At 40.2% G+C, this 57,671-nt stretch carries 49 protein-coding genes (1 of these 49 running past the window's edge); 39 read left to right on the top strand and 10 right to left on the bottom strand.

Going from position 1 to position 57,671, the window contains the following annotated elements; all coding sequences use genetic code 11:
* The 6 genes from GMD4S_RS00730 to GMD4S_RS00705 all read right to left on the bottom strand — a co-directional run.
* On the bottom strand, nt 1-3 hold the start of the coding sequence (locus tag GMD4S_RS00730; protein WP_000653408.1) for a redox-sensing transcriptional repressor Rex. Its footprint begins 639 nt before the window's first position; only the first 3 of its 642 coding nucleotides appear in the window; its start codon is at nt 1-3; its stop codon lies beyond the left edge, outside the window.
* 82 nt (nt 4-85) lie between these two features.
* The gene (locus tag GMD4S_RS00725) at nt 86-301 is read right to left on the bottom strand and encodes a DUF4649 family protein (protein WP_000286094.1); all 216 of its coding nucleotides are present in this window, start codon (nt 299-301) and stop codon (nt 86-88) included.
* 6 nt (nt 302-307) lie between these two features.
* On the bottom strand, nt 308-655 hold the full coding sequence (locus GMD4S_RS00720; RefSeq protein ID WP_000863523.1) for a DUF1831 domain-containing protein: 348 nt from the start codon (nt 653-655) through the stop codon (nt 308-310).
* Between the two features lie 4 nt (nt 656-659).
* Nucleotides 660-1,775 (bottom strand): cysteine desulfurase family protein, encoded by a 1,116-nt coding sequence (locus GMD4S_RS00715; protein ID WP_000639677.1) that lies wholly within the window; start codon nt 1,773-1,775, stop codon nt 660-662.
* Between the two features lie 9 nt (nt 1,776-1,784).
* Nucleotides 1,785-2,744, bottom strand: a complete 960-nt coding sequence (locus GMD4S_RS00710; protein WP_001283843.1) for a ribose-phosphate diphosphokinase — start codon at nt 2,742-2,744, stop codon at nt 1,785-1,787.
* 111 nt (nt 2,745-2,855) lie between these two features.
* Nucleotides 2,856-3,425 carry a CYTH domain-containing protein gene (locus GMD4S_RS00705; protein ID WP_000681304.1) on the bottom strand — a complete coding sequence of 190 codons (570 nt, stop codon included), beginning with the start codon at nt 3,423-3,425 and terminating at the stop codon, nt 2,856-2,858.
* Nucleotides 3,426-3,553: 128 nt separating this feature from the next.
* On the opposite strand from GMD4S_RS00705, the gene GMD4S_RS00700 reads away from it, so the two are divergent.
* The 8 genes from GMD4S_RS00700 to GMD4S_RS00665 all read left to right on the top strand — a co-directional run bounded on the left by GMD4S_RS00700 (nt 3,554) and on the right by GMD4S_RS00665 (nt 11,116).
* A complete protein-coding gene (locus tag GMD4S_RS00700; protein WP_000151547.1) occupies nt 3,554-4,225 on the top strand; it encodes a GTP pyrophosphokinase in 672 nt (223 codons plus the stop codon).
* The gene (locus GMD4S_RS00695; protein ID WP_000799063.1) at nt 4,209-5,027 is read left to right on the top strand and encodes an NAD kinase; all 819 of its coding nucleotides are present in this window, start codon (nt 4,209-4,211) and stop codon (nt 5,025-5,027) included. The genes GMD4S_RS00700 and GMD4S_RS00695 overlap by 17 nt, the downstream gene beginning before the upstream one ends.
* Nucleotides 5,024-5,920 (top strand): RluA family pseudouridine synthase, encoded by an 897-nt coding sequence (locus GMD4S_RS00690; protein ID WP_001210022.1) that lies wholly within the window; start codon nt 5,024-5,026, stop codon nt 5,918-5,920. Before GMD4S_RS00695 ends, GMD4S_RS00690 begins: the two co-directional genes overlap by 4 nt.
* Nucleotides 5,921-5,963: 43 nt before the next feature.
* Nucleotides 5,964-6,938, top strand: a complete 975-nt coding sequence (gene pta / locus GMD4S_RS00685) for a phosphate acetyltransferase (protein WP_000451560.1) — start codon at nt 5,964-5,966, stop codon at nt 6,936-6,938.
* An 82-nt stretch (nt 6,939-7,020) separates the two neighbouring features.
* A complete protein-coding gene (gene mutY, locus GMD4S_RS00680) occupies nt 7,021-8,199 on the top strand; it encodes an A/G-specific adenine glycosylase (RefSeq protein WP_000886131.1) in 1,179 nt (392 codons plus the stop codon).
* Between the two features lie 56 nt (nt 8,200-8,255).
* Nucleotides 8,256-8,963, top strand: coding sequence for a response regulator YycF (gene yycF / locus GMD4S_RS00675; RefSeq protein ID WP_000722056.1), 708 nt, complete (start codon nt 8,256-8,258; stop codon nt 8,961-8,963).
* Nucleotides 8,956-10,305, top strand: coding sequence for a cell wall metabolism sensor histidine kinase VicK (gene vicK / locus GMD4S_RS00670; RefSeq protein WP_000568717.1), 1,350 nt, complete (start codon nt 8,956-8,958; stop codon nt 10,303-10,305). Before yycF ends, vicK begins: the two co-directional genes overlap by 8 nt.
* Before the next feature lies 1 nt (nt 10,306).
* Nucleotides 10,307-11,116, top strand: a complete 810-nt coding sequence (locus GMD4S_RS00665; RefSeq protein WP_001290607.1) for an MBL fold metallo-hydrolase — start codon at nt 10,307-10,309, stop codon at nt 11,114-11,116.
* A gap of 33 nt (nt 11,117-11,149) precedes the next feature.
* Here the strand turns inward: GMD4S_RS00665 and GMD4S_RS00660 are convergent, their stop codons facing one another.
* Together GMD4S_RS00660 and GMD4S_RS00655 are read right to left on the bottom strand one after the other, a co-directional pair.
* The gene (locus GMD4S_RS00660) at nt 11,150-11,497 is read right to left on the bottom strand and encodes a thioredoxin (RefSeq protein ID WP_000434656.1); all 348 of its coding nucleotides are present in this window, start codon (nt 11,495-11,497) and stop codon (nt 11,150-11,152) included.
* A gap of 110 nt (nt 11,498-11,607) precedes the next feature.
* Nucleotides 11,608-13,326 (bottom strand): phospho-sugar mutase, encoded by a 1,719-nt coding sequence (locus tag GMD4S_RS00655; RefSeq protein ID WP_000222135.1) that lies wholly within the window; start codon nt 13,324-13,326, stop codon nt 11,608-11,610.
* Nucleotides 13,327-13,736: 410 nt separating this feature from the next.
* On the opposite strand from GMD4S_RS00655, the gene GMD4S_RS00650 reads away from it, so the two are divergent.
* The 13 genes from GMD4S_RS00650 (at nt 13,737) to GMD4S_RS00590 (ending at nt 32,958) form a co-directional block, all read left to right on the top strand.
* The gene (locus GMD4S_RS00650; protein WP_000722100.1) at nt 13,737-14,891 is read left to right on the top strand and encodes a DUF5105 domain-containing protein; all 1,155 of its coding nucleotides are present in this window, start codon (nt 13,737-13,739) and stop codon (nt 14,889-14,891) included.
* Between the two features lie 78 nt (nt 14,892-14,969).
* Nucleotides 14,970-16,871, top strand: a complete 1,902-nt coding sequence (locus tag GMD4S_RS00645; RefSeq protein ID WP_000584870.1) for an ABC transporter ATP-binding protein — start codon at nt 14,970-14,972, stop codon at nt 16,869-16,871.
* Between the two features lie 3 nt (nt 16,872-16,874).
* Nucleotides 16,875-17,738, top strand: a complete 864-nt coding sequence (locus GMD4S_RS00640; RefSeq protein ID WP_000681330.1) for an Rgg family transcriptional regulator — start codon at nt 16,875-16,877, stop codon at nt 17,736-17,738.
* Between the two features lie 80 nt (nt 17,739-17,818).
* The gene (locus tag GMD4S_RS00635; RefSeq protein WP_001079356.1) at nt 17,819-18,997 is read left to right on the top strand and encodes an MFS transporter; all 1,179 of its coding nucleotides are present in this window, start codon (nt 17,819-17,821) and stop codon (nt 18,995-18,997) included.
* Nucleotides 18,998-19,086: 89 nt separating this feature from the next.
* The gene (gene ligA / locus GMD4S_RS00630; RefSeq protein ID WP_001005753.1) at nt 19,087-21,045 is read left to right on the top strand and encodes an NAD-dependent DNA ligase LigA; all 1,959 of its coding nucleotides are present in this window, start codon (nt 19,087-19,089) and stop codon (nt 21,043-21,045) included.
* A 151-nt stretch (nt 21,046-21,196) separates the two neighbouring features.
* Nucleotides 21,197-23,482 (top strand): type I pullulanase, encoded by a 2,286-nt coding sequence (gene pulA / locus GMD4S_RS00625; protein ID WP_000286538.1) that lies wholly within the window; start codon nt 21,197-21,199, stop codon nt 23,480-23,482.
* A gap of 197 nt (nt 23,483-23,679) precedes the next feature.
* Nucleotides 23,680-25,104, top strand: coding sequence for an NADP-dependent glyceraldehyde-3-phosphate dehydrogenase (locus GMD4S_RS00620; RefSeq protein WP_000150231.1), 1,425 nt, complete (start codon nt 23,680-23,682; stop codon nt 25,102-25,104).
* 271 nt (nt 25,105-25,375) lie between these two features.
* Complete coding sequence (glgB, locus tag GMD4S_RS00615; protein WP_001064535.1) at nt 25,376-27,271, top strand: 1,4-alpha-glucan branching protein GlgB; 1,896 nt, start codon at nt 25,376-25,378, stop codon at nt 27,269-27,271.
* A 158-nt stretch (nt 27,272-27,429) separates the two neighbouring features.
* Nucleotides 27,430-28,572, top strand: coding sequence for a glucose-1-phosphate adenylyltransferase (locus GMD4S_RS00610; RefSeq protein ID WP_000787263.1), 1,143 nt, complete (start codon nt 27,430-27,432; stop codon nt 28,570-28,572).
* On the top strand, nt 28,562-29,701 hold the full coding sequence (glgD, locus tag GMD4S_RS00605) for a glucose-1-phosphate adenylyltransferase subunit GlgD (protein ID WP_000687048.1): 1,140 nt from the start codon (nt 28,562-28,564) through the stop codon (nt 29,699-29,701). The genes GMD4S_RS00610 and glgD overlap by 11 nt, the downstream gene beginning before the upstream one ends.
* Nucleotides 29,698-31,131 (top strand): glycogen synthase GlgA, encoded by a 1,434-nt coding sequence (gene glgA / locus GMD4S_RS00600; protein WP_000697273.1) that lies wholly within the window; start codon nt 29,698-29,700, stop codon nt 31,129-31,131. The genes glgD and glgA overlap by 4 nt, the downstream gene beginning before the upstream one ends.
* 58 nt (nt 31,132-31,189) lie before the next feature.
* Nucleotides 31,190-31,834: a phosphoserine phosphatase SerB gene (gene serB / locus GMD4S_RS00595; RefSeq protein ID WP_000084494.1), complete on the top strand. Its 645-nt coding sequence runs from the start codon at nt 31,190-31,192 to the stop codon at nt 31,832-31,834.
* An 8-nt stretch (nt 31,835-31,842) separates the two neighbouring features.
* Complete coding sequence (locus GMD4S_RS00590) at nt 31,843-32,958, top strand: glycerate kinase (RefSeq protein ID WP_000706320.1); 1,116 nt, start codon at nt 31,843-31,845, stop codon at nt 32,956-32,958.
* On the opposite strand, the gene GMD4S_RS00585 is transcribed toward GMD4S_RS00590, so the two are convergent.
* Complete coding sequence (locus GMD4S_RS00585) at nt 32,955-33,401, bottom strand: DUF1694 domain-containing protein (protein ID WP_000131100.1); 447 nt, start codon at nt 33,399-33,401, stop codon at nt 32,955-32,957. The two genes, GMD4S_RS00590 and GMD4S_RS00585, sit on opposite strands and share 4 nt — an antisense overlap.
* Nucleotides 33,402-33,563: 162 nt before the next feature.
* Here GMD4S_RS00585 and eno point away from each other — a divergent pair, with 162 nt between their 5' ends.
* The 18 genes from eno to GMD4S_RS00495 all read left to right on the top strand — a co-directional run bounded on the left by eno (nt 33,564) and on the right by GMD4S_RS00495 (nt 56,358).
* A complete protein-coding gene (gene eno, locus GMD4S_RS00580) occupies nt 33,564-34,868 on the top strand; it encodes a surface-displayed alpha-enolase (RefSeq protein ID WP_000022821.1) in 1,305 nt (434 codons plus the stop codon).
* Between the two features lie 128 nt (nt 34,869-34,996).
* On the top strand, nt 34,997-35,491 hold the full coding sequence (locus GMD4S_RS00575; protein ID WP_000031464.1) for a YkgJ family cysteine cluster protein: 495 nt from the start codon (nt 34,997-34,999) through the stop codon (nt 35,489-35,491).
* A gap of 202 nt (nt 35,492-35,693) precedes the next feature.
* Entirely contained in the window at nt 35,694-36,530 is an 837-nt protein-coding gene (locus tag GMD4S_RS00570; RefSeq protein WP_002880726.1) for an AraC family transcriptional regulator, read from the top strand.
* 183 nt (nt 36,531-36,713) lie between these two features.
* Nucleotides 36,714-37,628: a hypothetical protein gene (locus tag GMD4S_RS00565; RefSeq protein WP_001178524.1), complete on the top strand. Its 915-nt coding sequence runs from the start codon at nt 36,714-36,716 to the stop codon at nt 37,626-37,628.
* 130 nt (nt 37,629-37,758) lie between these two features.
* Nucleotides 37,759-40,518: a type I restriction-modification system subunit M gene (locus tag GMD4S_RS00560; RefSeq protein ID WP_001041616.1), complete on the top strand. Its 2,760-nt coding sequence runs from the start codon at nt 37,759-37,761 to the stop codon at nt 40,516-40,518.
* A gap of 1 nt (nt 40,519) precedes the next feature.
* Nucleotides 40,520-41,656, top strand: coding sequence for a restriction endonuclease subunit S (locus tag GMD4S_RS00555; RefSeq protein WP_000134180.1), 1,137 nt, complete (start codon nt 40,520-40,522; stop codon nt 41,654-41,656).
* A gap of 11 nt (nt 41,657-41,667) precedes the next feature.
* Nucleotides 41,668-44,793: a type I restriction endonuclease subunit R, EcoR124 family gene (locus GMD4S_RS00550; protein ID WP_000215696.1), complete on the top strand. Its 3,126-nt coding sequence runs from the start codon at nt 41,668-41,670 to the stop codon at nt 44,791-44,793.
* A gap of 85 nt (nt 44,794-44,878) precedes the next feature.
* A complete protein-coding gene (locus tag GMD4S_RS00545) occupies nt 44,879-45,571 on the top strand; it encodes a YjjG family noncanonical pyrimidine nucleotidase (protein ID WP_001146398.1) in 693 nt (230 codons plus the stop codon).
* 23 nt (nt 45,572-45,594) lie between these two features.
* Nucleotides 45,595-45,888: a hypothetical protein gene (locus GMD4S_RS00540; protein ID WP_000404133.1), complete on the top strand. Its 294-nt coding sequence runs from the start codon at nt 45,595-45,597 to the stop codon at nt 45,886-45,888.
* A 119-nt stretch (nt 45,889-46,007) separates the two neighbouring features.
* Nucleotides 46,008-46,661 (top strand): uracil-DNA glycosylase, encoded by a 654-nt coding sequence (locus GMD4S_RS00535; RefSeq protein WP_001164851.1) that lies wholly within the window; start codon nt 46,008-46,010, stop codon nt 46,659-46,661.
* Nucleotides 46,662-46,670: 9 nt separating this feature from the next.
* On the top strand, nt 46,671-47,135 hold the full coding sequence (locus tag GMD4S_RS00530; RefSeq protein ID WP_001135777.1) for an NUDIX hydrolase: 465 nt from the start codon (nt 46,671-46,673) through the stop codon (nt 47,133-47,135).
* A gap of 12 nt (nt 47,136-47,147) precedes the next feature.
* The gene (locus tag GMD4S_RS00525) at nt 47,148-48,416 is read left to right on the top strand and encodes a dihydroorotase (RefSeq protein ID WP_000924517.1); all 1,269 of its coding nucleotides are present in this window, start codon (nt 47,148-47,150) and stop codon (nt 48,414-48,416) included.
* 41 nt (nt 48,417-48,457) lie between these two features.
* On the top strand, nt 48,458-49,798 hold the full coding sequence (locus GMD4S_RS00520) for an MATE family efflux transporter (RefSeq protein WP_000283627.1): 1,341 nt from the start codon (nt 48,458-48,460) through the stop codon (nt 49,796-49,798).
* A gap of 178 nt (nt 49,799-49,976) precedes the next feature.
* On the top strand, nt 49,977-50,945 hold the full coding sequence (locus tag GMD4S_RS00515; RefSeq protein WP_000105373.1) for a thiamine pyrophosphate-dependent dehydrogenase E1 component subunit alpha: 969 nt from the start codon (nt 49,977-49,979) through the stop codon (nt 50,943-50,945).
* 16 nt (nt 50,946-50,961) lie between these two features.
* Complete coding sequence (locus GMD4S_RS00510) at nt 50,962-51,954, top strand: alpha-ketoacid dehydrogenase subunit beta (protein ID WP_000448708.1); 993 nt, start codon at nt 50,962-50,964, stop codon at nt 51,952-51,954.
* Between the two features lie 567 nt (nt 51,955-52,521).
* Nucleotides 52,522-53,565, top strand: a complete 1,044-nt coding sequence (locus GMD4S_RS00505) for a dihydrolipoamide acetyltransferase (protein ID WP_000752713.1) — start codon at nt 52,522-52,524, stop codon at nt 53,563-53,565.
* 41 nt (nt 53,566-53,606) lie between these two features.
* Nucleotides 53,607-55,310, top strand: coding sequence for a dihydrolipoyl dehydrogenase (lpdA, locus tag GMD4S_RS00500; protein ID WP_001162892.1), 1,704 nt, complete (start codon nt 53,607-53,609; stop codon nt 55,308-55,310).
* A 58-nt stretch (nt 55,311-55,368) separates the two neighbouring features.
* Complete coding sequence (locus GMD4S_RS00495) at nt 55,369-56,358, top strand: lipoate--protein ligase (protein ID WP_000874003.1); 990 nt, start codon at nt 55,369-55,371, stop codon at nt 56,356-56,358.
* Between the two features lie 75 nt (nt 56,359-56,433).
* Here the strand turns inward: GMD4S_RS00495 and xerS are convergent, their stop codons facing one another.
* On the bottom strand, nt 56,434-57,504 hold the full coding sequence (gene xerS / locus GMD4S_RS00490) for a tyrosine recombinase XerS (protein ID WP_000817851.1): 1,071 nt from the start codon (nt 57,502-57,504) through the stop codon (nt 56,434-56,436).
* Nucleotides 57,505-57,671 lie beyond the last annotated feature (167 nt).

Below are 57,671 nucleotides of genomic sequence, written 5' to 3'. Positions count from 1 at the left end.
CACAAAATCACAACCTTTCTATTCTTCTATTTTATAGAAACATTGTGAAAAAATCAACAAAAACAAGAAAAAACTAAGAAATTTCTTAGTTTTTATCTGAAAAATGAACTTGTGATAGAAAACGGTAGAGATCGCCAACCAATCCTTGATAAATCACCTTATCATTCAGCGTTAAGGAGCTGATTAGGAGAGTATCAGGTAGGGTCACACAGCCTGATAGAGATAACATAAGCTCTTCGTAATCCTTATATTCAAGTGTACGTTCTACGTGATAGTTATCTTGATAGGTAAGTCGATACATAGTCAATTATCTTTCTTCTTTAGTGAAGATACCGCGTTCTACTAAACTGTCCATGAGGAAGTAGAATTTTTCCTGATGAATGTGGTTGTCTTCTGATTTAAAGATATTAACCAAACGAAGGCCTGACTTGTCAGTGATGTTGAGTTTAGCACCTGTAAGGTCTTTGTTGATGATGATTTTTAGCTTGAAACCTTCACCGCTGTTGGGTACTTTCTCAAGCAAACGAGTCAGTTCGAAGTTTCCAACTTTTGTTTCAAAGAAAGTATTATCTTTCAGTGTGAACTTTTTGACAGTTGGGCTAAGTGTGTAGTCGTAGCGGCAGTTTTGTAGTTTAATGGTTTTTTCGAATGCCATTAGATTAATCTCCAATAATATTTTTTAAGGTTTGTGCGAGTTGTATCAGTTCATCCTCGGTGTTAAGAGGAGAGAGACTGATACGGACAGATTCTTTCAATCGATGTGAATCTGGTCCATAAAATGCTTCAAGTACATGACTGGTTTGCACAATACCAGCAGTACAAGCCGAACCGGTAGAAATTGAAATTCCTTCAAGATCTAACCGAAGTAAAAGTAAATCATTTTTCTGACCAGGAAAACCGATATTAAAAACATAAGGCAGTTGGTCTTGACTTTCATTGAGATAGTAGTCTAAATCGGAAATCTCTTTTAGAAAAATAGATTTAAGTGCGCTTAGTTTTTGGTAATGCTCAACTTGGTCATTCAAATCCTCTTTGAGAGCAGAGACCATACCTACAATGGCAGCGAGGTTTTCTGTTCCAGCCCGTTTCTTTTGTTCTTGGTCTCCACCGTGAAGGTAGGAATCAAAGTCCGCGGAAGAAGCATAAAGAAATCCGACTCCTTTTGGTCCATGGAATTTGTGGGCAGAAGCGCTGAGGAAATCAATTCCTAACTCCTCTGGATGGATAGGAATTTTCCCAATAGCTTGAACAGCATCTACATGATATGCAGCAGGATGATCTTTTAAAATACGTCCAATCTCAGCGATAGGTAAGAGACTTCCTGTTTCATTATTAGCATACATGGTGGAAACGAGGATGGTATCGTCACGTAAGGCTTCTTGAATTTGCTGGGCAGTTATTTCTTGATTTACTGGTTGGATGATAGTTGCTTCAAAACCAAAATGTTGAACCAGATAATCGATAGTCTCAAGCACAGAATGGTGTTCAATAGCTGTAGTAATGATATGTTTTCCACGTTCTTGATGACGGAGACAATAGCCGATAATGGCTGTATTGTTACTTTCTGTACCGCCAGATGTAAAAAAGATATGTTGAGGTTTGGTTCCTAGTAAGTGGGCTAAGTCTTGACGAGCTTCTCGCAAGAGTTTGCCAGCCTGCCGACCATGACTATGAATACTAGAAGGATTACCATGAGTTTCTTGCATGACCTTGGTCATTTCAGAAATAGCTACTGCTGACATAGGAGTTGTAGCAGCATTGTCCAAATAAATCAAAGAATCACCTTATTTCTTTTTGTTGTAAGCAAAGAGTGGGCTGACTGGTTTTCTTTCATGGATGCGGACGATAGCATCTCCGATTAATTCGCTAGCAGTAATGTAACATACATTTTCTGGAGTCCTTTCTTTGGTCGCTACTGAGTCTGTCACAAGGATTTCTTTGATGTTTGTAGCGTCAAGAAGGTCTGCTGCCCCTTCAACAAATAAACCGTGACTAGATACTGCATAAATCTCAGTTGCGCCTTCACGTTCAACGATTTTGGCTGCTTCAGAGAAAGTACGACCAGTATTTAGGATATCGTCAATCAAGATAGCCTTTTTGCCTTCAACATCCCCAATGATATAGCCTTCGTTACGATCAGAATCGTCTTGGGCGTAGTCAATGATAGCGATAGGAGCATCAAGGTATTCAGCCAAACTACGTGCACGTTTAACACCAGAGTTCTTTGGACTAACCACAACAACATCAGAACCAAGAAGCCCTTTATCACAGTAGTGCTTAGCAAATAGAGGAACAGTATAAAGATTGTCTACAGGAATGTCAAAGAAACCTTGGACCTGAACAGCGTGGAGGTCAAGCGTTAGAACACGGCTTACACCAGCTTTGACAAGCATATTGGCAACTAGTTTTGCAGTGAGGGGTTCGCGAGAAGAAGCGATACGATCCTGACGCGCATAACCAAAGTAAGGGAGGACAACGTTGATACTATGAGCACTTGCACGTACACAAGCGTCAACCATGATTAACAACTCCATCAAGTGGTTGCTAACAGGGTAGCTGGTTGACTGGATGATGTAGACGTCGTAACCACGGACACTTTCTTCAATGTTGACCTGGATTTCGCCGTCAGAAAATTGACGAGAGGATAATTTCCCGAGAGGTACACCAACTGTATCCGCAATCTTTTGAGCGATTTCATGGTTAGAGTTTAGGGTGAAAAGTTTCATGTTGTTTCTATCTGACATTATAGACCGTCCTCTGTAAACTTTGTGAATCTTCTTTGAGAAAGTTTTGTTTTTCAAAGCCAGATTCTTTTATTTTTATCTTTTCTATTTTACCAAAAAAAGGAGATTATTTCAGCTTTTTTTCATGCTTTTAATAAAACGAATTAATTTTGAAGGAGCTTTCTGATAGGTTATCTGATTTTCATCTAAAAATCTCTGAAAATCTTCTTTCCCTTTTTCATGGTCGGTGACTTCAAGTTCGAGTTCATAGTCCGTCTGGTCAAAGTATTGACTTTCATCTAAGGCCATTAAGCCAATCTCAGTTTTCATTTCATAACGAAGGGTGGAAAGGCAACCTAGAACAAGCCAGTCATGGCTTTCGATGCCAATCTTAGAGAGCTTCTCTAGAACGAGACCTGGAGGTAGTTTTGGTTTTTCTAGGTACGATTCAGCTTCTGGAAGAGTTAGTTTCTGGTTGTATTCCATATTTCCTACAGTTTGAGGCACTTTTAAGGTCAATTCCGCCCAATCTGCAAAAGTGCGAATGCGCATGGCAACCTTCTTTTCACGCAATTGGAAATCTGGTGTGTCAATGTAGTAGTTCTTCTGAAGAACGGGTTGGATATGGGAAAACTGTTTTTTTAGATGATCATATTCCTCTTTTTTCAGAAGTGTTTTCAATTCTATTTCTAAATGTTTCATTTTTTCAACCTTTTCTATATCTTTGAAAGCGATTTATGGTATAATGGACAATGTATTTATTGTATACGAATGTACTGAAAAAATCAAAGATTTTCGACAGAGCAATCAAACATTACAAGGGAGAAAGTATGACCATAGAATGGGAAGATTTTTTAGATCCTTACATTCAGGCTGTTGGTGAATTGAAGATTAAACTTCGGGGGATTCGCAAACAGTATCGTAAGCAAAACAAGCATTCTCCGATTGAGTTTGTAACGGGTCGTGTCAAACCGATTGAAAGTATCAAAGAAAAAATGGCTCGTCGAGGAATAACTTATGCAAGTCTAGAACACGATCTGCAAGACATTGCTGGTTTACGTGTCATGGTTCAGTTTGTTGATGACGTTAAAGAGGTAGTTGAGATTCTACGTAAACGCCAAGATATGAGAATCGTTCAGGAACGAGATTATATCACTCATCGTAAGGCTTCGGGCTATCGTTCTTATCACGTGGTTGTCGAATACACGGTTGATACGATCAACGGGGCGAAGACGATTTTGGCGGAGATACAAATACGGACTTTGGCCATGAATTTCTGGGCTACGATTGAACACTCACTCAATTATAAGTATCAGGGTGATTTTCCAGAAGAAATCAGAAAAAGACTGGAAATCACAGCGAAAATAGCCTATCAACTGGATGAAGAAATGGGTAAGATTCGTGATGATATCCAGGAAGCGCAGGCTCTCTTTGATCCATTGAGCAGAAAACTAAACGATGGTGTAGGAAATAGTGACGATACAGATGAAGAATACAGGTAAACGAGTTGACCTCATAGCAAATAGAAAACCACAGAGTCAGAAGGTTTTGCATGAGCTAAGGGAAAAACTAAAGAAACAACATTTTATACTGAACGATACCAATCCCGATATCGTCATTTCCATTGGTGGTGACGGGATGCTTTTGTCTGCCTTTCACAAGTATGAGAATCAGTTAGACAAGGTTCGATTTGTAGGTGTTCATACAGGGCATTTGGGTTTTTACACAGATTATCGTGATTTTGAGCTGGATCAATTGGTGACCAATCTTTTACTAGATACTGGAGCCAAAGTTTCTTATCCAGTCTTGAATGTTAAGGTAACGCTTGAAAATGGAGAGGTGAAAATCTTCCGTGCTTTAAATGAAGCGAGTATCCGTCGATCAGACCGCACCATGGTTGCGGATATCATCATTAACCATGTTCCGTTTGAGAGATTTCGTGGAGATGGAGTGACTGTTTCAACGCCGACGGGAAGTACCGCCTACAACAAATCCTTGGGTGGAGCTGTCTTACATCCTACCATTGAAGCCTTGCAGTTGACGGAAATAGCAAGCCTTAATAATAGAGTCTATCGCACTTTGGGATCATCGATCATTATTCCCAAAAAAGATAAGATTGAACTTTTGCCGACACGCAATGATTACCATACGATATCAGTCGATAACAGCGTCTATTCCTTCCGTAATATCGAACGGATAGAGTATCAAATCGACCATCACAAGATTCACTTCGTAGCGACTCCAAGCCACACTAGTTTCTGGAATCGTGTCAAAGATGCCTTCATCGGCGAGGTGGATGAATGAGGTTCGAATTTCTCGCAGATGAGCACGTCAAAGTCAAAACATTCCTCAAGAAACATGAGGTTTCTAAGGGACTTTTGGCTAAGATTAAGTTTCGAGGTGGGGCTATTCTGGTCAATGGCCAACCTCAAAATGCGACTTATCTCTTAGATATTGGAGACAGGGTAACTATTGACATTCCAGCGGAGGAAGGGTTTGAGAGTCTTGAAACAATTGAGCGTCCACTGGATATTCTCTATGAGGATGATCATTTTCTGGTTTTGAATAAACCTTATGGAGTAGCTTCCATCCCCAGTGTCAATCATTCCAATACCATTGCGAATTTTATCAAGGGCTATTATGTCAAGCAAAACTATGAAAACCAGCAAGTTCACATCGTGACTAGGCTTGATAGAGATACATCTGGTTTGATGCTTTTTGCCAAGCACGGCTACGCTCATGCACGTTTAGACAAGCAACTGCAACGAAAGTTTATCGAAAAAAGGTATTTTGCACTTGTTAAAGGAGATGGTGTCTTGGAGCCAGAGGGGGAGATTATTGCCCCGATTGCGCGTGATGAAGATTCCATTATCACAAGGCGGGTTGCCAAAGGTGGGAAATACGCTCATACGTCTTACAAAGTTGTAGCGTCTTATGGAAATATTCACCTAGTCGATATTCGCCTGCATACTGGACGAACTCATCAGATACGAGTGCATTTTTCCCATATTGGCTTTCCTTTGTTGGGAGACGATTTGTATGGTGGTAGTCTGGATGACGGTATCCAACGTCAGGCTCTGCATTGTCATTATTTATCTTTTTATCATCCTTTTCTAGAGCACGATTTGCAACTAGAAAGCCCCTTACCGGATGATTTCAGCAATCTTATTACTCAGTTATCAACTAATACTCTTTAAAAACTATTTGGAGTATAATTTATTTTCTTAAAGGAGAAAACTCATGGAAGTTTTTGAAAATCTCAAAGCCAACCTGGTTGGCAAAAATGCTCGTATCGTTCTCCCTGAAGGGGAAGAGCCACGTATTCTTCAAGCAACAAAACGCTTGGTAAAAGAAACAGAAGTAATCCCTGTTTTGCTTGGAAACCCTGAAAAAATTAAAATTTATCTCGAAATCGAAGGGATCATGGATGGTTATGAAGTCATTGACCCTCAACACTATCCTCGATTTGAAGAAATGGTTGCTGCTTTAGTAGAGCGTCGTAAGGGCAAAATGACTGAAGAAGAAGCGCGCAAAGTTTTGGTTGAAGATGTCAACTACTTTGGTGTGATGCTAGTCTACTTGGGCTTGGTTGACGGTATGGTATCTGGTGCGATTCACTCAACTGCCTCAACAGTTCGCCCAGCCCTACAAATCATCAAAACTCGTCCAAACGTAACTCGTACTTCAGGTGCCTTCCTTATGGTACGTGGTACAGAACGTTACCTATTTGGAGACTGTGCCATTAACATCAATCCAGATGCAGAAGCCTTGGCTGAAATCGCGATCAATTCAGCAATCACAGCTAAGATGTTTGGTATTGAACCTAAAATTGCTATGCTAAGCTATTCTACTAAAGGTTCAGGATTTGGTGAAAGTGTTGATAAGGTCGTAGAAGCAACTAAAATTGCTCACGACTTGCGTCCCGACCTTGAGATTGATGGGGAGTTGCAATTTGACGCTGCCTTTGTTCCTGAAACTGCAGCTCTAAAAGCTCCAGGAAGTAACGTAGCTGGTCAAGCAAATGTTTTTGTCTTCCCAGGTATCGAAGCCGGAAATATTGGGTACAAGATGGCAGAACGTCTCGGTGGTTTTGCGGCTGTAGGACCTGTTTTGCAAGGTTTGAACAAACCTGTTAACGACCTTTCTCGTGGATGTAATGCAGATGATGTGTACAAGTTGACCCTTATCACAGCAGCTCAAGCAGTTCATCAATAAGATTTAGTCCTCTTTCCCATGGGAAGAGGCTTTTTAGTACTGAGAGAAGGACAGTTAGAGTCTTCTGTGTTATACTAGAGATATGTTAGATTTGAAAGAATATGGTATCGTCATGTGGCCGGAGGAGAAGATTATTTCTTTTCGTGAAAAACTCCTCAATTGGTATGATGAAAACAAGCGAGATTTACCTTGGAGGAGAAGTAAAAATCCTTATCACATCTGGGTATCTGAAATCATGCTCCAGCAGACTAGAGTGGATACAGTTATTCCATACTACGAACGATTCTTGGACTTGTTTCCAACAGTTGAAAGTCTGGCCAATGCCCCTGAAGATCGTTTGTTGAAGGCTTGGGAGGGATTGGGCTATTATTCTCGAGTGCGCAATATGCAGGCTGCAGCCCAGCAGATTATGACTGACTTTGGGGGGCAATTTCCAAATACCTATGAAGGAATTTCTAGTTTAAAAGGGATTGGCCCTTACACTGCGGGAGCTATTTCCAGTATCGCTTTTAATTTGCCTGAGCCAGCGGTTGATGGCAATGTCATGCGGGTTTTGGCACGCTTGTTTGAGGTTGATCATGATATCGGAGTTCCCAGCAATCGCAAAATTTTTCAGGCAATGATGGAAATCTTGATTGACCCGAAACGACCAGGTGACTTTAACCAAGCTCTGATGGATTTAGGGTCTGACATAGAGGCTCCAGTTAACCCTCGACCAGAAGAAAGCCCTGTTAAGGACTTTAGCGCAGCCTATCAGAATGGGACTATGGATGTATATCCAATCAAAGAGCCCAAGAAAAAGCCCCTCCCAATCTATCTCAAGGCTTTGGTTGTACGCAATGACCGTGGGCAATATTTACTAGAGAAAAATGAAAGCGAGAAACTGCTAGCCGGTTTTTGGCATTTCCCCTTGATCGAAGTTGATGATTTCTCAAGTGATGACGATCAGCTAGATCTCTTTTCACAAGTCAAAGAGGAAAGCAGAGCATTTGGACCAAGCCCTCAAGAAAACTTTGAGCAAGATTATGATTTAGAAGTGAATTGGTCCCAGCAAGTATTTGACCAGGTCAAGCATGTATTTAGTCATCGGAAATGGCATATTCAAATCATCGCTGGTCAAGTGACGGAAACAAAACAGTTTTCTGACAGAGAAATTCGCTGGGTTTCTCCTCAGGAGTTTTCTGATTATCCACTTGCGAAACCTCAACAAAAAATTTGGCAGGCTTATAAAACAAATCTTGAAGATGAAGGCCTACAGTAGCCATTTGTGCCTTCTTTACATTTTTTTGTTATAATAGATAAAGAAAAGGTGATAAAATGAAAAAAATATTAATTGTAGATGATGAGAAACCAATCTCAGATATTATTAAGTTTAATATGGCCAAGGAAGGTTATGAAGTTGTAACAGCCTTCAATGGTCGTGAGGCAATCGAGCTATTTGAAGCTGAGCAACCGGATATTATTATCCTCGACTTGATGCTACCTGAAATTGATGGTTTAGAAGTTGCTAAAGCTATTCGTAAGACTAGTAGCGTGCCGATTATCATGCTATCAGCTAAGGATAGCGAATTTGACAAGGTTATTGGTTTAGAGTTAGGTGCAGATGATTATGTTACAAAACCTTTCTCAAACCGTGAGTTGCAGGCTCGTGTTAAGGCCCTTCTTCGTCGTACCGATCTAGTTTCAGTAGATAACCAAGAGTCTGATGAGAAGAAGACGCAACCTTTACAAATTGGTGATTTGGAAATCGTTCCAGATGCTTACGTGGCAAAGAAATATGGTGAGGAATTAGATTTAACCCACCGTGAGTTTGAACTCTTGTATCACTTGGCGTCTCATATTGGACAAGTGATTACGCGTGAACACTTGCTTGAGACTGTATGGGGTTATGACTATTTTGGTGATGTTCGTACTGTGGACGTGACCATTAGACGCTTGCGTGAGAAAATAGAAGATACTCCAAGTCGTCCAGAGTACATTCTCACACGTCGTGGTGTTGGATACTATATGAGAAATAATGATTGAAGATATTAGACAAACTATTCTGACCAGCGATTTTATCTTTATCTTGATTTTACTGGGCTTTATCCTGGTGGTGACCTTGCTGTTACTGGAAAATCGTCGGGATAATATCCGTCTGAAGGAGATAAATCAAAAGGTTAAGGACTTGATTGCAGGTGATTATTCTCAAGTTTTGGACTTGCAAGGAAGTACAGAAATCACCAATATCACCAATAATCTGAACGATTTGTCAGAAGTTATTCGTTTGACCCAAGAAAATCTGGAACAAGAGAGTAAACGATTGAACAATATTCTTTCTTACATGACAGATGGCGTTCTTGCGACCAATCGTCGTGGCCAGATTACTATGATCAACGATATGGCCAAGAAACAGCTCGGTGTGCAGAAAGAAGATGTTCTGAATAAAAGTATCCTTGAATTGCTTAAGATAGAAGATGAGTATGAGCTGCGTGATCTAATTACACAGATTCCTGAGTTGACGATTGACTCCCAGGATGTGAATGGGGAATACCTGAGCCTTCGTGTACGTTTTGCTCTGGTTCGTCGTGAGTCAGGTTTCATCTCTGGTTTGGTTGCCGTTTTACATGATACGACCGAGCAGGAGAAGGAAGAGCGTGAGCGAAGACTCTTTGTTTCGAACGTGAGTCACGAGTTGCGAACTCCTTTGACCAGTGTTAAATCTTATCTTGAAGCCTTGGACGAGGGAGCTCTGTATGATCCTGTTGCTCCTGATTTTATCAAGGTTTCACTCGATGAAACCAACCGTATGATGCGGATGGTGACAGATCTCTTGCATCTCTCTCGTATTGATAATGCGACCACTCAGTTAGATGTGGAATTGATTAATTTTACAGCATTCATCACCTTTATTCTCAACCGCTTTGATAAGATGAGAAGCCAGGATGACGAGAAAAAATATGAGCTTGTCAGAGATTACCCTATTAATTCAGTTTGGATCGAGATTGATACCGATAAGATGACTCAGGTGATTGATAATATTCTTAACAATGCCATTAAGTACTCACCAGATGGTGGGAAAATCACTGTCAGCATGAAAACTACTGATGACCAGATGATTTTATCCATCAAAGACCAAGGTCTAGGTATTCCAAAGCAAGATTTGCCGAAGATTTTTGACCGCTTCTACCGTGTGGATCGTGCAAGAAGCCGGGCTCAAGGTGGAACTGGTCTAGGTCTGGCGATCGCAAAAGAAATCATCAAACAACACAATGGCTTTATATGGGCCAAAAGTGAATACGGTAAGGGCTCAACCTTTACCATAGTGCTCCCTTATGATAAGGATGCCGTAAAAGAAGAAATATGGGAGGACGAAATAGAAGACTAGAATGAGTGAAAAAGGCTTTAAATACAGTATTTTAGCATCAGGTTCCAGTGGAAATTCCTTTTATCTGGAAACCCCAAAAAAGAAAATCCTAGTAGATGCAGGCCTGTCTGGTAAGAAAATTACAAGTCTGCTAGCTGAAATCAATCGCAAACCAGAAGATCTGGATGCGATTTTGATTACGCATGAGCACTCAGACCATATCCATGGAGTCGGTGTCTTGGCTCGTAAATATGGCATGGATCTTTACGCCAATGAAAAGACTTGGCAGGCTATGGAAAATAGTAAGTATCTTGGCAAGGTTGATTCTTCGCAAAAGCATATCTTTGAAATGGGCAAAACCAAAACCTTTGGTGATATCGATATTGAGAGTTTTGGTGTTAGCCATGATGCGGCAGCACCACAGTTTTACCGATTTATGAAAGACGACAAGAGCTTCGTTATGCTGACCGATACAGGTTATGTAAGTGACCGTATGGCAGGAATTGTCGAGAATGCGGACGGCTACCTCATCGAGTCCAACCACGATGTGGAGATTTTGCGAGCAGGATCTTACGCTTGGCGTCTCAAACAGCGAATCCTGTCGGATCTCGGTCACCTCTCTAACGAAGACGGTGCTGAAGCCATGATTCGTGCAATGGGAAATCGAACCAAGAAAATTTATCTTGGTCACTTGTCCAAAGAGAACAATATCAAGGAGCTGGCTCACATGACCATGGTCAACCAGCTAGCCCAAGCGGATTTGGGAGTCGGAGTAGACTTTAAAGTTTACGATACCTCACCAGATACTGCAACACCATTGACAGATATATAAAAAAGAAGGCGAGTGCCTTCTTTTGTTGTTTTTTTACAATCCAGCAAAGTCCTTGATTTCTTGTGCTGACATGGAAGAGTCGCAACGGACATTGATTTGTCCATCAGCAATGTGAACAAATCCTGGTACGGTTGGAATTCCGTAGCGTGAGCGGAATTCTTGTAACTCATTTAGTTGGCTTGGTTCTTCACTGTTGATGAAGTAGATGTGAGCTTTAGTTTCAGCTACGACACCTGCCAAGGTACCAGCAAATTTACGGCAGTAAGGGCAAGTTTTGCGACCGATAAAGAAGGTTGCAGTTTCTTTCTTATCAAGAGCTTCTTGCGCACGCGCAACTGTAGTGACTTCAAGGTCTTTAATGTTTTCTAAAAATTGTTCCATGAGATTACCTCGCTTTCATTGATAAGTCTAGTATGCCATAAAGTTTCTAAAAATGCTCAGATTTGATACGAAAAAAGATGAGATTGGTTGGTCTCATCTTTTATAATTTCTTATTTTACAAACGCATTGATTTCTGCTTCGATGTTGGCAATCTTAGCTTGTGAATCTTCATTGCTTTCACCCACAACGGCAATGTAGAACTTGATTTTTGGTTCTGTACCTGAAGGGCGAACTGCAATCCATGAACCGTCAGCAAGTGTATATTTCAACACATCACTTGGAGGAGTTGTCAAGTTTGTAACAGTACCATCAGCAACAGTAGCAGTTTGAGCCTTGAAGTCTTCTACGACAGTGATAGCTGTTGCATTCCATTCTTTTGGAGCATTGTTACGGAACTTAGCCATGATTTCCTTGATTTGTTCTGCACCATCAACACCAGAAAGGGTAACAGAGATAGTCTTTTCAGCGTAGTAGCCGTATTCTTTGTAGATTTCTTCGATACCGTCAGCAAGTGTCAAACCACGTGAACGGTAGTAGGCAGCAAGTTCAGCAACGACAAGAACGGCTTGGATAGCATCTTTATCACGTACGAATGGTTTAATCAAGTAACCGAAGCTTTCTTCAAATCCCATCATGTAAGTGTGATTGTGTTTTTCTTCAAATTCTTGGATTTTCTCTGCGATGAATTTGAAACCTGTCAAAACGTTGAACATGGTTGCGCCGTAGCTTTCAGCAATCTTCGTTACCAAGTCAGTTGATACGATGGATTTGCAGAGAGCTGCATTTTCAGGAAGAGTTCCAGCATTTTTGTGGGCTTCCAAGATGTATTTAGCCATGATAGCACCGATTTGGTTACCTGAAAGGTTAAGGTAGCTACCATCTTTTTGAAGAACTTCAACACCAACACGGTCAGCGTCAGGGTCAGTTGCAACAAGCACATCTGCACCAACTTGACGACCAAGTTCTTCAGCAAGGGCGAAGGCTGCTTGGCTTTCTGGGTTTGGAGATTTTACAGTTGAGAAGTCAGGATCAGCAGTTGCTTGTGCTTCAACAACTTGAACAGAGTCAAATCCTGCTTGAGCAAGAGCACGACGAGCCAACATTTCACCCGTACCATGAAGTGGTGTGTAGACAATCTTCATGTCTTTACCGAATTCTTCGATCAAGGCTGGGTTGATGTTTACGTCTTTAACTTCTTTAAGGTATTCTGCATCAACAGCTTCGCCGATAACTTCAATCAAGCCAGAAGCTTTTTCCGCTTCTACATCGGCAACTTCCACAGCGAATGGATTTTCGATAGCACGAATGTAAGTAGTCAAAGCGTCCGCGTCATGTGGAGGCATTTGTCCACCGTCTTCACCGTAAACCTTGTAACCGTTAAATGGAGCAGGGTTATGGCTGGCAGTAATCATGATACCTGCAAAACAGTTGAGGTGACGAACTGCAAATGACAGTTCTGGAGTTGGACGGAGGCTTTCAAATACGTAAGATTTGATACCGTGTTTAGCAAGAACTGCCGCAGATTCAAAGGCAAACTCAGGTGAGAAGTGACGGCTATCGTAGGCAATTGCTACACCACGTTCTTTTTCGTTTCCACCTTTTGACTCAATCAAACGAGCCAAACCTTCGGTAGCTTGACGAACAACGTAGATATTGATGCGGTTTGTACCAGCACCGATCAAACCACGCATACCAGCGGTACCAAATTCAAGATTGGTATAAAAGGCATCTTCCTTTGTTTTTTCGTCCATATTGATTAAATCTTGACGAAGGTAGTCTGGAAGGTCAGCAAAATCGACCCATTTTTGATAATTTTCTTGGTAAGTCATAGAGTGTCTCCTTTGTTTATTTGCTTTAATCGCTTTCATTATATCACGATTTGACATTTTAGTAAAACGTTAGCATAACTTAAAATGTAGGAAATTAACTTTTGCACTTTAGCGGGAAAATGGTGGGGACTGTGCTTACTTATACTAAGTTAGGGATGAAAATTAATTATTAGATACTTTATAACATGAAAGTTTATAATTCATTTTGTAGGTTTGTTGAAGAAAAAAATCAAAAATATTGTTATATTCTATTCTTTTTATAAAGAATCCTTTAATGTATCAAATGAACAGATAGAAAAATTTAAGTTAAAACTCTATAAATTTAAGATATTTTGAAAAATTCTGGTTTCTGTTTTGAATTTTATTCTACGTATGGTAAAATATAGTAAATCATTAAAGGAGAATCCATTATGAAAAAAATTCTTAAGCATTCTGCTTTGCTTTTATCAGCTTTAGCACTGGTTGCCTGTGGAGCTTCCAAAAAAGCAAGCGACAATGGTACTGCCTCGAACTCAAACTTTGAAGTTTCAGTAAAAGACGGTATGTTTGTATTGCCTAAAGATGAAGATTCATCTTCAAGCTACCTTGCACTTCAAGTCGAAATCAAGAACAATCGTGATAAACAGTTTAGTTTTACTAGCCAAGATATTACGCTTTATAATGAAAAAGATGAAAAATTACAACCAATTCAAATCTACGAAAGCGACAGTAAAACGAAATTTATGTCATATGGTGACAGTCTTTCTAAAGGAAAGAGTGTTGCTGGTTATGTAGTGTATGAGGTAGACAAGAATGCTAAGTATGAACTCCACTTCGCACCTAGCTTTTATGATGACATCAAAGAGAATTCTAAAAAGAATAACGATGTAGCAATCAAGGTGGATCCAAGTCAGTATGAAGATCATATTGATGAAGCGAAAGATGTAATGAAAAAATATGTCGATGCTGTTTACCTTAATGGGGAAAGTTCTGGTGGTGGAACGAACCTAAGTGCTACTGATAATAAGTCTCAAGTTGTTGCGCTTGCTGATGATAAAAAATCTTCTGATAATAGTGCTGAATTCACAAACGATGCGAAAGCTGATAAAGAAGAGTTTATCAAGAAATTTACAGAATCGTTCGGAAAAGGCTTCTATAACTACAAACCATCTGATTCAGAACTTAGAACATTCGCAGATGCCTACATCAAAGCAAATGCTAAGAGAGCAAAAGTTGATTATAAAGTGAAGACATATTTGCCAGACTATGCTGTTGTTTATGTTAGACCAGAAACAATCGACTTGGATAATTTGAATGTTCATGAATTGAGCCGTAAATTCTATGAAGAAAACAAAGGTAAATATAGCAACTACTCAGAAGCTATGAAAGCTGGTGAGAAGTACATTTTAGAAAATGCACCAAGTCAATTTGATTCAACTCCTCTAGATACAAGCGATAACATGAAAAAAGAGGGTTATGAAATTAAAATGACCAAGAAAGATGGAAAATGGACCATCGATACCTCTTCTAAAAACTATGACTTAAAAGATATGGCTCGCACATTCCGTGGAGGCATTGGATACTAAGATGAAAGGTTCGGGTATACTACTCGAACTTTTTTCATTGCAATTGTGCAAAAGAGAAAAAGATAGTAAAATAGAGATATGATTATTTTACAAGCTAATAAAATTGAACGATCTTTTGCTGGTGAGGTTCTTTTTGATAATATTAATCTGCAGGTAGATGAACGAGACCGGATTGCTCTTGTTGGGAAAAATGGTGCAGGTAAGTCTACTCTTTTAAAGATTTTGGTTGGAGAAGAGGAGCCAACTAGTGGAGAAATCAATAAGAAAAAAGATATTTCTCTGTCTTACCTAGCCCAAGATAGCCGTTTTGAGTCTGAAAATACCATTTATGATGAAATGCTCCATGTCTTTGATGACTTGCGTCGGACAGAGACACAACTGCGTCAGATGGAGTTGGAGATGGGTGAAAAGTATGGTGAAGATCTAGATAAACTGATGGCGGATTATGATCGTTTATCAGAGAATTTCCGTCAGGCTGGTGGCTTTACCTACGAAGCTGATATCCGCGCTATCTTGAATGGTTTCAAGTTTGACGAGTCTATGTGGCAGATGAAAATTGCTGAGCTTTCAGGTGGTCAAAATACTCGGCTTGCTCTGGCCAAAATGCTCCTTGAAAAACCAAATCTCTTGGTCTTGGACGAGCCGACCAACCACTTGGATATTGAAACCATTGCCTGGTTGGAAAATTACCTAGTCAACTACAGTGGCGCTCTCATCATTGTTAGTCACGACCGTTATTTCTTGGACAAGGTTGCAACAATTACGCTCGATTTGACCAAGCATTCTTTGGATCGCTATGTGGGGAATTACTCTCGTTTTGTTGAACAAAAAGAGCAAAAACTAGCAACTGAGGCAAAAAACTATGAGAAACAGCAGAAGGAAATCGCTGCTCTGGAAGATTTTGTTAATCGCAATCTAGTAAGAGCTTCGACAACCAAACGTGCCCAATCGCGCCGTAAACAACTGGAAAAAATGGAGCGATTGGATAAACCTGAAGCTGGTAAGAAATCAGCTAATATGACCTTCCAGTCTGAAAAAACATCTGGTAATGTTGTCCTGACAGTTGAAAATGCAGCCATTGGTTATGATGGGGAAATTTTGTCAGAACCGATAAATCTTGACCTTCGCAAGATGAATGCTGTTGCTATCGTTGGACCAAACGGTATTGGGAAGTCAACCTTTATCAAGTCAATAGTAGACCAGATTCCTCTTATCAAAGGAGAGAAGCGTTTTGGAGCAAATGTTGAGGTTGGTTACTATGACCAGACTCAAAGCAAGCTAACACCAAGCAATAGTGTCCTAGATGAACTTTGGAATGATTTTAAACTAACACCAGAGGTTGAAATCCGTAATCGACTTGGAGCCTTCCTTTTCTCAGGAGATGATGTTAAGAAATCAGTTGGCATGCTGTCAGGTGGCGAAAAAGCTCGTTTGTTACTTGCCAAACTTTCTATGGAAAACAACAACTTTTTAATTCTTGACGAGCCGACCAACCACTTGGATATTGATAGCAAGGAAGTGCTAGAAAATGCCTTGATTGACTTTGATGGGACCCTTCTTTTCGTCAGTCACGACCGTTACTTTATCAATCGTGTAGCCACTCATGTTTTGGAATTGTCCGAGAGTGGTTCAACCCTCTACCTTGGAGATTATGACTACTATGTTGAAAAGAAAGCAGAAGTAGAAATGACTCAGACAAAAGAAGCTTCAACTAGTAATCAAGCAAAAGAAACAAGTCCAGTTAATGACTACCAAGCTCAGAAAGAAAGTCAGAAAGAAGCCCGTAAGCTCATGCGACAAATCGAAAATCTAGAAGCTGAAATTGAAGAGTTAGAAACTCAAAGTCAAGCCATTTCTGAACAAATGCTGGAAACCAACGATGCTGAAAAGCTCATGGAATTGCAGGCTGAACTGGACAAAATTAGCCATCGTCAAGAAGAAGCTATGCTTGAGTGGGAAGAATTATCAGAGCAGGTGTAAGAAATGAAACATCTTGGAAAGGTATTTCGTGAATTTCGAACAAGTGGGAAATACTCCTTAAAAGAGGCGGCAGGTAAATCATGTTCAACTTCTCAATTATCTCGCTTCGAGCTTGGGGAGTCTGATCTGGCAGTTTCTCGTTTCTTTGAGATTTTGGACAATATTCATGTGACTATTGAGAATTTCATGGACAAGGCTAGGGATTTTCAAAATCATGAACATGTTGCCTTAATGGCACAGATTATTCCGCTTTACTACTCAAATGATATTGCAGGTTTTCAAAAGCTTCAAAGAGAACAACTTGAAAAGTCTAAGAGATCGACAACTCCCCTCTATTTTGAGCTGAATTGGATTCTGCTACAGGGTTTGATTTGTCAAAGAGATGCTCGTTACAGGATGAGGCAGAGTGATTTGGAAAAGGTGGCAGATTATCTTTTTCAAACAGAAGAATGGACCATGTATGAGTTGATTCTTTTCGGAAATCTCTATACTTTCTACAATGTGGACTATGTAGCTCGGATTGGCAGAGAAGTCATGGAGCGGGAAGACTACTACAAGGAAATTGGTCGGCATCGTAAACTCGTTTTGATTTTAGCTCTTAACTGTTACCAGCATTGTTTGGAAAATCGATCCTTTGCGGATGCGGACTATTTTGAGGGCTATGTGGAGAAGTTAATTGGAAATGGTATCAAGCTTTATGAGCGCAATATCTTCCATTATCTCAAAGGTTTCGCCCTCTACCAGAGAGACTTGAAAGAAGAAGGTTGTAGTCAGATGCGGGAGGCCATGCATATTTTTGCTGTGCTTGGACTTCCAGAGCAAGTGGCTTACTATCAGGAACATTATGAAAAATTTGTAAATCCTTAAATTTCCCAAATAAGGGAAAAATAAAGAGACTCCTTTCAGTTTTGATACAATAGTTTCAAAATTTGAGAGGGGTTTTTTATATGAATCGACATGCAATCCAGTTGATTAGTCGTGGTGCTATTAATAAAATAGGAAATATGCTCTATGATTATGGAAACAGTGTTTGGTTGGCATCAATGGGAACGATAGGGCAGACTGTTCTTGGGATTTATCAAATTTCTGAACTCGTCACATCGATTCTGGTCAATCCCTTTGGCGGAGTGATTTCAGACCGATTTTCGCGTCGCAAAATTTTGATGACGACAGACTTGATTTGTGGCGTTCTTTGCTTAGCTATTTCTTTCATCAGAGATGATAGCTTGATGATTGCTGCCTTGATTTTTGCCAATATTGTTCAGGCGGTTGCCTTTGCATTTTCTCGTACATCTAACAAAGCCATTATAACTGAGGTTGTAGAGAAAGACGAGATTGTGACCTATAACTCTCGCTTGGAGTTAGTTTTACAGGTTGTAGGAGTCAGTTCTCCGGTGCTTTCTTTTCTCGTTTTACAATTTGCCAGTCTCCATATGACGCTCGTTTTAGATGCCATTAGTTTTTTTATCGCATTTACCTTAGTAGCTTTTCTCCCAAAAAAAGAGACTCAGGAACAAGAGAAAAAGACTTTCAGCTGGAAAAATATTTTTGCTGATATGAAAGAAGGGATTCGCTATATTTGGCGCCAGCAAGAGATCTTTTTCCTTTTGGTAGTAGCTTCCAGTGTTAATTTCTTTTTTGCAGCTTTTGAATTTCTCCTCCCTTTTTCAAATCGACTATACGGGGTAGAAGGAGCTTATGCAACTATTTTAACTATGGGCGCTATTGGTTCGATTATTGGAGCTCTTCTAGCTAGTAAAATAAAGGCAAGTGTTTATAATCTTTTGATTCTATTGGCTTTAACTGGAGTTGGAGTTTTTATGATGGGATTACCACTGCCAACTTTTCTCTCCTTTTCTGGAAATTTAGTTTGTGAACTGTTTATGACGATTTTTAATATTCACTTTTTTACTCAGGTTCAAACCAAGGTTGAGGGGGAATACTTGGGAAGAGTACTAAGCACCATTTTTACCTTAGCCATCCTATTTATGCCGATTGCAAAAGGCTTTATGACGGTGCTACCAAGTGTCCATCTCTCTTCTTTTCTGATAATTGGAAGCGGTGTTATCATCCTGTCTTGTTTATCCCTCGTTTATGTGCGAAGTCATTTTAAAAAAGAGTTATAATTTCTCTTTTTTAGAAAATATTTCATTACGAATCATTTTTCAGTCCTTCTCTATTGTGAGGAGGGCTTGCTTTGTGGTAAAATGGGATTATGAATGAAAGAATGAATGAGTTAGTTGCCTTACTCAACCGCTATGCGACCGAGTACTATACGAGTGACAATCCCTCGGTTTCAGATAGCGAGTATGATCGTCTCTACCGAGAGTTGGTTGAGTTGGAAGCCGCCTATCCAGATCAAGTTTTAGCGGATAGTCCAACTCATCGTGTTGGTGGTAAGGTTTTAGATGGTTTTGAAAAATACAGTCATCAGTATCCTCTATACAGTTTGCAGGATGCTTTTTCACGTGAAGAGTTAGAAGCTTTTGATGCGCGTGTGCGAAAGGAATTACCCCAACCGACCTATATTTGTGAGCTGAAAATCGATGGTTTGTCTATCTCGCTTACGTATGAAAAGGGGATTTTGGTTGTTGGTGCCACACGTGGGGATGGTTCTGTTGGTGAAAATATCACCGAAAACCTCAAGCGTGTCAAGGACATTCCTTTGACCTTGCCCGAAGAACTAGATATCACCGTTCGTGGAGAGTGTTACATGCCACGCGCTTCATTTGACCAGGTCAACCAAGCTCGCCAAGAAAATGGAGAGCCTGAATTTGCTAATCCTCGTAACGCAGCTGCAGGAACCCTCCGTCAGCTGGATACAGCAGTAGTGGCCAAACGCAATCTTGCGACTTTCCTCTATCAAGAAGCCAGCCCTTCTACTCGTGATAGTCAAGAAAAAGTCTTGGAGCATCTTGAACAGCTTGGTTTTGTAGTTAATCCTAAACGAATATTGGCTAAAAGTATAGATGAGATATGGGATTTCATCCAAGAAGTAGGACAAGAACGGGAGAAACTTCCTTACGATATTGATGGAGTGGTCATCAAGGTCAACGACCTAGCAGGTCAAGAAGAACTCGGCTTTACTGTTAAAGCGCCCAAGTGGGCAATCGCCTATAAATTTCCCGCTGAAGAAAAAGAAGCCCAGCTCCTTTCAGTTGACTGGACAGTAGGTCGTACGGGTGTTGTGACTCCGACTGCCAATCTAACACCTGTTCAGCTTGCTGGGACAACTGTTAGCCGTGCAACATTGCATAATGTAGATTATATTGCTGAAAAGGATATCCGCAAAGATGATACGGTTATCGTTTATAAGGCTGGAGATATCATCCCTGCTGTTCTGCGTGTGGTAGAGTCTAAACGTGTTTCTGAAGAAAAACTAGATATTCCGACTAACTGTCCGAGCTGTGACAGTCAGTTGCTTCATTTTGAAGATGAAGTGGCTCTTCGTTGTATCAATCCACGCTGTCCTGCCCAAATCATGGAAGGTTTGATTCACTTTGCCTCTCGAGATGCTATGAATATTACGGGTCTTGGTCCATCTATCGTCGAAAAGCTTTTTGCTGCTAATCTGGTTAAGGATGTGGCAGATATTTACCGTTTGAAAGAAAACGATTTCCTTCTTTTAGAAGGCGTCAAGGAAAAGTCTGCTTCTAAACTATATCAGGCCATTCAAGCATCCAAGGAAAACTCTGCTGAAAAGCTCTTGTTTGGTCTGGGAATTCGCCATGTCGGAAGCAAGGCTAGCCAACTCTTGCTCCAACATTTCCACTCTATTGAAAATCTAGCCCAAGCAGACCCAGAGGAAGTAGCAAGTATCGAGAGCTTGGGTGGAGTGATTGCCCAAAGCCTTCAGACTTACTTTGCTACAGAAGGATCGAAGATTCTCTTAGATGAGTTGAAAGAAGCTGGAGTCAATCTGGACTACAAGGGACAGACAGTAGTAGCAGATGCGGCCTTGTCAGGTTTGACAGTTGTATTAACAGGAAAATTGGAACGTCTCACGCGCTCAGAAGCCAAAAGCAAACTCGAAAGTCTGGGTGCCAAAGTCACAGGCAGTGTTTCTAAGAAAACGAATCTTGTCGTAGCAGGAGCAGATGCAGGAAGCAAGCTCCAAAAAGCACAAGAACTTGGTATCGAAGTTCGAGATGAAGCTTGGCTAGAAAGTTTGTAAAGAATAGTTGAAAACTAGATGTTAGATAGTCTGGAACTATCTCTCCTGATGTGTTTTTATATCTATTAATGCTATTCTCTATTGTGCTGAAATTCCCGCTAAATTCTTCAGCACCACATAAAAAAATTGAAATTAGGAATTAGGAAAAGAAATGTATAGATACCCAGTAGTCATCCATTTTCACCGAAAAAATGGGGATTATGATGCTTGTTCATTCAGTAGAAAACAGGCAGATGTTAAAGAAAATTTGTATTATGAAAATGATTATTTTGGTGCAAAATTCTCCTTTACAGTTACAAGTGTAGAAAGGCTCGATACTCTGAACTTTTCTGTAGAAATAGATGGAAAGACAAAAGATTATCTCCTACGGTTTAACTACTATCCACTGTTGACTGAGGTTTGGATTTTGGATGGTGATGAGACGGTTTATTATTCTGAAAATCCAGCCATTGCAAGTTCTTGCTATAAAGATCGAAACCCGTTTGCTTTTGATAAAGCCTTTCACAGTGAAAGTTTTGATCACCATTGGGGATACCAAGGAGAGTTGGGGTATAGTATCTCTGACTACCAGACAAGCTTTAAACTCTGGGCTCCAACAGCTACAGCAGTTCAAGTGGTCGTTTATGAAAATACAAGTAACGACGCGCCGATTTGGAAAACCTTTAATCTTGAGCGTGGTAATAGCTATTCATATAGTCATAAGTACAATACCATTGGTGTTTGGAGTGTAGACCTGGATGAAAATCTTGCAGGTAAAGCCTATCAGTATCAGATTGAGTTTCCGCACCACCAGACCTTGATACGAGACCCATACACTATCGCTACAAGTCCTGATGGGAAACGTTCTGTCATCCTATCTCAGCAAGATAGACAGGTAGAAGGATTTAAAGTCAAACATGGGACAGACGCCCTTTGGCGTTTGGAAAATCCATGTAAAGCCGTTATCTGTGAGATGCACATTCGTGATTTTACAAAATCGCCGACATCTGGAGTTCCAGAAAACCTTCGAGGGACCTTCCTTGGGGCTGCCCAGACTGGAACGGTTAACCAGTATGGTCAAGCAACAGCCTTTGATTATATCAAAGAACTCGGCTGTAATTATGTTCAACTCCAACCAATCTTTGATCGCCATAAGGAATATGACGAGGACGGGAATGTAACCTATAACTGGGGTTATGACCCTCAAAACTACAATGCGCCAGAACCAAGTTTCTCTAGTAATCTAGATGATCCTGGACAGGTTATTCGAGACCTCAAGACCATGATTCAGGCATATCATGATGCGGGAATCGGTGTCATTATGGATGTCGTTTACAACCATACCTTCTCAACGGTTGATGCACCTTTCCAAACAACTGTTCCCGATTATTACTATCGTATGAATCCAGATGGAACCTTCCAAAACGGTACAGGTGTTGGAAATGAAACCGCAAGCGAACACGAAATGTACCGCAAGTATATGATTGACTCACTCCTTTATTGGGTGAAAGAATACAATATTGACGGATTCCGTTTCGACTTGATGGGAATTCACGATGTTAAAACCATGCAGGCGATTCGCTGGGCACTTGATGAAGTTGATCCCCGTATTATCACCTATGGAGAAGGCTGGGATATGGGGACAGGTCTTGCACCTTATGATAAGGCCAAGAAGGACAATGCCTACCAGATGCCAAATATCGGATTCTTCAACGATGATCAGCGTGATGCCATCAAAGGAGGAGAAGTTTACGGCTCAATCAAGGCAGGATTTGTTAGCGGTGCAGCTACAGAACCGATTGTAGCCAAAGCTATTCTTGGTAGCCGAGAGTTGGGTTCATATCTTAGTCCAAACCAAGTTCTTAACTACGTGGAAGCTCATGATAATTACAACTTGCATGATTTGTTAGCAACCCTTCACCCAGATCACAGTTCAGATAAGATTATGCGTCAGGTCGAGACAGCAACAGCGATGAGCATTCTTATGCAAGGGATGTCCTTTATAGAGCTGGGGCAAGAATTTGGTCGCACCAAGCTCCTTGCTACAGGAGAAAATGGCGAGCTGACTCCAGCAGATAGAGAACGGGCTATGAATAGTTACAATGCTCCAGATAGTGTCAACCAGGTCAACTGGGATTTAATCAATGAGAGACAAGAGAGCATTGACTTTATTCGCCAGATTATTCGCCTAAAAACACAAAGGCGTGCTTTCTCTTATCCTACATACGAAGAAGTTTATCGTCATGTTTTCGTCCATACAGCTGCTGAAAATAGTGGTTGGATTGTTTACGAAATTCACGGTGGAACAGAGCACTTATTGGTGGTATTCAATGCCAAGGGAACTTCTTTCTACTTTGAAAATGCAGGAAATCTTGAAATGCTTGTGTCCAATAGTCGTTCTAAAGAGTCTAATGTGATTGATGATATCAGCGTTGCAGTCTTGAAGGTACTTTCATAGTAAATGCAGCAAAAAGGTTTAGTTAAAACTAGACCTTTTTTGATTTTTATTGAAAAACCAATATCTAATAGGAATAAATTTCAAATAATTTGAAGAATCAAGTTTGTGAAAAAAATATCAATATTTTCCAAAAAGGGGTTGTAATTTTCTGAAAATTTGATAAAATAAGTTTTAATCATTTTCAGGAGGAAGAGAATTTGACACATTATCAGAATTTAGTGAATGGAAAATGGAAATCATCAGAGAATGAAATTGCCATCTATTCTCCCATCAATCAAGAAAAGTTGGGGACAGTACCCGCTATGAGTCAGGCTGAAGTAGATGAGGCTATGGAAGCAGCGCGTACAGCTCTCCCAGCATGGCGTGATTTAGCACCAGTTGAGCGTGCAGCCTATTTGCATAAGACAGCAGACATTTTGGAACGTGACAAAGAAAAAATTGGTACCATTCTTGCTAAAGAGGTTGCAAAAGGGATTAAAGCAGCCATTGGAGAAGTAGTACGTACAGCAGAATTGATTCGTTTTGCTGCCGAGGAAGGTCTCCGTATCACTGGACAAGCAATGGAAGGTGGCGGTTTTGAAGCTGCAAGTAAAAATAAACTAGCCGTTGTCCGTCGTGAACCAGTTGGTGTCGTTTTAGCTATTGCACCATTTAACTATCCAGTCAACCTTTCTGGATCTAAGATTGCTCCGGCTTTGATTGCAGGAAATGTCGTTATGTTCAAACCCCCAACACAAGGATCTATTTCTGGCCTCTTGCTAGCTAAAGCATTTGACGAAGCAGGAATCCCAGCAGGTGTCTTTAACACCATCACTGGACGTGGTTCTGAAATCGGAGACTACATCATCGAACACAAGGAAGTGAACTTCATTAACTTTACAGGTTCAACACCGATTGGTGAGCGTATTGGTCGTTTAGCTGGTATGCGCCCGATTATGCTTGAACTTGGTGGGAAAGATGCAGCAATTGTCTTAGAAGATGCAGATTTAGAAAATGCAGCTAAGCAAATCGTAGGTGGTGCCTTTAGCTACTCTGGTCAGCGTTGTACCGCTATCAAACGTGTTTTGGTTGTGGAAAGCGTAGCAGACAGATTGGCAGAATTGCTCCAAGCTGAAGTTGCTAAGCTAACAGTCGGTGATCCATTTGACAATACAGATATCACACCTGTTATTGACAATGCTTCAGCTGATTTCATCTGGGGATTGATTGAAGATGCTCAGGAAAAAGGAGCCAAAGCGCTCAGTCCAATCAAACGTGAGAATAATCTCATTTGGCCAGGACTTTTTGATTATGTCACAAGAGACATGAAATTAGCCTGGGAAGAACCATTTGGACCTGTTCTCCCAATTATCCGAGTTGCAGATGCCAATGAAGCGTTAGAAATTGCTAATGAATCAGAGTTCGGTCTTCAATCTTCAGTCTTTACAAATGACTTTAAGAAGGCGTTTGAAATTGCTGAAAAACTTGAAGTGGGTACCGTTCATATTAATAATAAAACACAGCGTGGACCAGATAATTTCCCATTCCTTGGTGTAAAGGGTTCTGGTGCAGGAGTACAAGGAATTAAATATAGTATCGAAGCGATGACAAATGTTAAATCCATTGTTTTTGATGTGAAATAATTTATAAAATTAGGAAATTACCTTCCTGATTTTATTTTTTACTAAAAATACAGTTAAAAATTGATAAAAAACGAATATTCTGGTATTATAATAAAAAAATATATGGAAATTGTTTCGTATTCTATTTTCAGGATATCTTTTTTAAAATGCTAGGTAATTTTTTGAAGGCTTTCATAAAAAAATATGATTTCCTTCGTAAATTACTTGAAAGTTATCTTAAAAGAGTGTATAATAGAATTATAGAAAACGCTTACAAAAGAAAGGGGATTGAATGAATAATCAAGAAGCATTAAGAACCTTTACTACAGGTGAGAACTTTCACCTCCAGCATTATTTAGGAGCGCATAGAGAGGAGAAAAACGGAGAAATAGGCTATACCTTTAGGGTTTGGGCACCAAATGCACAAGCAGTTCATCTAGTTGGTGATTTTACTAATTGGGTTGAGAATCAAATTCCTATGGTTCGTAATGAAGCAGGTGTTTGGGAAGTCTTTACGAGTCAAGCTCAGGAAGGTCAGATTTATAAATATCATATCACGCGTGCAAATGGTCACCAGATTATGAAGATTGATCCGTTGGCAGTTTATTTTGAAGCTAGACCGGGCACAGGAGCAGTTCTGACCAATATCCGTGAAAAGAAATGGAAAGATGGTCTTTGGCTAGCACGTCGCAAACGTTTGGGATTTTTCGAGAGACCAGTTAATATATACGAGGCCCATGCAGGATCTTGGAAGAGAAATCCAGATGGTAGTCCCTATACTTTTTCACAACTGAAGGACGAGTTGATTCCATACTTGGTTGAGATGAACTATACACATATTGAGTTCATGCCTTTAATGGCTCACCCACTTGGATTGAGCTGGGGCTATCAACTTATGGGTTACTTTGCTTTTGAACATTCCTATGGCAGACCTGAGGAATTCCAAGATTTCGTTGAAGAGTGTCATATAAATAATATCGGTGTTATCGTAGACTGGGTTCCAGGTCATTTCACTATTAATGATGATGCATTAGCATATTATGACGGCACACCAACTTTTGAATACCAAGATCACAACAAGGCTCATAACTACGGTTGGGGTGCGCTGAATTTTGACCTCGGGAAAAATGAGGTCCAGTCTTTCTTGATTTCAAGTATTAAATTTTGGATTGATTTTTACCACTTAGATGGTATTCGGGTCGATGCAGTGAGCAATATGCTGTATCTAGATTATGATAATGCTCCTTGGACTCCAAACAAAGACGGTGGAAACCTTAACTATGAGGGTTATTATTTCCTTCAACGTTTGAACACAGTGATTAAGTTAGCTCATCCAGATATCATGATGATTGCAGAAGAAAGTTCATCAGCGACAAAGATTACTGGCATGAAAGAAATGGGTGGTCTTGGCTTTGACTATAAATGGAATATGGGCTGGATGAACGATATTCTCCGTTTCTACGAGGAAGATCCGATTTATCGCAAGTATGACTTTAATCTTGTGACTTTCAGCTTTATGTATGTTTTCAATGAAAACTATCTCCTACCTTTCTCACATGATGAGGTAGTTCATGGTAAGAAGAGTATGATGCATAAGATGTGGGGAGATCGCTACAATCAGTTCGCTGGTTTGCGCAATCTTTACACCTATCAAATTTGTCATCCAGGTAAGAAACTCTTGTTCATGGGTAGTGAGTACGGGCAATTCCTCGAGTGGAAGTCTGAGGAGCAGTTGGAGTGGTCTAATCTAGAAGATCCGATGAATGCCAAGATGAAGCATTTCACTTCACAACTGAATCAATTCTATAAAGAGCATCGTTGTCTGTGGGAAATTGATACTAGTTATGATGGTATCGAGATTATCGATGCTGATAATAGAGATCAGAGTGTCCTTTCCTTTATTCGTAAGGGCAAGAAGGACGAAGTATTAGTCTGTGTCTTTAATATGGCACCAGTTGAACGTAAGGACTTTACGATTGGTTTACCTGTTGCAGGTATTTACGAAGAGGTTTGGAATACAGAACTAGAAGAATGGGGAGGTGTGTGGAAAGAGCACAATCAAACAGTTCAGACTCAAGAAGGCTTATGGAAAGATTATGAGCAGACTTTGACCTTTACCCTGCCTGCCATGGGAGCAAGCATCTGGAAGATCAAGCGTCGTTTGAAACCAACCAAGAAAAAAGAATAATGGGCTGATGATGATATTTTTTAGATTTTAAAAACGGATGTACTTGTATTGGACTTGAAACACAAGAGAAATGGATTTCCTATTATTTTTATAAAAAAGTTTGACTTCCGACCTTCTTTCGATTTTAACGTTCACATGTCTTTATAAAGGAGTAGAAAATGAAGAATGAAATGCTAGCTTTGATCCTTGCGGGTGGGCAAGGAACTCGTCTCGGAAAACTCACTCAAAGCATTGCCAAACCGGCAGTGCAATTCGGTGGGCGCTACCGTATCATTGACTTTGCTCTTTCCAACTGTGCAAACTCTGGAATCCATAATGTTGGTGTGATTACGCAGTACCAACCTCTTGCTTTGAACAACCATATCGGAAATGGTTCTAGCTGGGGATTGGATGGTATCAGTTCAGGCGTTTCTATTTTACAACCTTATTCAGCCAGCGAAGGAAACCGTTGGTTTGAAGGGACTAGTCACGCTATCTACCAAAACATTGACTACATCGACAGTGTTAATCCTGAGTATGTTTTGATTCTTTCTGGTGACCACATCTACAAGATGGACTACGATGATATGCTTCAGTCCCATAAGGATAACAATGCCAGTTTGACAGTAGCTGTCCTAGACGTACCTCTCAAAGAAGCTAGCCGTTTTGGTATCATGAACACAGATGCCAATAACCGTATCGTTGAATTCGAGGAAAAACCTGCGCAACCTAAGTCTACAAAGGCTTCTATGGGAATTTATATCTTTGACTGGAAACGACTTCGCAATATGCTTGTTGTTGCTGAAAAGAGCAATGTGGATATGTCAGACTTTGGGAAGAACGTTATCCCTAACTATCTCGAGTCTGGTGAAAGTGTCTATGCTTATGAATTTAATGGCTACTGGAAAGATGTTGGTACGATTGAGTCACTTTGGGAAGCCAATATGGAGTACATTTCGCCAGAAAATGCCTTGGATAGCCGCAATCGTCAGTGGAAAATTTACTCAAGAAACTTGATCTCACCACCCAACTACTTTGGAGCACATGCACACGTTGAGGATTCATTGGTCGTGGATGGCTGTTTTGTAGATGGAACGGTTAAACGTTCGATTCTTTCAACAGAAGCACAGGTTCGTGAAGGAGCCGAGGTCGTTGATTCAGTCATCATGAGTGGGGCTATTATTGGCCATGGAGCAAAGATTACTCGTGCTATTATTGGTGAAGGTGCCATTATTGCAGACGGCGTAGAGATTGACGGAACTGACGAAGTACAAGTAGTAGGATACAATGAAGTAGTGGGGGTAGCAACAGATGAAGATTGATAAATATTCAGCCATTTTAGGAAACACAGTTGGTTTTCATGATATGTCAACATTAACAGAACACCGTCCGGTAGCTAGCTTACCTTTCGGTGGGAAATACCGTTTGATTGACTTCCCCCTTTCCAGTCTTGCAAATGCAGGTGTTCGTAGTATCTTTGGTATTTTCCAACAAGATAATATCAGCTCAGTATTCGACCATATCCGTTCAGGTCGTGAGTGGGGCTTGTCCACCCTTCTAAGTCACTACTATCTAGGAATTTACAATACTCGTGTTGAAAGCAGTACAGTTGGAAAAGAGTATTACCAACAGCTTCTTACCTACTTGAGACGTTCAGGTTCAAACCAAACCGTTTCGATTAACTGCGATGTGCTGGTGAATATTGACTTGAATCAAGTCTTCCACCTACACAATACAACGAAAGGTCCGATCACAGTTGTATATAAGAAACTTCCGAAGAAAGACATTTCAGATGTGAATGCTATCTTGGAAATTGATGAAACTGACCATGTTCGTTCGCACAAACTCTTTGATAACAAATCTACGGATGAACTCTTCAACATGTCTACAGATATCTTTGTTGTGGATACTCCTTGGTTGATTGAACGACTTGAAGAAGAGGCTCAGAAAGAATATCCTGAAAAGTTACGCTATGTTCTTCGTGATTTAGCTGCAAAAGAAGGAGCTTTTGCTTACGAATACACAGGCTACTTAGCTAATATTCACTCTGTTCAGTCCTATTATCAAGCAAATATTGATATGCTTGAATCTAAAAAGTTCTATTCTCTCTTCTCACCAAATCAAAAGATTTATACAAAAGTTAAGAATGAAGAACCAACCTACTATGCGAATACTTCAAAAGTAAGAAGTTCTCAGTTTGCTTCTGGTAGTATCATTGAGGGTGAAGTAGTTCAGTCAGTTCTATCTCGTAACATTTATGTTCACAAAGATAGTGTGGTGAAGGACAGCATTTTATTCCCTCGTGTTGTGATTGGGCAAGGTGCCCAGGTTGAATATGCAATTCTAGACAAAGGAGTTGAGGTTGCGGACGGTGTTGTCATTCGAGGCACAGCAGAACATCCAGTTGTAGTGAAGAAGGGTGAAACAGTAACAGAGGACATTTATTCATGAAAATTTTATTTGTAGCGGCAGAAGGAGCACCCTTTTCAAAAACAGGTGGTTTGGGCGATGTCATTGGCGCACTTCCCAAATCACTTGTAAAAGCGGGGCACGAAGTTGCAGTTTTCTTGCCTTATTATGATATGGTAGAAGCTAAGTTCGGCGACCAGATAGAGGATGTTCTCCATTTTGAAGTTAGTGTAGGATGGCGTAGACAGTACTGTGGTATTAAGAAAACGGTCTTGAATGGGGTTACTTTCTACTTCATTGATAATCAGTATTATTTCTTCCGTGGTCATGTGTACGGTGATTTTGACGATGGTGAACGCTTTGCCTTTTTCCAACTGGCTGCTCTTGAAGCTATGGAACGCATCGACTTTATCCCTGACCTTCTCCATGTTCATGATTACCACACAGCCATGATTCCCTTCTTGTTAAAAGAAAAGTACCATTGGATTCAAGCCTATCAAGGAATCAGAACCGTTTTAACCATTCATAATTTGGAATTCCAAGGTCAATTTTCTGAAGGAATGTTGTGGGATTTGTTCGGTGTTGGGTTTGAACGCTATGCTGATGGGACCCTTCGCTGGAATGATTGTCTCAACTGGATGAAAGCAGGTATTCTCTACGCGGATCGTGTCTCAACCGTTTCCCCTAGCTATGCGCACGAGATTATGACCAGTCAGTTTGGTTGCGGTTTGGACCAGATTCTTCGCATGGAGTCAGGTAAGGTTTCAGGTATTGTTAATGGTATTGACGCAGATCTTTATAATCCTCAAACAGACCCACTTTTAGACTATCATTTTGATAAAGAAGATTTGTCTGGAAAAGCTCAAAACAAAGCAAAATTGCAAGAGAGAGTTGGGTTACCTGTACGAGCAGATGTTCCTCTAGTTGGGATTGTCTCTCGTTTGACGCGCCAAAAAGGTTTTGATGTTGTTGTAGAAAGCTTGCATCGTTTCTTACAGGAGGACGTTCAAATAGTCCTTTTAGGAACAGGTGACCCAGCTTTTGAACATTCTTTCTCTTGGTTTGCACAAGTCTATCCAGACAAGCTATCAGCAAATATCACTTTTGACGTCAAACTTGCTCAAGAAATCTACGCAGCTTGTGATCTCTTCCTCATGCCGAGTCGTTTTGAACCATGTGGTTTGTCTCAAATGATGGCGATGCGCTATGGAACTCTACCATTGGTTCATGAGGTTGGTGGACTAAGAGATACAGTTCAATCCTTCAATCCAATCGAAGGAACTGGTACTGGATTTAGCTTTGATAATTTAACACCTTATTGGCTTAACTGGAGTTTCCAAACAGCCTTGGATGTTTATAAGAACCAGCCAGACGTTTGGAGAAATCTACAAAAACAAGCTATGGAATGCGATTTCTCATGGGATACAGCCTGCAAATCTTACCTGGACTTGTACCATAGTTTAGTCAACTAATAGATAAAATCGTATGATTCTTTCATACGATTTTTGGGCTGTTTAGAAAGGAAAGTTTATGTCTCAAGTAAAAGGCTTGTGTGTCATGGACGTTGACGGCACCCTGATAGCAGAAGAAGTGATTGATCTTTTAGGAAAAGAAGCAGGTTGCGAAGAAGAAATATCGCAGATTACAAGCCAGGCAATGCGAGGTGAACTGGACTTTGAAACAAGTTTACGAGCGAGGGTAGCTTTGTTAAAAAGCCTTCCGGTTTCGGTCTTTGATACTGTCATCAAATCCATTCATCTGTCCAAGAATGCCCAAGAATTTATCTCCATACTTCAAAAGAAGGGTATTTTAGTCGGTCTAGTGTCTGGTGGATTTGCACCAATAGTTGAGAGATTAGCAAAATCCCTTGGTATCTCCTATTTCTCCGCCAACCAGTTGGAAGTCAAAGACGGTTTTTTAACAGGTCGACTAGTTGGTGAAATTGTGACAGGTCAAGTAAAACAAGATACTCTTGAGAAATGGAAAAAAGAACTGAAACTTCCCAAAGAAAGAACGATTGCCATCGGTGATGGTGCCAATGACCTCTTGATGTTAAAGTCAGCAGGACGTGGTATTGCATTTTGTGCCAAAGAGGTCGTAAAAACAGAGATAGCTTGTCATGTAGATACGAGGGATTTTTTGGAAGTTCTACCTTTGATTGATTTCTTAGAATGAGAGGAACTATGAAAATTGTAATTGCACCCGATTCTTTTAAAGAAAGTTTGATGGCAGAAGAGGTCGCTCAAGCTATAAAAAGAGGATTCCAAAAATCGATAGCAGATGTAGAATGTCTGCTTTGCCCTGTAGGTGATGGTGGGGAAGGAACTGTAGATGCTATTCGACATTCTCTTGAACTCGAAGAAAAATGGCAAGAAGTGACAGGACCTTTTGGCCAAAAAGAAGCCATGCGCTGCTTTTATAAAGGCCAAATAGCGCTCTTTGAAGTTGCTGACTTGGTTGGTTTAGGAAAGATTCCGCGGGAGAAACGAAATCCCCTTCACATCCAAACCAAAGGTATCGGAGAGTTGATTCGCCATCTCATTGATCTTGGAATGAAAGAAATCTATATCGGTGTAGGTGGTACGGCAAGTAATGATGGTGGAATTGGCATTGCAGCTGCTTTAGGTTATCGTTTTTATGATAAGAATGGAAAGGAATTGCCAGCTTGCGGTCAGACTTTGCTTGAGTTCGAGGCAGTTTCAAATAGCAAGTTGTCTAGGTTTCCTGAAGATGTGAAAATCCGAATTTTAGCAGATGTCGTGAGCCCTCTATGTGGTCATCAAGGGGCAACCTATACATTTGGAAAACAAAAGGGCTTGGAACCTGCTTTGTTTGAGACAGTAGATTTGGCTATACAGCGGTTCTATGGAAAATTTTCACCATCAACCCTCTCTCTTAAAGGAGCAGGAGCCGGCGGTGGGATTGCGGCTGGGCTCTGTGCCTTTGCTGAGGCCACTATCGTATCTGGGATTGACACTTGCTTGGATTTGATTGGCTTTGACAAGAAGGTTGCAGGGGCCGACTTGGTTATCGTTGGAGAAGGTAGACTGGACAGTCAAAGCTTTGTTGGAAAAGCTCCTATCGGTGTAGCAAAAAGAACTCCTGAAGGAGTTCCAGTTATCGCTATTTGTGGTAGTCTTTCCGAGGATTTACCTTCCCTACCATTCGAAAATATACAAGCAGCCTTTTCTATTTTAGAGAAAAGTGAACCTTTGGAAGATAGTTTGAAAAATGCAAGTCTCTATTTGGAGCACACAGCTACTAATATTGGCCGTTTATTAAACATGAGAAATCATTAGCCAAACCATTTTTTCCATACGGATTTTTTAGGAGCCTCTGCCTTTTTCTCCTCCCAAAGACTTGAAAATGCAAGTCTAAGGTCCTTTTCGTCTACTTGAACAGGTTCATTTGTATGAATGACAAGACCGAAAGGAGAGGTGATATGATCGTCTGAAATAATAGTCGCCTGACAGTTGCTTTCCTTTGCTTGTTTTAAGTAAAAGACCTGTTTGTCAAACTCGATACTTGGTGAGATTTTCACAAAAAGTATCTCTACCTTTTCTTGAAAGCTTTCTAAAATAGAGAAAAATCCATGTTCTAATTCAGAACTATTGGCAGTACTGATATCCGCGTAGCCAAGAACTCTTTCCTCGAAAGTCCCGAGATAGCGGCGTTGTTCGTCAGGGTTTAATTTGGGCCCACCATGAGCTTTTTCTAGTAGTTGTTTTGATAAATCTGTCATAAAAACAGTATATCACAAAAATCGCAAGAAAACAGACAAAAGAAAGCGATTACTTTATAAAGTTAAGGAAAATTTGCACAAAGATAACGTTTTTTCTTGAAAAACGCTTATTTTTAAGGTATCATAGAGGTGTAAAAAATTTAACTCAAAGGAGAGTAAAAAATGTCAATTATTACTGATGTTTACGCTCGCGAAGTCCTAGACTCACGCGGTAACCCAACACTTGAAGTAGAAGTTTATACTGAATCAGGTGCTTTCGGACGTGGTATGGTTCCATCAGGAGCTTCTACTGGTGAACACGAAGCAGTTGAACTTCGCGACGGTGACAAATCTCGTTACGGTGGTCTTGGTACACAAAAAGCTGTTGACAACGTAAACAACATCATCGCTGAAGCAATCATCGGCTACGATGTACGTGACCAACAAGCTATCGACCGTGCTATGATCGCACTTGACGGTACTCCTAACAAAGGTAAATTGGGTGCAAACGCAATTCTTGGTGTGTCTATCGCTGTAGCTCGTGCTGCTGCTGACTACCTTGAAATCCCACTTTACAGCTACCTTGGTGGATTCAACACTAAAGTTCTTCCAACTCCAATGATGAACATCATCAACGGTGGTTCTCACTCTGACGCTCCAATCGCTTTCCAAGAATTCATGATCGTACCTGCTGGTGCACCATCATTCAAAGAAGCTCTTCGTTGGGGTGCTGAAATCTTCCACGCTCTTAAGAAAATCCTTAAATCTCGTGGTCTTGAAACAGCCGTAGGTGACGAAGGTGGATTCGCTCCTCGTTTCGAAGGAACTGAAGACGGTGTTGAAACTATCCTTGCTGCGATCGAAGCTGCTGGATATGTTCCTGGTAAAGACGTATTTATCGGATTTGACTGTGCTTCATCAGAATTCTACGATAAAGAACGTAAAGTTTACGACTACACTAAATTCGAAGGTGAAGGAGCTGCTGTACGTACTGCTGCAGAACAAATCGACTACCTTGAAGAATTGGTAAACAAATACCCAATCATCACTATCGAAGATGGTATGGACGAAAACGACTGGGACGGTTGGAAAGCTCTTACTGAACGTCTTGGTGGTAAAGTTCAATTGGTTGGTGACGACTTCTTCGTAACAAACACTTCTTACCTTGAAAAAGGTATTGCAGAAGGTGCTGCTAACTCAATCCTTATTAAAGTTAACCAAATCGGTACACTTACTGAAACATTCGATGCTATCGAAATGGCGAAAGAAGCTGGTTACACTGCAGTTGTATCACACCGTTCAGGTGAAACTGAAGATTCAACAATTGCTGACATCGCAGTTGCAACAAACGCAGGACAAATCAAGACTGGTTCACTTTCACGTACAGACCGTATCGCTAAATACAACCAATTGCTTCGCATCGAAGACCAACTTGGTGAAGTAGCTGAATACCGTGGATTGAAATCATTCTACAACCTTAAAAAATAATCTAGTTCAGTGAACAAGGTTTGAAGCCCCTCGGATTTTTTCCGAAGGGCTTTTTTCTGTTCAAGGGGATAAGAAAGGGGCAGAGTTTATGGTATAATAGACAAAAACACTTGTATTAGGAAGAAATTATGTCTAAAGAGATTGATATTGAGTATTACCATCAGCTAGCCTTGCAAAAGCAGAAGGACCACCGCAAAGTGTTAGCTAATCTAAAGAAAAAACCTCCTAAAAACTTAGATAAGATTGCGCAGCAGATTCACCAAGAAGTCTTTGCTGAGATTGATTGCACTGCCTGTGCCAACTGTTGCAAGACTTTGGGGCCCGACTTTAAAGAAGCAGATATCACCCGTATCGCTAAGTACTTTAAGATGAAATTACCGGCTTTTGAAGCGGAATTCCTTCAGGTGGATGAAGATGGGGATAAAGTTTTCAAATCCATGCCTTGCCCCTTTCTAGGAGGAGACAATCTCTGCTGCATCTATGATGTTCGTCCCAAGGCCTGTCGTGAATTCCCCCATACAGATCGGAAAAAGATCCATCAAATTAATCATTTGACGATTAAGAATACCTTGACCTGCCCTGCAGCCTATCTCTTTGTTGAGAAATTAAAAGATAAGTTATAGAATTTACACCTTTAAATCTTGTACAAAGATTCTAGGGTGGAAGTATCCTGTATTTGTTAGAATATAGATAGAATTGAACACGGACTAAAAGCTATGCGAAAAAGAAAAAATTACCTAGAATCAGAAGAACCAGCGATAATTTTCCCATTTTCACTTTGCTTTTAATGACCTTTGTATCTTATGGAGGTAAGAAAAGAAGAATATGATGCATCAATTCAATCAAACCATGGATTATTTGGAGCAGCAACTGACTGGAGAAGTGGATATGAAAAGATTTCAGCAGCTATCGGGCTATTCTTACTCTCTCTTTAGCAGGCTATTTTCTATCCTGGCAGATATGACATTAGCAGAATACTTGCGCAATCGCAGGTTGTCAGAGGCTGTGATGGACTTGCGGGAAAGCACTGAGAAAGTCATTAACATAGCAATGAAATACGGCTATGAGTCTGCTGACGCCTTCAGCACAGCCTTCAAGAAATTCCATGGTGCAACTCCCTCAGAAGTTCGAAAAGGAAAACCTTATCGGATCTTTCCTAGACTTCAATTATCCTTAAAAATCACAGGAGGAAAGAACATGGATATCAAGATTCAAAAGAAACCTGCTTTTACCGTGGCAGGCGTCCTATTGGAAGCTATTGACAATAGCAAATGCCCGTCTGCTTGGGAGCATCTCTATGCCCATCACAGCTTTGAAAGCCTAGAGAGTCTAGGCAGTGGCCAATCTTTTGGCGTCTGCTCGGATGTCAAAGAAGGCGAAATCATCAACTATATGGCTGCTTATGATGTGACGGATAAAACTAAAGCAGAAGAACTAGGTCTGTCCATCAAAGATATCCCAGCCGCTGAATATGCTATCGTACCAGTCAAAGGCCCTATACCTGCTAGCATTCACAATGCTTGGAAATATGTCTTAGAGGTCTTTTTTCCAGAAACTGGCTATCGCCACTCAGGAGCCCCAGACTTTGAAGTTTATTTCAAAGGAGATATGTCGTCCTCAGACTACCAAATGGAACTCTGGATACCAGTCATCAGGGACTAGATCATTTTCTGATTTTTTATAAAGATGCAAATCAAACTCTGTAGAAGATAGCTTTTACAGAGTTTTTAATTGTTGACATTCATGTCTGTAAACAAACAAACCATATTTTTTGTTTGGATTTTATGGGGCATGCGAATAGTTTTCTCGGTATAATAGTCCCATAGAAGATAAGGAGGCAGGAATATGCAGATGTATTTTGGAGATGTGTCACTTTGCTATAGTTATTCATTGGCAATGGCACTGGATGGCTATGGCTATGACTTTAAAGCAGAGTTTTTAGAGGCAATTATGGTGATGGGAAATGGAGCTAGTATCGTAAAGGAAGATGAGGAGCACCCTCTAGTATTTTTTGATAATGGAATGCCAGATCTTTCCATCTCTCATTCCTTAAAAATACTTGGGTTTGACTATGAGGACTTCTATCTAAAAGATGGCGCGGAAGTAGATTTGGAAGAGGTTAAAAGAAAGTTGGAAACATTTCTGTCAAATGGACCTGTCGTTCTGGGACCTCTTGATATGGGCCATCTGACTTACAATCCCAATCACACAATCCTTTATGGTGTGGATCACTTCGTAACCGTGTATGGCATTGATCATCAGCACCTCTATTTGCATGATCCAGCTGGTTTTGCCTGTATGAAGGTTGCTTTTAATGACATACTAGAAGCATGGAAGGCAGAGGCTATTGACTATAAGCGCGGAGCCTACTCCATGTGGGGGAATTTTAAGCGGCTCAAGACTCCTAGTCAGACTGAAATCTATCAGGAAACAGCAAAGATTATAAAGTCCCGATATCTGAATGGTCAAAACGGTGTTTTGAAATGCTATGCAAAAGCAGTTGCTGAAAACGGCTTAAATACCGAGCAAAAACAATTGCATCAATATTTCAGCTTTAAACTTGCGGCTGTTCGAAGTCTCTATCTCAGTAAATTTTTAAAAGATCATGATCCAGAAGGGGCAAGATTAAAAGAGGAGTTGGCTTCTTTATTTGGTCAAGCCCACCTTTCATGTTTAAAAGAAGATTACCAAGAACTATCCAACTTGCTCTATCAAATAGCAGAAGTGGACGGTCTCTTTAAAGATTTATATGTAAAGTAGAGAACAAAGAGATGACTCTATGCATTAAAAACTAGTTAGTAAAAGCAGTTTTTCGTAAAATGAAGAACTGCTTTTTGCTACTTGTGGTATAATAGAAAGTAAATATATTTTAGATTAATAGGATACAAATATGAATAAGCAACAATTAGCTGCAAAAATTTGGGAATCAGCCAATGAAATGCGTTCTAAAATAGAAGCCAACGAATATAAAGATTATATTCTAGGATTTATGTTTTACAAGTTTTTATCAGATAAAGAAGAACAATTCCTTTCTCAAGAAGGATACGGTGACGATCTATCTGATTTATCAGAGTCTGATGAAGAAACTGTAAAATATATACAAGAAAAAATTGGTTATTTTATCAGTTATGATAATCTCTTTTCTACTTGGATTAAAAAAGGGGTTGATTTCGATGTATCGAATGTTCGAGATGCCTTGTCAGCATTTAATCGATTAATTGGTAAAGGACATAAACATGTTTTTGATGGCGTCTTTGATACTCTCCAAACTGGCCTAAGTAAGCTTGGAGAATCATCTGCTTCTCAGACAAAAGCTATTAGCAGACTTCTTACATTAATTAAGTCAATTCCTATGGAAGGGAGAAGAGACTACGATGTTTTGGGCTTCATTTACGAATATCTGATTAGCATGTTTGCAGCAAATGCTGGTAAAAAGGCAGGGGAGTTTTATACCCCTCACGAAGTCTCTGTACTAATCTCTGAAATTGTGGCCCATCATCTCCATGATAAAGATGAGATTAAAATTTATGATCCGACTAGTGGATCGGGCTCTTTGCTCATCAACATCGGGCAATCTGCTTCAAAATTTATCCAAGGGGAAAATAAAATCCAATATTATGCCCAAGAATTAAAGAGCAACACCTACAATTTGACACGTATGAATTTGATTATGCGAGGAATTTTGCCATCCAATATTATCACTCGAAACGGGGATACCTTGGAGGATGACTGGCCTTATTTTAATGAAAACGATCCTGTGAATACTTATAATCCACTCTACGTTGATGCTGTTGTTTCAAATCCACCTTATTCGCAGAAATGGGATTCTGAACATAAAGAAGATGATCCCCGCTACTTTGGTTTTGGTTTAGCTCCTAGAACCAAAGCAGATTATGCATTTTTGCTTCATGATTTATACCATTTAAAGCCGGATGGCATTATGGCTATTGTTCTTCCTCATGGCGTTCTTTTTCGAGGGGGCGAAGAAAGAAAAATTCGTATGAATTTAATCGAAAAAAATAAGATTGATGCAATTATTGGTTTGCCTTCAAATATCTTTTTTGGTACAGGGATTCCTACGATTATTATGGTGCTAAAACAGCATAGAGATAGAGATGATATCTTGATTGTAGATGCCTCTAAAGGCTTTGTAAAAGTTGGGAAAAACAACCAACTTCGTGCTTCTGACATTAAGAAGATTGTTGATATCGTAAATAATCGTGAAACGATAGAGGGATATTCTCGTCTGGTATCAAAAGAAGAGCTTCGCCAGCAAGACTATAACCTTAACATCCCACGTTATGTTGATTCATCTGAACCTCAGGAATCTTGGGATATTTATGCTTCTATGTATGGAGGAATTCCTAAATCAGAGCTGGCCAAATTAGATCCTTTTTGGTGCGCTTTCCCCAGTTTATTTTCTGACCTTTTTGAAGATGATGGATCTCCTTATGTCGAGTTTAAAAGTTCAGACTTAAAACAAGTGATTTTAAATAATGAGGATATAAAAAAATTCTTATCCGATTATCATCAGAGCTTTGAATCGTTTTCTGCATACCTATATGATTATTTGGTAGTTCAGGCTTTATCTGTTTCTTTACCCCAGGCCGAGTCTGTGATTAGTCAGCAGCTATTCAAGAATTTATTTGACTATCCCATAGTTGATCCTTACACTGCCTATCAACTTTTAGACGATGGATGGCAGGAAATTTCTCAGGATTTGGAGATGATACAGACCGAAGGTTTTCAAACTGTTAAGCGCGTGGATCCAAATATTGTCATAAAGAAAAAGAAGGGAAAAGAAGCAGAAGAACAACAGGAAGGCTGGATAGGTCGCATACTACCTTTTGAGTTGGTTCAGGAAGTCCAACTTACAGAAGAATTGGAGCAGATAAAAGCTCAAAAAGCTAGGTTGCAAGAGATTAAGGATACATATGTTCAATTGATTGATAATCTTTCTGAAGAAGAAAAAGAACTTCAGATTTTAACTGACGAGCAAGATGGTTTTATCACTAAGGAAGTCAATCTATTGCTGGAGGATATTTATGCCGAAGTGGATAGCTTGGAGATTTCGACTTTAAGAACTTATCTCGATCTGTTAGATAGGAAAGCTAAGAAAGCAGAAAAAATGGATTTTATAGCTGCTCACCCTGAAGTATCCTGGTCATCAATGGAGACATTAAAAGACAAAACTTACGGAGTAGTTAGTGTGAGAAGCTATATCCTGTGGTTGCAATGTCAAACAGTTTTTGAGGAAGGAAGCTTTGAGGCTACTTTACAGAATGTCATTAAACTTCAAGAAGAAGAAAAGCAACTAGCTACTATAGTTAAGGAAGCAGAGAAAAAGCTCCATTTGAAAACGAAGCAAGTCATTGAAAGCTTGTCAGATGAAGAGGCTAATGAACTGCTTGAGAAGAAATGGATTGTCCCAGTCGTTGAGGAGTTGAATCAATTACCAGATGTCTTATTTACTCAGCTGATAAAACATGTCACAGGAGTAGCGGATAAATACTCAGAAACTTTTGAAGATGTCAGCAAAGAACTAGCAGCTGTCGAGCAAAGTCTCTCTGATATGATTGACCAGTTGGATGGGCCAGAATTTGATATGAAAGGATTGAGGGAGTTTCAAAATCTCCTAAATAGAAATTAAGATGACGGAAGAAAGAAAAGCACCAGCTATTCGTTTCAAAGAATTTTCAGGTCAAAATGCGGAAGCTTGGGAACAGCGGAAGTTGGAGGAGTGCTCAGAAATATCTGCTGGTGGAGATATTGATAAATCTAAATTATTGAATAATGGGAAATATCCGGTCGTTGCCAATGCTCTTACAAATGACGGAATTATTGGGTATTATAATGATAGCTTTAGAATAGAGGCTCCTGCAGTTACAGTAACTGGCAGAGGTAATGTTGGAGTAGCAAAAGCTCGTAACGAAAATTTTACTCCTGTTGTGCGTCTTCTATCATTAAAATCAGATTATGATGTTGTTTTTTTAGAGAATGCTATAAATACCCAAAATATTGTAATTGAATCAACGGGAGTTCCCCAGTTAACCGTTCCCCAGTTAGGTAATTATAAAATTTTCTTTCCTTCTCCCCCCGAACAAAGGGCCATTGGCAGCCTCTTCCAAGATCTGGACAAGCTCATTACACTTCAACAGCGTAAGTTAGAGGTTCTCAAAGAGCAGAAGAAAACCTACCTCAAGCTCCTCTCCCCAGCCAAAGGACAAAAGAAACCAGTCCTTCGCTTCGCAGGATTTGAAGATGAGTGGAAGGAAGTGAAAGTTTCAGATATTTTTAGAGTTACTAGGGGACAAGTACTAGCAACAACGGAGATATCAGAAGAAAAAACAGATACTCATAAATATCCCGTATATTCTTCTCAAACCAAAAACGAAGGATTGTTAGGATATTATGATAAATATTTATTTGAAACAGCAGTAACTTGGACAACTGATGGAGCAAATGCTGGAACGGTAAATTATAGGGAAGGAAAATTTTATAGTACAAATGTGAACGGTGTCTTATTGTCTGATGAAGGTTTTGCTAATAAAGTGATTGCAGAAATATTAAATAACGAAGCTTGGAAATATGTTTCAAAAGTTGGCAACCCGAAACTAATGAATAATGTAATGTCAGAGATTAGTTTAGTTATCCCTAATGATTTTAGAGAGATTTCCATCCTGTCATCCCTCTTCCAAGACCTAGATAAGTTCATTGCCCTTCAACAGCGTAGACTGGACAAACTGCAGAATATGAAAAAAGCTTTACTTGAACAAATGATGATGTAAAGGAGTTACAGATGACTGTTTTTAGCAAAGAAGCTGATTTTGAACAGGCCTTGATAGAGGTACTTTTTACCAAGGGCTGGGAAAAAGAAATCCTCCACTACCCCACTGAGCAGGATCTGATTGAGAATTGGGCCAGGATTCTCTTTGATAATAATCGTGAACGCGACCGTCTCAATGACCAGCCTTTAACAGACGGTGAAATGGCTCAGATTTTAGAGCAGATTGAAAATCTCCGAACACCACTAAAGCTGAACGGTTTCATCAACGGAGGTTCAGTCTCAGTCAAAAGAGACAATCCAGCAGATCCTGAGCATTTTGGAAAAGAGATTAGTCTCAAAATCTATAATCGTAAGGAGATTGCTGCAGGTTCAAGTCGCTATCAGATTGCAAGACAGCCTCAATTTCCAACAAAATCTCCTATTCTCCATGATAGACGAGGCGATTTGATGCTTTTAATCAATGGCATGCCAGTCTTTCACTTGGAGCTAAAACGCAGTGGTGTTCCAGTCAGCCATGCCACAATACAAATAGAAAAATATGCCAGAGAGGGCATTTTCAAAGGTCTCTTCTCTTTGGTTCAAATCTTTGTGGCCATGGAGCCGAATGAAACTGTCTACTTTGCCAATCCAGGACCGGATGGACGTTTTAATTCAGATTATTATTTCCATTGGGAAGATTTTAATAATGAGTTAATCAACAACTGGAAAGATATTGCTGTTTATCTTTTGTCAATCCCGATGGCGCATCAGCTAATCGGTTATTACACTATAGCTGACCAGTCGGATGGAATTTTAAAAGTTTTACGTAGCTACCAATACTATGCAGTTGCAGCAATTTCTGACCGGGTAGCTAAAAATAAGTGGGCTGATCGCAATCAGCTTGGTGGTTTTATTTGGCATACAACAGGATCTGGCAAGACCATGACTAGTTTTAAAGCTGCCCAGCTAATTGCTAACTCAAAAGATGCAGATAAAGTAATATTTTTATTGGATAGAATTGAACTAGGAACTCAGTCTATAAAAGAATATCGAGGTTTTGCAGAGGAGAGAGAATCAGTTCAAGAAACAAAAAATACAACTATGCTTAGGACTCGCTTGAAAAGTAAGTCTCCCGAAAATACTTTGATTGTTACCTCTATTCAAAAGATGAGTAATATCAAAGAGGAGGATGGGATGACCGATGCAGAGCTGGAAGAGATGAGAAAAAATAGGATTGTGTTTATCATCGATGAGGCTCATCGCTCTACTTTTGGCGAGATGATGATTACCATTAAAGAGACCTTTCCTCAAGCTCTGTTCTTCGGTTTTACTGGTACGCCTATTAAAAAGGAAAATGAGCGAAAAAAGAATACAACAACTTCGATTTTTGGTCAAGAATTACATCATTACACTATCGCGGATGGAATTCGCGATAAAAATGTTTTAGGATTTGATCCTTATAAAGTCTTAATCTATAAGGATCGTGAAATCAGAGAAAAAGTAGCCCTAAATCAGGCGAAAGCTTCTAGTGTAGAAGAAGCAGTTAGTAAGCAGGAAAAGAGTAAAGTCTACTATCACTTTATGGATGGTTCAAAAGTCAAGATGGCAGGCTTTATGAATAGAAAAGGGAAGTACATCAAAGGAATTGAAGACTACATACCAAAAAATCAATATCTAACACCTGACTATCAGAAAGCTGTTGTGAAGGACATCTGTGATAACTGGTTAACCTTGAGTCGTAATGGAAAATTCCATGCTATTTTTGCGACTAGCAGTATCCAAGAAGCTATTTCTTATTATCGGTTGCTGAAAGCAATAAAGCCTGAGTTAAGAGTAACAGCGTTATTTGATCCAAATGTTGATAATAATGATGGCTTTGATTTTAAAGAAGATGCTCTTGTAGAGATTCTAACTGATTATGAGAAACAATATGGTCAGCTTTACACTTTGGCATCTCATGATCGTTTCAAAAAGGATGTTTCTAATCGTTTGGCGCACAAACACCAGCATAAATGGATTGAAAGAGAGCCAGAAAAGCAATTAGACTTACTTATCGTTGTAAATCAAATGTTAACAGGATTTGATTCTAAATGGGTTAATACTCTTTATGTAGACCAATTGATGAAGGATGAACTGATTATCCAAGCCTTTTCTCGAACCAATAGGATTTTTGGAGAGGACAAACCATTTGGTACCATCCGCTATTATCGTAAACCTCACACTATGGAACGGAATATTGAAGATGCAGTTCAGCTTTATTCAGGCGACAGTCCTGTAGAGCTTTTTGTCAATAAGTTAGATCAGAATTTAGTCATGCTAAATACTCGTTTTTATCAAATTCGGGACATTTTTGAAAGTTCTGGTGTAGAAAATTTTGAGAAACTTCCTGCTGAGAGAAGTGAAAAAGCAAAATTTGCTAAACTATTTAATTCGTTTAACGATTATCTTGAAGCAGCTCGAATTCAAGGCTTTAAATGGTCTAAATTACACTACGAAATTTCAAAAGGTGCTGGAAAGAAAAAATCAGTAGTGGATGTAGTATGCGATGAGACGACGTATAACATTTTAGTTATTCGCTATAAGGAACTGATGAGTAATGGGGGTGGAGGCAAAGGTCCAGGTGATGTACCATTTGATTTGTCAACCTCTATAATTGAAATAGATACTGGAATGATTGATGCTGACTATATGAATTCTCGTTTCCAAAAGTATATTAAAGCTTTGGGAACGGAGGAATCTGAAAGTCTTTTGAATGAACTGCACAAAACCTTTGCAACCCTGACACAGGAAGAGCAAAAAATTGCAAATTTAATCTTACACGATATTCAAAATGGGGAGATAGAGGTAGATAGTACACTGACACTTCGTGACTACATTAATGACTATCAGGTTCAAATTCATTATGATCGAATTAAACGTTTAAGCGATACCTTTGGTCTTGATGAAGAACTGTTAAGACAAATGATGTCTATGAAGTTGACTGAAATAACATTAAATGAATTTGGTCGTTTTGATCTTTTAAAAAATTCTGTTGATAAACAGAAGGCTAAGTCGTATTTTGAAAATATAGCTGGAAATACACTGACAACGTTTAAGGTAAATGTAAAAACATCAGATTTACTCAAGCGATTTATTCTTGAAGGTGGTTTTGAAGTCTGAATAATTTGCTTTCATCCTGATATTCTTAATTCAACTATTTTATCATCGTGAATATCAATTCATTTCAGAAAGGAAAACTCTCAAATTGCCCTACAAATTTCTACTTTTTGATCTAGATCACACCTTGCTTGATTTTGATGCTGCTGAGGATGTGGCTTTGACGCAACTTCTAAAGGAAGAAGGAGTTGCGGACATTCAAGCCTATAAAGACTATTACGTTCCTATGAACAAGGCTCTCTGGAAGGACTTGGAGCAAAAGAAAATCAGTAAACAAGAACTGATTAACACGCGCTTTTCTCGTTTATTTGCCCATTTTGGACAGAAAAAAGACGGTAGGTTACTTGCCCAGCGTTACCAATTTTACTTAGCCCAACAGGGACAAACTCTTTCGGGTACTCATGAACTCTTGGACAGCCTCATCGAACGTGATTATGACTTGTATGCTGCGACAAATGGGATTACTGCCATCCAGACAGGACGTCTGGCTCAATCTGGTCTGGCTCCCTATTTCAACCAAGTCTTTATCTCTGAGCAATTGCAAACGCAAAAACCTGATGCACTATTCTATGAAAAAATCGGTCAGCAGATTGCAGGATTTGATAAAGAAAAGACGCTGATGATTGGAGATTCCTTAACAGCTGACATTCAAGGTGGTAATAATGCTGACATTGACACCATCTGGTACAACCCTCATCACCTCGAAAATCACACACAAGCCCAGCCGACTTATGAAGTTCATTCTTACCAAGACTTGCTGGATTGTTTAGATGCTTTGTAGTGATTTTCCTAAGAGGTGTTGATATGGAAATTAAAGTCATTGAAGAGATTGATAACTTACTAAATCTCATCGAGCAGTATCAGTTAAAAGGTGTGGTTGCTCAAGTAAATTCGTTAAAAGAGTTAAAGTATATCATAAGCAATCATATAGAGTTAAGTACTCGAGAGAAGATGAATATCCACTATTCACTTTTTCTCCCTAGGGGTGGCTTATCTGAACTCTACTATATGGACGCTAATTTTGAACGGATGAAGTCTGTAAATAATCAACTTTCCTATGCTATTGAAACAATCGAAAAGTTTTTAATGGCTGATTGATACTGTGAATACTAATGTCCAATACTAGGATGAATAACAGTATATATAAGAACTGTAAAAAGTGGTTTAGATAGCCACTTTTTGCTATAATAGAGGCAGTAAAAACGAAGGAGTTGGCGATGCAACACTCATCATGGCATGCTTTGATTAAGGAGCAATTACCTGAAGGTTATTTCGGGAAAATCAATCAATTTATGGAACAGGTCTATGCTCAGGGAACTGTCTATCCACCTAAGGAAAAAGTTTTTCAAGCTCTCTTGACTACTCATCTGGAAGAGGTTAAGGTGGTGATTCTAGGGCAAGACCCCTATCACGGGCCAGGTCAAGCGCAGGGTTTGAGTTTTTCTGTACCCGATGCTATCCCAGCTCCGCCGTCCTTGCAAAATATCTTGAAAGAATTGTCGGATGACATCGGAGCTAAGAAATCCCATGATTTGACAGCTTGGGCTGAGCAAGGAGTCTTGCTTCTCAATGCTTGCTTGACGGTTCCTGCTGGGCAAGCCAATGGTCATTCTGGGCTAATATGGGAGCCCTTTACTGATGCTGTGATTCAGGTGGTCAATAATCTAGACAGACCTGTAGTCTTTGTGCTCTGGGGCGCTTATGCACGTAAGAAGAAGGTCTTGGTTACCAATCCTCACCACTTGATTATCGAATCAGCCCATCCTAGTCCGTTATCGGTTTATAGAGGATTTTGGGGTTCCAAGCCTTTTTCCAAGGCCAATGCATTCTTAAAAGAGACAGGACAAGAGCCAATCGATTGGCTTAGATAAGGAGAAAATATGCCTCAGTTAGCGACTATTTGCTACATTGATAACGGAAAAGAACTGCTCATGCTCCATCGCAATAAGAAGCCCAACGATGTCCATGAAGGCAAATGGATTGGTGTGGGTGGAAAGCTAGAGCGAGGTGAGACTCCACAGGAATGTGCAGCGCGTGAAATCCTCGAAGAAACAGGGCTCAAAGCCAAGCCGGTTCTAAAAGGTGTTATCACTTTTCCAGAATTCACACCAGATTTAGACTGGTACACCTATGTTTTTAAGGTGACGGAGTTTGAGGGTAACTTGATTGACTGCAATGAGGGGACGCTGGAATGGGTTCCCTATGATGAAGTTTTGAGCAAGCCAACTTGGGAGGGTGATCACACTTTTGTTGAGTGGCTTTTAGAAGATAAAACCTTCTTTTCAGCCAAGTTTGTTTATGATGGGGATAAATTATTGGATACCCAAGTTGATTTCTATGAATAAAGGAGAAAGCAGATGCTACTTATCAAAAATGGTCGTGTAATGGATCCCAAGTCTGGTTTGGATCAAGTGTGTGATGTTTTGGTCCAAGATGGGAAAATTGTCAAAATTGCACCTGAAATCAAGGAAGAAGGAGCAGAGGTGCTTGATGCTACTGGTCTAGTAGTTGCTCCTGGATTGGTCGATATCCATGTTCATTTCCGTGAACCTGGTCAAACTCATAAAGAAGACATTCATACTGGTGCCCTAGCAGCCGCTGCAGGTGGCTTTACAACCGTTGTCATGATGGCTAATACTAGTCCAACCATTTCGGATGTAGAGACTCTTCAAGAAGTTCTCCAGTCAGCTGCCAAGGAAAAGATTAACGTCAAGACAGTTGCGACCATTACTAAGAACTTTAATGGCCAAGACTTGACTGATTTTAAGGCGCTTTTAGAAGCTGGAGCCGTTGGTTTTTCAGATGATGGAATTCCGCTTGAAAGTAGTAAAGTGGTTAAGGAAGCAATGGAAGAAGCCAAAAAACTCAATACCTTTATCTGCCTTCATGAGGAAGATCCAGGTTTGAATGGAATTCTTGGCTTTAACGAAAACATCGCTAAAGAACATTTCCATATCTGTGGAGCGACAGGAGTGGCTGAGTACGCTATGATTGCGCGCGATGTTATGATTGCCTATGCAACCAAGGCCCATGTTCACATTCAGCATTTGTCTAAGGAAGAAAGTGTCAAGGTGGTGGAGTTTGCTCAAGGACTAGGTGCGCAGGTCACAGCAGAAGTAGCGCCACAGCATTTCTCTAAGACAGAAGCTCTTCTTTTAACTCAAGGAAGCAATGCCAAAATGAATCCTCCACTTCGTTTGGAGTCAGACCGTCGTGCCGTTATCGAAGGTCTCAAGTCAGGTGTTATCACAGTTATCGCAACGGACCACGCGCCTCACCATGCAGATGAGAAAAATGTTGAAGATATCACCAAAGCACCATCTGGTATGACAGGTTTGGAAACCTCTCTTTCTCTTGGTTTGACTTATTTGGTGGAAGCTGGTGAGTTGAGCTTGATGGAATTGCTAGAAAAAATGACTGTCAATCCAGCCAAGCTTTACAACTTTGAAGCAGGTTACTTGGCTGAGAATGGTCCAGCGGATATCACTATCTTTGACGCTAAGGCTGACCGCCTTGTGGACTCCCATTTTGCGTCAAAAGCAGCTAATTCCCCATTTATCGGTGAAACTTTAAAAGGGCAGGTTAAATATACCATCTGCAAGGGACAAATTGTCTACCAAAACTAGATGGGATTCTGCTCTAGAAACTATAAGAATAGAGAGCGTATATGTATCCAACCCATCAATTTAAAGACAAGTTTGTCTTATTTCTTAAGATATTTTTCCCTATTCTGATCTATCAATTTGCCAATTATTCTGCCTCTTTTGTTGATACAACCATGACTGGGCAGTACAATACCATGGACTTGGCGGGGGTGTCAACCGCAACGAGTCTATGGAATCCTTTCTTTACTTTTTTAACAGGGATTGTTTCGGCCATGGTTCCCATCATAGGCCATCATCTGGGACGGGGCAAAAAGGAAGAAGTAGCATCTGATTTTTACCAATTTATCTACTTGGCTTTCGGACTGTCTTTGGTCTTGCTTGGAATGGTAGTATTCTTAGCGCCACCTGTCTTAACCAACATCGGACTAGAAGCTCAAGTGGCGGCAGTTGCAGTTTCCTATCTTTGGTACCTGTCTATTGGAATTATTCCCTTGTTGCTGTTCAGTGTCATTCGCTCTTTGTTGGATTCTCTTGGATTGACCAAGCTATCTATGTACCTCATGCTCCTATTACTTCCGCTCAATAGTGGTTTTAACTATCTCTTGATATATGGAGCTTTCGGTTTCCCTGAGCTTGGTGGCGCAGGAGCAGGACTAGGAACTTCACTAGCCTATTGGGTTTTATTGGGGATTTCTATTCTTGTTTTATTCAAACAAGAAAGGTTAAAAGCGTTACATCTTGAAAAACGCATTCCACTAAATATAGATAAAATCAAGGAAGGTGTTCGATTAGGTCTACCAATCGGGGGAACCGTATTTGCTGAAGTAGCCATTTTCTCCGTGGTTGGACTAATCATGGCTAAGTTTTCATCGCTCATCATTGCCAGTCACCAGTCAGCTATGAATTTTTCGAGTCTCATGTATGCTTTTCCTATGAGTATTTCCTCTGCTATGGCGATTGTTGTGTCTTACGAGGTGGGGGCCAAACGTTTTGAGGATGCAAAAATCTATGCTCGTCTGGGGAGAGTAACCGCCCTTATTTTTGCAGGTCTTACCCTATCTTTTCTCTACATTTTTAGAGATCGTGTAGCAAGTCTATATGGGAATGACTCTCAGTTCATTGAAACAACTGCTGTATTTCTAACCTACAGTCTCTTTTTCCAGCTAGCTGATACCTTTGCGGCTCCGCTCCAAGGAATTTTAAGAGGGTATAAGGACACTATCGTTCCTTTCTATCTTGGCTTAATCGGATATTGGGGAGTAGCGATACCACTAGGATATCTACTAGATCAAGTAACTGACTTAGGGGCATTTGCCTACTGGATTGGGTTAATTGCCAGCTTGATTGTTTCTGGTTGTTTGTATCAATGGCGTCTGAAAACCGTAATGAAAAGATTGAGCTAATTTTTGGAAAATATCCTGAAAAAGCACTTTGTGAAAAAATACTCTAACTAGAGAGAATCCCTGTTTTAACAGGGGTTTATTTTTTTATATTGTGAATTTTTATTAGCCATATACTTTGACAGCGTATACTAAAAAAGGTAAAATAGTAAGGTAAGTACAAAGTTAGAAAGGCAAGATTATGTCAACTTTAGATAAAAATCTTTTGCTAGAGATGTTCCGTAAGATGGAAGAAATCCGTCGCATGGACTTAAAAATCGCTCAGTTAGTGAAAAAGGGGAAAGTTCCCGGTATGACTCACTTTTCTGTCGGAGAGGAAGCTGCTAACGTCGGAGCGATGCTGGCTCTTAATCCAGATGATCTGATTACCTCAAATCACCGTGGACACGGGCAAGCTATTGCTAAGGGGATTGACCTCAACGGAATGATGGCTGAAATCCTCGGGAAATACACTGGAACCTGTAAAGGAAAAGGTGGTTCTATGCACATCGCTGACCTGGATGCTGGGAACCTCGGTGCCAATGGTATCGTTGGTGGTGGTATGGGAATCGCTGTCGGTGCAGCCCTCAGTCAACAAATGCAAAACACTGGAAAAATCGTCGTTTGCTTCTTTGGAGATGGTGCGACCAACGAAGGTGTCTTCCACGAAGCAGTCAACATGGCTTCTATTTGGAACTTGCCAGTTGTTTTCTACTGCATTAACAACGGTTATGGGATCTCTGCGGATATCAAGAAAATGACCAATGTAGAGCATATCCATCAACGTAGTGCGGCATATGGAATTCCTGGAATGTTTATCGAAGATGGGAACAACGTCATCGATGTCTATGAAGGATTTAAGAAAGCTGTAGATCATGTTCGTGGTGGCAATGGCCCAGTCTTGATCGAAAGTGTAACCTATCGCTGGCTTGGCCACTCATCATCTGACCCTGGTAAATATCGTACTCGTGAAGAAGTGGAATTGTGGAAACAAAAAGACCCAATCGAAAACCTTCGCAAATACCTCATTGAAAACAATATTGCAAGTGCAGAAGAATTGGAAGAAATTCAAGCACAAGTCAAGGAAGCAGTAGAAGCTTCTGTTAAATTTGCTGAAGAAAGCCCATTCCCACCACTAGAATCAGCATTTGAAGATATTTACGCAGACTAAGGAGAAAGAGATAAAAATGGAAACAAAAACAATGTCGTTCCGTGACACCATTATCCTTGCTATGTCTGAGGAAATGCGTCGCGATGAAAATGTATTCTTGATGGGAGAAGACGTCGGTGTCTTTGGAGGAGACTTCGGAACTTCTGTTGGAATGCTCGAAGAATTTGGTCCAGAACGTGTTCGTGACTGTCCGATTTCTGAAGCTGCTATCTCAGGTGCAGCAGCAGGAGCAGCCATGACAGGACTTCGCCCAATCGTTGATATGACCTTCATGGACTTCTCGGTCATTGCCATGGACAATATCGTCAACCAAGCTGCTAAAACACGTTACATGTTTGGTGGGAAAGGTCAGGTTCCAATGACTGTCCGCTGTGCAGCTGGTAACGGAGTTGGTTCTGCGGCTCAGCACTCGCAATCTCTAGAGTCTTGGTTTACTCACATTCCTGGACTTAAGGTTGTAGCTCCTGGAACACCTGCGGATATGAAAGGACTTCTCAAGTCAGCTATCCGTGATAATAACCCTGTTATCATTCTTGAGTACAAGTCAGAATTTAACCAAAAAGGGGAAGTGCCAGTTGATCCAGACTATACACTCCCACTTGGGGTTGGGGAAATCAAACGCGAAGGTACAGATGTAACAGTCGTTACTTATGGCAAAATGCTTCGCCGTGTAGTTCAAGCTGCTGAAGAATTAGCAGAAGAGGGAATTTCAGTTGAAATTGTGGACCCACGTACCCTTGTTCCGCTTGATAAGGATATCATCATTAACTCAGTGAAGAAGACTGGTAAGGTGGTGCTTGTCAACGATGCTCACAAAACAAGTGGCTATATCGGAGAGATTTCAGCTATTATTTCAGAATCAGAAGCATTTGATTATCTAGACGCACCAATACGCCGTTGCGCCGGAGAAGATGTGCCAATGCCTTACGCACAAAATCTAGAAAATGCAATGATTCCAACAGTTGAAAGCATCAAAGATGCCATACGTAAAACTTATAACAAAGAATAAAATTACATAAAATAAATTATGTAAAAATAGTTTTTAACTTTAGCAACTTGAGATACGTATTGTACCTAAGTTGTTTGAAAGTTGCGACAGAAGGGAGTCGGATCGATAATATTCGACGAACGACTTAGTAAGTCTACTAGGTTGACCGCCTGATAGCGGCAACCGTAGTAACTTGAGACTCGTTTCATATCCAAGTGATTTGAAGAGTTGCGACATGAATGAGTCGAATCGATAATATTAGACGAATGAATTAGTAAGTCTACAAGGTTGACCGCCTAATAGCGGCAACCGTAGTAACTTGAGACGCGTTTCGTGTCCAAGTTACTTGTAGAGTTGAATTCGGACGGAGGTCTGTGAAAAAAAGATAGATTTTCTTGTGTTCATCGAACACATCGTCAATCTCCTATTTTTTCATTGCCCTCTTCGTCCTTAATATCTTATATTCGAACACGGGCTAAAAGCTCGGAAAAAAGATAAATCTTCTTGGCTTCATCGAAGCCTGCGTAGATTTCCTATTTTTCAGTCGCTTTTTACGCCCTTAGTATCATAATTAGAATTGGAGAGGTCATGGCTGATGACAAGCTAAGAGCGACTCCTGCGGCTAGAAAGTTAGCGGATGATTTAGGTATCAACCTCTACGACGTTTCTGGCTCAGGTGCAAACGGTCGTGTCCACAAAGAAGACGTGGAAACTTATAAAGACACAAATGTGGTTCGCATTTCGCCACTTGCAAAACGAATTGCCCTCGAACATAACATTGCTTGGCAGGAAATCCAAGGAACAGGTCATCGTGGCAAGATCATGAAGAAGGACGTTTTGGCCTTGCTTCCTGAAAATATCGAAAACGATACTATCAAGTCTCCTGCTCAGATTGAAAAAGTGGAAGAAGTACCAGATAATATCACTCCTTATGGTGAAATTGAGCGTATTCCAATGACACCAATGCGTAAGGTTATCGCGCAACGTATGGTTGAATCTTACCTAACTGCGCCAACTTTCACACTCAACTATGAAGTTGATATGACTGAAATGCTGGCCCTTCGTAAGAAGGTTCTTGATCCGATTATGGAAGCGACTGGTAAGAAGACTACTGTAACAGACCTTCTTTCACTCGCTGTTGTGAAAACATTGATGAAACACCCATACATCAACGCTTCATTGACAGAAGATGGCAAGACCATTATCACTCATAACTATGTCAACCTTGCGATGGCGGTTGGTATGGATAACGGTCTAATGACACCAGTTGTTTACAATGCTGAGAAGATGAGCTTGTCAGAGTTGGTCGTTGCATTTAAAGACGTGATTGGTCGTACCTTGGATGGCAAATTGGCTCCAAGTGAGTTACAAAACTCAACCTTCACAATTAGTAACTTGGGAATGTTTGGTGTTCAGTCCTTTGGTCCGATTATTAACCAACCCAACTCAGCTATTCTGGGTGTAAGTTCGACAATCGAGAAACCTGTAGTTGTCAATGGTGAGATTGTCATTCGCCCTATCATGAGCCTTGGTTTAACTATTGACCACCGTGTTGTAGATGGTATGGCTGGTGCTAAGTTTATGAAAGACTTGAAAGCCTTGATTGAGAATCCGATCTCAATGTTGGTTTAAGTCAGCTATTGTTATTTTAGAGATTTAGAAGGAAGTAAGACATGGCCTTAGAAGTAATTATGCCAAAAGCCGGCGTAGATATGACAGAAGGACAAATTGTCCAATGGAATAAAAAAGTCGGTGAATTTGTAAAAGAAGGAGAAATCCTTTTGGAAATCATGACTGACAAAGTCAGCATGGAATTGGAAGCAGAAGAAGATGGATACTTGATTGCCATCCTTAAAGGAGATGGTGAAACTGTTCCAGTAACTGAAGTTATCGGTTACCTTGGTGAAGAAGGGGAAAACATCCCAACAGCTGGAGCAGCTACGCCAGAAGCTAGCCCGGCGCCTGCAGCTAGTGCTTCAAACGACGACGGCAAGAGCGATGATGCCTTTGATATCGTTGTGATTGGTGGAGGTCCTGCTGGATATGTAGCGGCCATTAAAGCTGCTCAACTTGGTGGTAAGGTTGCCCTTGTTGAGAAATCTGAACTCGGTGGAACCTGCTTGAACCGTGGATGTATCCCAACTAAGACCTACCTTCACAACGCTGAAATCATCGAAAACATCGGTCATGCAGCAAACCGTGGTATCGTCATCGAAAATCCAAACTTCACTGTAGATATGGATAAACTTCTTGAAACCAAGTCTAAGGTTGTCAATACTTTGGTTGGTGGAGTTGCAGGTCTTCTTCGTAGCTACGGAGTTACTGTTCATAAGGGAATTGGTACCATCACTAAAGACAAGAATGTCTTGGTAAATGGTTCGGAATTGCTTGAAACTAAGAAAATTATCCTTGCCGGTGGTTCAAAAGTCAGCAAGATAAACGTTCCTGGTATGGAATCATCACTCGTAATGACAAGTGATGACATTCTTGAAATGAACGAAGTTCCAGAAAGCCTTGTTATCATCGGTGGTGGAGTTGTCGGTATCGAACTGGGTCAGGCCTTCATGACATTTGGTTCAAAAGTAACTGTTATCGAAATGATGGACCGTATCGTTCCAGCTATGGATGCTGAAGTTTCTAAGAACCTTCGCTTGATCCTTGAACGTAAAGGAATGACCATCTTGACAGGTACTAAACTGCAAGAAATCATCGAGGAAAATGGTCAACTTCGTATTAAAGTTGAAGGAAAAGACGATATCATTGCAAGCAAAGCGCTCCTTTCAATCGGTCGTGTGCCAGACCTTGAAGGAATTGGCGATGTTGAGTTTGAATTGGATCGTGGTCGTATCAAGGTCAACGAATACATGGAAACTTCTGTTTCAGGAATTTACGCACCAGGTGACATCAATGGTACGAAGATGTTGGCTCACGCAGCCTTCCGTATGGGTGAAGTTGCCGCTGAAAATGCCCTTAAAGGAAATCATGCTGTTGCCAAACTTAACTTGACTCCTGCAGCCATCTACACTCTTCCTGAAGTAGCAGCAGTAGGTCTAACTGAAGAACAAGCTCGTGAGAAATACGATGTCGCTATCGGTAAATTCAACTTTGCTGCTAACGGACGTGCCATTGCTTCTGATGCGGCTCAAGGTTTCGTTAAAGTCATTGCAGATAAGAAATACGGTGAAATCCTTGGTGTCCATATCATCGGTCCTGCAGCTGCAGAATTGATCAACGAAGCGTCAAGTATCATCGAAATGGAAATTACTGTCGAAGAAATGCTGAAGACTATCCACGGACACCCAACATACTCTGAAGTGATGTACGAAGCGTTTGCGGATGTTCTAGGAATGGCCATCCATTCACCTAAGAAAAAATAAAACGAAGATAGACTAGACTGGAAGATTATTTCCAGTCTCTATCGTATAAAGGGATATCATGAAATATATTATCAATCATTCAAACGACACTGCTTTTAATATCGCCTTGGAAGAATATGCCTTTAAACACTTACTAGATGAGGATCAAATCTTCCTTCTTTGGATTAACAAACCTTCTATCATTGTTGGTCGTCACCAGAACACTATCGAAGAAATTAACCGTGATTATGTTCGAGAAAATGGTATTGAGGTAGTCCGTCGTATCAGTGGTGGTGGAGCTGTTTATCACGATTTAAACAACCTCAACTACACCATCATTTCAAAAGAAGATGAAAACAAGGCCTTTGACTTCAAGAGCTTCTCAACTCCAGTTATCAATACCTTGGCTCAACTAGGCGTTAAAGCTGAGTTCACAGGCCGTAATGACCTTGAGATTGATGGCAAAAAATTCTGTGGCAATGCCCAAGCCTATATCAATGGCCGTATCATGCACCACGGTTGCTTGCTCTTTGACGTTGATTTGTCAGTCCTTGCTAATGCCCTCAAGGTTTCAAAAGATAAGTTTGAATCAAAAGGTGTGAAATCCGTCCGTGCCCGTGTAACCAATATTGTCAATGAATTACCAGAAAAAATCACAGTTGAAGAATTCCGTGATTTGCTATTGGAATACATGAAAAAAGAGTATCCAGAGATGACTGAATATGTTTTTTCTGAGCAAGAATTGGCTGAAATCAATCGTATCAAGGATACCAAGTTCGGTACTTGGGACTGGAACTACGGTAAATCACCTGAATTTAACGTCCGTCGTGGAACAAAATTCACCAGTGGTAAGGTCGAAGTTTTTGCCAACGTCATTGAATCAAAAATCCAAGATATCAAGATTTATGGGGACTTCTTTGGTATCGAGGACGTTGCAGCTGTAGAAGATGTCCTTCGTGGTGTAAAATACGAACGCGAAGATGTCCTTAAAGCTCTAGAAACTATTGATATTACACGCTACTTTTCTGGTATTAGCCGTGAAGAAATCGCTGAAGCGGTAGTAGGATAAATCAAAAAAGAAGTTGCTAAAATATGCAACTTCTTTTTTTGTGGTATAGTATACATAATTATAATTATGTATTAATTATAAACTATCCAAAGCATTCTTTTGTTCATCATTAACGATATGGGTATAGAGGTCAGTGACTTGTGTGCTGGCGTGACCTAGCTGGTGACTGACCAAAACTTGCGATTTAGTTGCATCATAGAGCCTAGTTGCTAGGGTATGGCGGAGTTTATGGGGTGTTACACGAACTTTGAAGTCCTCAGAGTACTTTGCGACCATTTTTTCAACACTGGAAGCATCAATCCGATTAGGAACACCTCGGTAGAGTGTCAGAAAGAGCGCTGTATCTGTCTTTTCCGTCTTATAGCGTTGATTCCGAATGGCTAGATAATTCTCTAGATAAGGTTTTGCAAAGGCCGCGACATTGACCGAGTCGCGTTTGCCACCTTTTCGAGTGACATCAATAACCATCATTTTGAGATTGAGGTCTCTTAGATCCAGATTAACAGCTTCAGATAAGCGAACACCAGATGCCAAGAGAAGGGCAATAATTGCTAAATCACGTTCCTTATTTTTATTGAATGACGACAGAGCACGATTTGAGAGCTGTTGTGGATACTCTTGGTCGATATAAGTTAGAAAACCTTCAGTTTCATCACCTAAAAAAAGTTTTTGCTTGATGTTTTCAGCTCTAGCAGCAAGTGTTTCTTTCTTTTTCTTGGTTGAAACTTTCTTCATTACATTGCGATAGAAATAGGGTTCTCCTTGATCATTTTCAACTTCCTCGGTTAGATATTTGTAAAGACTGGAAAGTGCTGATAAAGTTCGATTGATGGTTGTCTGTGAAACGCCTTGTTTGGTTGTATTGGCATTCAGCAAAGGTCGTTCTCGTAGGTATAGGATAAAGGATTCCATGTCTTTTTTAGACATATTTTCCAGGACTGATAAAGGAATGTCAGACATTTTATCAGCATCTGAAATACCAAACTCCAAAACCCAGCTGAAAAATCGATCGTATTCCTTGAGGTATTCGTACAAGGTTGTAAAACTGTAGGGCACAGCAAGCTTAGATTGGTAGTATTCCAGAACATACCAGGGCATGATTTGTTTTAGTTTGTCGATTCGTTCTAGTAAAATCTCACGTTTCATGATTTTCTCCCTAAATTAGTCTACTAGTAGTATAGCATAGACTTATATATTTTTCAAGAAAATTATAGTTTTTCGGAAAGATGATATAAGAAACTTTTAAAATATCTAACTTTATCCCATTCACTCTGAACCATTTTATTAAATTTCATCATACTTGAGTAACATAT

It is taken from the genome of Streptococcus sp. GMD4S, assembly GCF_000296955.1.
Note: the sequence above shows the minus strand (reverse complement) of the source record. Positions and strands in the feature narration are given on the sequence as shown.

Bases quoted from the DNA above. Each gene is read 5' to 3' on its own strand.
- xerS (WP_000817851.1), bottom strand. From the start codon at position 57,504: ATGAAACGTGAGATTTTACTAGAACGAATCGACAAACTAAAACAAATC.
- GMD4S_RS00635 (WP_001079356.1), top strand. From the start codon at position 17,819: ATGAATCGACATGCAATCCAGTTGATTAGTCGTGGTGCTATTAATAAA.
- GMD4S_RS00555 (WP_000134180.1), top strand. From the start codon at position 40,520: ATGACGGAAGAAAGAAAAGCACCAGCTATTCGTTTCAAAGAATTTTCA.
- GMD4S_RS00515 (WP_000105373.1), top strand. From the start codon at position 49,977: ATGTCAACTTTAGATAAAAATCTTTTGCTAGAGATGTTCCGTAAGATG.
- glgD (WP_000687048.1), top strand. From the start codon at position 28,562: ATGAAGATTGATAAATATTCAGCCATTTTAGGAAACACAGTTGGTTTT.
- GMD4S_RS00705 (WP_000681304.1), bottom strand. From the start codon at position 3,425: ATGAAACATTTAGAAATAGAATTGAAAACACTTCTGAAAAAAGAGGAA.
- GMD4S_RS00710 (WP_001283843.1), bottom strand. From the start codon at position 2,744: ATGTCAGATAGAAACAACATGAAACTTTTCACCCTAAACTCTAACCAT.
- ligA (WP_001005753.1), top strand. From the start codon at position 19,087: ATGAATGAAAGAATGAATGAGTTAGTTGCCTTACTCAACCGCTATGCG.
- GMD4S_RS00495 (WP_000874003.1), top strand. From the start codon at position 55,369: ATGAAATATATTATCAATCATTCAAACGACACTGCTTTTAATATCGCC.
- glgB (WP_001064535.1), top strand. From the start codon at position 25,376: ATGAATAATCAAGAAGCATTAAGAACCTTTACTACAGGTGAGAACTTT.
- GMD4S_RS00590 (WP_000706320.1), top strand. From the start codon at position 31,843: ATGAAAATTGTAATTGCACCCGATTCTTTTAAAGAAAGTTTGATGGCA.
- GMD4S_RS00570 (WP_002880726.1), top strand. From the start codon at position 35,694: ATGATGCATCAATTCAATCAAACCATGGATTATTTGGAGCAGCAACTG.
- serB (WP_000084494.1), top strand. From the start codon at position 31,190: ATGTCTCAAGTAAAAGGCTTGTGTGTCATGGACGTTGACGGCACCCTG.
- GMD4S_RS00665 (WP_001290607.1), top strand. From the start codon at position 10,307: ATGAGTGAAAAAGGCTTTAAATACAGTATTTTAGCATCAGGTTCCAGT.
- pta (WP_000451560.1), top strand. From the start codon at position 5,964: ATGGAAGTTTTTGAAAATCTCAAAGCCAACCTGGTTGGCAAAAATGCT.
- GMD4S_RS00540 (WP_000404133.1), top strand. From the start codon at position 45,595: ATGGAAATTAAAGTCATTGAAGAGATTGATAACTTACTAAATCTCATC.
- yycF (WP_000722056.1), top strand. From the start codon at position 8,256: ATGAAAAAAATATTAATTGTAGATGATGAGAAACCAATCTCAGATATT.
- GMD4S_RS00660 (WP_000434656.1), bottom strand. From the start codon at position 11,497: ATGGAACAATTTTTAGAAAACATTAAAGACCTTGAAGTCACTACAGTT.
- GMD4S_RS00645 (WP_000584870.1), top strand. From the start codon at position 14,970: ATGATTATTTTACAAGCTAATAAAATTGAACGATCTTTTGCTGGTGAG.
- GMD4S_RS00535 (WP_001164851.1), top strand. From the start codon at position 46,008: ATGCAACACTCATCATGGCATGCTTTGATTAAGGAGCAATTACCTGAA.
- GMD4S_RS00575 (WP_000031464.1), top strand. From the start codon at position 34,997: ATGTCTAAAGAGATTGATATTGAGTATTACCATCAGCTAGCCTTGCAA.
- pulA (WP_000286538.1), top strand. From the start codon at position 21,197: ATGTATAGATACCCAGTAGTCATCCATTTTCACCGAAAAAATGGGGAT.
- GMD4S_RS00690 (WP_001210022.1), top strand. From the start codon at position 5,024: ATGAGGTTCGAATTTCTCGCAGATGAGCACGTCAAAGTCAAAACATTC.
- GMD4S_RS00520 (WP_000283627.1), top strand. From the start codon at position 48,458: ATGTATCCAACCCATCAATTTAAAGACAAGTTTGTCTTATTTCTTAAG.
- GMD4S_RS00610 (WP_000787263.1), top strand. From the start codon at position 27,430: ATGAAGAATGAAATGCTAGCTTTGATCCTTGCGGGTGGGCAAGGAACT.
- GMD4S_RS00700 (WP_000151547.1), top strand. From the start codon at position 3,554: ATGACCATAGAATGGGAAGATTTTTTAGATCCTTACATTCAGGCTGTT.
- GMD4S_RS00720 (WP_000863523.1), bottom strand. From the start codon at position 655: ATGGCATTCGAAAAAACCATTAAACTACAAAACTGCCGCTACGACTAC.
- GMD4S_RS00655 (WP_000222135.1), bottom strand. From the start codon at position 13,326: ATGACTTACCAAGAAAATTATCAAAAATGGGTCGATTTTGCTGACCTT.
- mutY (WP_000886131.1), top strand. From the start codon at position 7,021: ATGTTAGATTTGAAAGAATATGGTATCGTCATGTGGCCGGAGGAGAAG.
- GMD4S_RS00560 (WP_001041616.1), top strand. From the start codon at position 37,759: ATGAATAAGCAACAATTAGCTGCAAAAATTTGGGAATCAGCCAATGAA.
- GMD4S_RS00585 (WP_000131100.1), bottom strand. From the start codon at position 33,401: ATGACAGATTTATCAAAACAACTACTAGAAAAAGCTCATGGTGGGCCC.
- lpdA (WP_001162892.1), top strand. From the start codon at position 53,607: ATGGCCTTAGAAGTAATTATGCCAAAAGCCGGCGTAGATATGACAGAA.
- GMD4S_RS00565 (WP_001178524.1), top strand. From the start codon at position 36,714: ATGCAGATGTATTTTGGAGATGTGTCACTTTGCTATAGTTATTCATTG.
- eno (WP_000022821.1), top strand. From the start codon at position 33,564: ATGTCAATTATTACTGATGTTTACGCTCGCGAAGTCCTAGACTCACGC.
- GMD4S_RS00695 (WP_000799063.1), top strand. From the start codon at position 4,209: ATGAAGAATACAGGTAAACGAGTTGACCTCATAGCAAATAGAAAACCA.
- GMD4S_RS00505 (WP_000752713.1), top strand. From the start codon at position 52,522: ATGGCTGATGACAAGCTAAGAGCGACTCCTGCGGCTAGAAAGTTAGCG.
- vicK (WP_000568717.1), top strand. From the start codon at position 8,956: ATGATTGAAGATATTAGACAAACTATTCTGACCAGCGATTTTATCTTT.
- GMD4S_RS00650 (WP_000722100.1), top strand. From the start codon at position 13,737: ATGAAAAAAATTCTTAAGCATTCTGCTTTGCTTTTATCAGCTTTAGCA.
- GMD4S_RS00640 (WP_000681330.1), top strand. From the start codon at position 16,875: ATGAAACATCTTGGAAAGGTATTTCGTGAATTTCGAACAAGTGGGAAA.
- GMD4S_RS00525 (WP_000924517.1), top strand. From the start codon at position 47,148: ATGCTACTTATCAAAAATGGTCGTGTAATGGATCCCAAGTCTGGTTTG.
- GMD4S_RS00530 (WP_001135777.1), top strand. From the start codon at position 46,671: ATGCCTCAGTTAGCGACTATTTGCTACATTGATAACGGAAAAGAACTG.
- GMD4S_RS00510 (WP_000448708.1), top strand. From the start codon at position 50,962: ATGGAAACAAAAACAATGTCGTTCCGTGACACCATTATCCTTGCTATG.
- GMD4S_RS00550 (WP_000215696.1), top strand. From the start codon at position 41,668: ATGACTGTTTTTAGCAAAGAAGCTGATTTTGAACAGGCCTTGATAGAG.
- glgA (WP_000697273.1), top strand. From the start codon at position 29,698: ATGAAAATTTTATTTGTAGCGGCAGAAGGAGCACCCTTTTCAAAAACA.
- GMD4S_RS00725 (WP_000286094.1), bottom strand. From the start codon at position 301: ATGTATCGACTTACCTATCAAGATAACTATCACGTAGAACGTACACTT.